At 60.6% G+C, this 48,892-nt stretch carries 32 protein-coding genes; 22 read left to right on the top strand and 10 right to left on the bottom strand.

The annotated features are described in order from the left end of the window. The first annotated feature begins 148 nt into the window (after nt 1-148). Nucleotides 149-1,060 carry a CPBP family intramembrane glutamic endopeptidase gene (locus I1969_RS08940; protein WP_195234676.1) on the top strand — a complete coding sequence of 304 codons (912 nt, stop codon included), beginning with the start codon at nt 149-151 and terminating at the stop codon, nt 1,058-1,060. On the opposite strand, the gene I1969_RS08935 is transcribed toward I1969_RS08940, so the two are convergent. Further along, nucleotides 1,057-3,192, bottom strand: coding sequence for a YgiQ family radical SAM protein (locus I1969_RS08935; protein ID WP_271748086.1), 2,136 nt, complete (start codon nt 3,190-3,192; stop codon nt 1,057-1,059). The two genes, I1969_RS08940 and I1969_RS08935, sit on opposite strands and share 4 nt — an antisense overlap. Before the next feature lie 268 nt (nt 3,193-3,460). On the opposite strand from I1969_RS08935, the gene I1969_RS08930 reads away from it, so the two are divergent. The 3 genes from I1969_RS08930 to I1969_RS08920 all read left to right on the top strand — a co-directional run bounded on the left by I1969_RS08930 (nt 3,461) and on the right by I1969_RS08920 (nt 6,795). Further along, entirely contained in the window at nt 3,461-4,177 is a 717-nt protein-coding gene (locus I1969_RS08930; protein ID WP_195234672.1) for a YoaK family protein, read from the top strand. A 165-nt stretch (nt 4,178-4,342) separates the two neighbouring features. Then, a complete protein-coding gene (fucO, locus tag I1969_RS08925; RefSeq protein ID WP_195234670.1) occupies nt 4,343-5,509 on the top strand; it encodes a lactaldehyde reductase in 1,167 nt (388 codons plus the stop codon). Nucleotides 5,510-5,775: 266 nt separating this feature from the next. After that, the gene (locus I1969_RS08920) at nt 5,776-6,795 is read left to right on the top strand and encodes a M42 family metallopeptidase (protein ID WP_195234680.1); all 1,020 of its coding nucleotides are present in this window, start codon (nt 5,776-5,778) and stop codon (nt 6,793-6,795) included. A gap of 136 nt (nt 6,796-6,931) precedes the next feature. Here I1969_RS08920 and mnmA read toward each other — a convergent pair whose 3' ends face one another. Both mnmA and cysK read right to left on the bottom strand, forming a co-directional pair. Next, nucleotides 6,932-8,155 (bottom strand): tRNA 2-thiouridine(34) synthase MnmA, encoded by a 1,224-nt coding sequence (gene mnmA / locus I1969_RS08915; protein ID WP_267471233.1) that lies wholly within the window; start codon nt 8,153-8,155, stop codon nt 6,932-6,934. A 58-nt stretch (nt 8,156-8,213) separates the two neighbouring features. Continuing rightward, complete coding sequence (cysK, locus tag I1969_RS08910) at nt 8,214-9,152, bottom strand: cysteine synthase A (RefSeq protein ID WP_055310201.1); 939 nt, start codon at nt 9,150-9,152, stop codon at nt 8,214-8,216. Nucleotides 9,153-9,405: 253 nt separating this feature from the next. Here cysK and I1969_RS08905 point away from each other — a divergent pair, with 253 nt between their 5' ends. Continuing rightward, entirely contained in the window at nt 9,406-9,834 is a 429-nt protein-coding gene (locus tag I1969_RS08905; protein ID WP_022094857.1) for an RrF2 family transcriptional regulator, read from the top strand. A gap of 138 nt (nt 9,835-9,972) precedes the next feature. Here the strand turns inward: I1969_RS08905 and I1969_RS08900 are convergent, their stop codons facing one another. Continuing rightward, on the bottom strand, nt 9,973-10,338 hold the full coding sequence (locus tag I1969_RS08900; protein WP_138112940.1) for a phage holin family protein: 366 nt from the start codon (nt 10,336-10,338) through the stop codon (nt 9,973-9,975). A gap of 324 nt (nt 10,339-10,662) precedes the next feature. Between I1969_RS08900 and I1969_RS08895 the strand changes: the two genes are divergently transcribed. From I1969_RS08895 to I1969_RS08875, 5 genes are all read left to right on the top strand, one after another. Beyond that, the gene (locus I1969_RS08895; protein ID WP_022094855.1) at nt 10,663-10,962 is read left to right on the top strand and encodes a YerC/YecD family TrpR-related protein; all 300 of its coding nucleotides are present in this window, start codon (nt 10,663-10,665) and stop codon (nt 10,960-10,962) included. A gap of 223 nt (nt 10,963-11,185) precedes the next feature. Then, nucleotides 11,186-14,275 (top strand): PD-(D/E)XK nuclease family protein, encoded by a 3,090-nt coding sequence (locus I1969_RS08890; RefSeq protein ID WP_195234666.1) that lies wholly within the window; start codon nt 11,186-11,188, stop codon nt 14,273-14,275. 3 nt (nt 14,276-14,278) lie between these two features. After that, on the top strand, nt 14,279-17,911 hold the full coding sequence (locus I1969_RS08885) for a UvrD-helicase domain-containing protein (protein WP_195234664.1): 3,633 nt from the start codon (nt 14,279-14,281) through the stop codon (nt 17,909-17,911). 99 nt (nt 17,912-18,010) lie between these two features. Further along, nucleotides 18,011-18,238, top strand: a complete 228-nt coding sequence (locus I1969_RS08880) for an ATP-binding protein (RefSeq protein WP_195234662.1) — start codon at nt 18,011-18,013, stop codon at nt 18,236-18,238. A 321-nt stretch (nt 18,239-18,559) separates the two neighbouring features. Continuing rightward, nucleotides 18,560-19,813: an ATP-binding protein gene (locus I1969_RS08875; protein ID WP_195234660.1), complete on the top strand. Its 1,254-nt coding sequence runs from the start codon at nt 18,560-18,562 to the stop codon at nt 19,811-19,813. A gap of 119 nt (nt 19,814-19,932) precedes the next feature. Here I1969_RS08875 and I1969_RS08870 read toward each other — a convergent pair whose 3' ends face one another. From I1969_RS08870 to I1969_RS08860, 3 genes are all read right to left on the bottom strand, one after another. Continuing rightward, nucleotides 19,933-23,097: a GIY-YIG nuclease family protein gene (locus tag I1969_RS08870; protein ID WP_195234658.1), complete on the bottom strand. Its 3,165-nt coding sequence runs from the start codon at nt 23,095-23,097 to the stop codon at nt 19,933-19,935. Nucleotides 23,098-23,403: 306 nt separating this feature from the next. After that, a complete protein-coding gene (locus I1969_RS08865; RefSeq protein WP_229028366.1) occupies nt 23,404-24,648 on the bottom strand; it encodes an Eco57I restriction-modification methylase domain-containing protein in 1,245 nt (414 codons plus the stop codon). Further along, nucleotides 24,641-25,336, bottom strand: a complete 696-nt coding sequence (locus tag I1969_RS08860) for a DNA methyltransferase (protein WP_195234656.1) — start codon at nt 25,334-25,336, stop codon at nt 24,641-24,643. Before I1969_RS08860 ends, I1969_RS08865 begins: the two co-directional genes overlap by 8 nt. Before the next feature lie 116 nt (nt 25,337-25,452). On the opposite strand from I1969_RS08860, the gene I1969_RS08855 reads away from it, so the two are divergent. From I1969_RS08855 to I1969_RS08810, 10 genes are all read left to right on the top strand, one after another. Then, nucleotides 25,453-25,737: a helix-turn-helix domain-containing protein gene (locus tag I1969_RS08855; RefSeq protein ID WP_195234654.1), complete on the top strand. Its 285-nt coding sequence runs from the start codon at nt 25,453-25,455 to the stop codon at nt 25,735-25,737. A 354-nt stretch (nt 25,738-26,091) separates the two neighbouring features. Continuing rightward, the gene (gene dnaE, locus I1969_RS08850; RefSeq protein WP_195234652.1) at nt 26,092-29,895 is read left to right on the top strand and encodes a DNA polymerase III subunit alpha; all 3,804 of its coding nucleotides are present in this window, start codon (nt 26,092-26,094) and stop codon (nt 29,893-29,895) included. Between the two features lie 58 nt (nt 29,896-29,953). After that, on the top strand, nt 29,954-33,427 hold the full coding sequence (locus I1969_RS08845) for a DEAD/DEAH box helicase (RefSeq protein WP_195234650.1): 3,474 nt from the start codon (nt 29,954-29,956) through the stop codon (nt 33,425-33,427). Nucleotides 33,428-33,528: 101 nt separating this feature from the next. Beyond that, a complete protein-coding gene (locus I1969_RS08840; RefSeq protein ID WP_195234648.1) occupies nt 33,529-33,891 on the top strand; it encodes a desulfoferrodoxin family protein in 363 nt (120 codons plus the stop codon). Nucleotides 33,892-34,008: 117 nt separating this feature from the next. After that, a complete protein-coding gene (locus I1969_RS08835; protein WP_195234646.1) occupies nt 34,009-35,994 on the top strand; it encodes an NAD(+) synthetase in 1,986 nt (661 codons plus the stop codon). 137 nt (nt 35,995-36,131) lie between these two features. Then, nucleotides 36,132-36,653, top strand: coding sequence for a crossover junction endodeoxyribonuclease RuvC (gene ruvC / locus I1969_RS08830; RefSeq protein WP_118405685.1), 522 nt, complete (start codon nt 36,132-36,134; stop codon nt 36,651-36,653). Beyond that, a complete protein-coding gene (gene ruvA / locus I1969_RS08825) occupies nt 36,653-37,273 on the top strand; it encodes a Holliday junction branch migration protein RuvA (RefSeq protein WP_099431955.1) in 621 nt (206 codons plus the stop codon). Before ruvC ends, ruvA begins: the two co-directional genes overlap by 1 nt. Continuing rightward, the gene (ruvB, locus tag I1969_RS08820; RefSeq protein ID WP_022095140.1) at nt 37,273-38,340 is read left to right on the top strand and encodes a Holliday junction branch migration DNA helicase RuvB; all 1,068 of its coding nucleotides are present in this window, start codon (nt 37,273-37,275) and stop codon (nt 38,338-38,340) included. The genes ruvA and ruvB overlap by 1 nt, the downstream gene beginning before the upstream one ends. Before the next feature lie 144 nt (nt 38,341-38,484). Then, nucleotides 38,485-40,152, top strand: a complete 1,668-nt coding sequence (locus I1969_RS08815; RefSeq protein WP_195234644.1) for a formate--tetrahydrofolate ligase — start codon at nt 38,485-38,487, stop codon at nt 40,150-40,152. A gap of 180 nt (nt 40,153-40,332) precedes the next feature. After that, nucleotides 40,333-41,322 carry a hypothetical protein gene (locus I1969_RS08810; RefSeq protein ID WP_195234642.1) on the top strand — a complete coding sequence of 330 codons (990 nt, stop codon included), beginning with the start codon at nt 40,333-40,335 and terminating at the stop codon, nt 41,320-41,322. 12 nt (nt 41,323-41,334) lie between these two features. Here I1969_RS08810 and I1969_RS08805 read toward each other — a convergent pair whose 3' ends face one another. After that, complete coding sequence (locus I1969_RS08805) at nt 41,335-42,516, bottom strand: cation diffusion facilitator family transporter (RefSeq protein WP_195234640.1); 1,182 nt, start codon at nt 42,514-42,516, stop codon at nt 41,335-41,337. Nucleotides 42,517-42,734: 218 nt separating this feature from the next. Here I1969_RS08805 and I1969_RS08800 point away from each other — a divergent pair, with 218 nt between their 5' ends. Next, the gene (locus tag I1969_RS08800) at nt 42,735-44,072 is read left to right on the top strand and encodes a TFIIB-type zinc ribbon-containing protein (RefSeq protein WP_195234638.1); all 1,338 of its coding nucleotides are present in this window, start codon (nt 42,735-42,737) and stop codon (nt 44,070-44,072) included. Between the two features lie 426 nt (nt 44,073-44,498). Here the strand turns inward: I1969_RS08800 and I1969_RS08795 are convergent, their stop codons facing one another. Then, nucleotides 44,499-45,548: a PDDEXK nuclease domain-containing protein gene (locus I1969_RS08795; RefSeq protein WP_229028365.1), complete on the bottom strand. Its 1,050-nt coding sequence runs from the start codon at nt 45,546-45,548 to the stop codon at nt 44,499-44,501. A 168-nt stretch (nt 45,549-45,716) separates the two neighbouring features. Here I1969_RS08795 and I1969_RS08790 point away from each other — a divergent pair, with 168 nt between their 5' ends. Beyond that, on the top strand, nt 45,717-45,986 hold the full coding sequence (locus I1969_RS08790) for a hypothetical protein (RefSeq protein ID WP_138340451.1): 270 nt from the start codon (nt 45,717-45,719) through the stop codon (nt 45,984-45,986). Nucleotides 45,987-46,082: 96 nt separating this feature from the next. On the opposite strand, the gene I1969_RS08785 is transcribed toward I1969_RS08790, so the two are convergent. Next, on the bottom strand, nt 46,083-48,578 hold the full coding sequence (locus I1969_RS08785; RefSeq protein ID WP_195234636.1) for a phosphatidylinositol-specific phospholipase C: 2,496 nt from the start codon (nt 48,576-48,578) through the stop codon (nt 46,083-46,085). Between the last annotated feature and the right edge of the window lie 314 nt (nt 48,579-48,892).

Raw genomic sequence — 48,892 nt, 5'->3', positions numbered from 1 at the left:
CGCCGCGGCTGAATTAGACACTCACCATTGTCGGCCTAATCCGCGGTCTTTCATGCAGCAGGGGCTCTCAATGTTTTATGTCCTGCTCATATCGTCTCTGCCGGCAGTTAAGGAACGTCCCTAAGTGCCGGGTTTTGAGGAGGTTGGCATGCTCAATGCGATGGCGTGGGCGCTTGCCTGTTTTGGCGTTGTCGCTGCCGATATAGCCCTGAGCGTGGTTCTGTTTTCAGTTCTCGATGCCGTGTCGGTGCTGACGGGCTATCCGATCGACAATCTCGATATCCAATGGTTCCAGGCTGCCGCTCAGACGGCATCGTTTTTGATGGCGCTGCTGTGGTGGCGTTATTTGTGGCCGCGGTCGTTTATCGCGCGCTGGCAAGGTGAGCGTCCACTTGGCGGGGGATTGCGTAGCGCGTGGAAGCGCATTGCCTGCGTTATCGTGATCGGCTTGGCCCTGCAGGTGGTCGTTGGCTACGTGACCGACGCCGTGCTGTCGCTGTTGCCCGAGGTCTCGGCAGACTATAGCGAGCTCGTCGAGGAAACGGGCATGGGCGATACCAGCCTTCTTGCTGTCCTGACCACGGTGCTCGGCGCTCCGTTTTGCGAGGAGTTGCTGGTGCGCGGCATTATTTTTGAGTTTTCGCTCCGAGCGTTTAACCCGCAGTGCCGCCCACTTTGGAAGCGCCGACGTCTCGTGCGACCGCAAGACGGCGCCATGGTGCCCTGGGCGGCCCCGAGTAACTGGGGTATCGCCGCGGCGATTGTGCTGCAGGCGGCGATCTTCGGCTTTATGCACATGAACTGGGTGCAGGGTTGCTATGCGGGCGCTGCCGGCCTCATTTTTGGTTGGGTGCTCGTGACGACCGGAAAGCTTTGCTACACGATCCTGCTGCACTTTGCCTTTAATGCCGGGTCGTATCTCATGACGTTGCTCTGGTTTGTGAACACGCCGTTCGGCGTGGCAATTACGGTCGCTATCGCCGGTGCCATCCTCGTTGAGGCAATGCGCTCGCTGCGCCACGCGTGTGGGATGGACGCAGCGAGCGCACCACTGCCCTAGTTGCGCCTGCCGCCGCCGTTGGCGCCCTGACGCCCCTGTGCCGCGCGATTGCGACCGGCAGTGTTCTGCGCGCGGGACATACCGCCGTGACCCTTGCTGCCCTTGGGCCCCTTGCCGGCGGCGCCACCGTGGGCCTTGCCGCCCTTCTTGCCGGTGCCATGCCCACCGCCGGCAGACGTCTCGCCCGGGCGTGGCGGCACGGGGCGAATCAGGCAATGCTTGGTATAGCAGATCAGATCACGACGCCCGGCCTTCTCTAGCGCCTCGCGCACCAGCTTGTAGTTCTCGGGCTTGCGATACTGGATGAGCGCGCGCTGCATGGCCTTCTCATGCGGGTCGCGCGCCACATAGATCGGCTCCATGGTGCGCGGATCCACGCCGGTGTAGTACATGCAGGTCGACATAGTGGACGGTGTGGGGTAGAAGTCCTGCACCTGCTCGGGCATGTAGCCCATGTCGCGCACGGCCTCGGCAAGGTCCACGGCTTCCTTCATCGTCGATCCGGGATGGCTCGAGATCAGATACGGCACCACGTACTGCTTGAGTCCGTATTCGCGATTCAAGCGTTCAAATTTACGGCAGAATGCGTCGTAGACAGCTCGGCTCGGCTTGCCCATCACGGACAGTACCGCGTCGCTCACGTGCTCGGGCGCTACGCGCAGCTGGCCCGAGACATGGTGCTCCAGCAGCTCGCGTAAAAACTCGTCCGAGGCATCGGCCATGGTGTAGTCAAAACGGATGCCGCTGCGCACGAAGACCTTCTTGACGCCCGGCAGCTGGCGCAGGTCGCGCAACAGCTGCGTGTAGCCGCTTTCGTCGACCACCATGTTCTTGCATACGCTCGGCCACAGACAGCGCTTGTTCTTGCACACACCGTGCTTGAGCTGCTTGTCGCAGGCGGGGCGGCTAAAGTTGGCCGTCGGTCCACCCACGTCGTTGATGTAGCCCTTAAACTCGGGATCGCGCGTGAGCAGCTCGGCCTCGCGCATGATCGAGTCGTGGCTGCGCATCTGCAACACGCGGCCCTGGTGGAAGGTGAGCGCGCAAAACGAGCACTCGCCAAAACAGCCGCGGTTGGAGCTAATGGAAAACTTGATCTCAGCAAAGGCCGGCACGCCGCCTGCCGCGTCGTAGTCGGGATGCCAATCGCGTGCGTAGGGGAGTTCGGCCACCTCGTCCATCTCGTCGGTGGTGAGTGTTGCCGACGGCGGGTTCTGCACCACGTACACGCTGTTGGGATATGGCTCTACCAGGCGATGCCCGGTGATGGGGTCCATGTTCTGCTGCTGTACGTTAAAGCTGCGCGCGTAATTGAGCTTGTCGGCGGCAAGGTCGTCCCAGCTGGGCAGCAAGTCGTAGTCGTAGACCTCGTCGAGCGAGCTGGTGCGGTAGACGGTGCCGTTGATATAGGTGATCTGATCGACGGGCAGCCCCGCGTCGAGCGCGTCGGCGATCTCGACAATCGCGTGCTCGCCCATGCCGTAGATGAGGATGTCGGCGCCCGAGTCGAGCAGCACCGAGCGCTTGAGCTTATCCTGCCAGTAGTCGTAGTGGGCCAGGCGGCGCAGGCTTGCCTCGATGCCGCCGATGATGATGGGGGCGTCCTTGAACGTCTGACGGATGAGATTGCCGTAGACCGTGACGGCACGGTTGGGGCGGTGACCTTCCTCGCCGCCGGGGGTATAGGCGTCGGTGTGGCGGCGGTGCTTGGTCACCGAATAGTGGTTGACCATGGAGTCCATGTTGCCGGCACTGACCAAAAAGCCCAGGCGCGGCTCGCCGAGCGCAGTGATGCTGGCGGGGTCGGTCCAGTCGGGCTGGCAGATGATGCCCACTTTGTAACCGTGCGCGTCGAGTACGCGGCTGATGATAGCCATGCCAAAGCTCGGATGGTCCACGTAGGCATCACCGCAGATATAGACGAAGTCGCACTGGTCCCAGCCGCGCGCATCCATGTCGGCGCGGCTGACGGGGAGGAACTTATCGCGGCCCGGGCGCCAGGGACGGGCGGGCGCTGCCGGGGTATGAGTGGCGTGGCCGCTCTGGGCCTTGCCACCGCGCTTTTGCTGCTGGCCGCGCTGGGCATGCTTGCCGTGCTGGTTGTGCTGAGCGTCCTGGGGCTTTTTTGCCACGATTCCTCCCGTTGTTAGTATGCTGCACGTAATTGTAACCAGTCTTTTTGGGACGGCGCTAAAAAGACTGGTGGAGTACATGGGCTGGCGGATCGGCGTGTCGGTGCGGGTGTCGGCGCCGCGCCCGCTGTTTGTTTCCAGACTGTGTATCTGCGCGTTGGAGAACCCGTCTCGCGCGCACGCCATGTTGTCAATGGGTTACAGTATGAACGGCGGTTATGTTTCCGCCAACGCACGAGAGGGTCGTCAACAAGGAGGATGCACGACGATGCAGCGTGCCAAACAGATATCGGAGTCCATCGAATTGGGCATTATCCTGGCGCTCGCCGGCGGCTTTATGGACGTTTATTCGTACATTGGGCGCGACCATGTTTTCGCTAACGCGCAGACGGGCAACATCTTGCTGGTGGGCGTGAGCATCTCGGAGGGCAATTGGGCACTTGCGGGGCGCTACTTCTTCCCTGTGGTGTCGTTTGCCGTGGGCATTATGCTTGCCGACCTGGTACATGAACGGTTTGGCAGCGTGATTCACTGGCGCCAGGTAACGGTGTTCTTTGAAGCCGTCATCTTGCTGGGCGTGAGCTTTATCCCCGGTGGCGGTTACAACTTGCTCGCCAACTGCCTCACTTCGTTTGCCTGCGGCATGCAGGTCGAGAGCTTCCGCAAGATCCACGGTCACGGCATTGCTACGACCATGTGCATCGGCAACCTGCGCAACGCGCTGCAAAACGTGGACGATTACATCATCACCCACAGGCGCGGCTTTTTGGAAAACGGCCTGCTGTACTTTGGCGTGATCTTTACCTTTGTGTTTGGCGCCGTGCTGGGCAACTGGTGTATTGAGCGCATGGGCCTGCACGCCATCGTCGTGGCGAGCTTGCTGCTGTTTGTCGCGTTTGCCATCATGTTCATCGACCGCGAGCGCGACTTGCGCTTACGCTGGAAGGCTGCGGCCGAGGCTTGGAAAGAGGGCTGTCGAAAGTAACCGAATGCGGCAAAGGGGCTGTCCCTTCGCCGCATTATTTTTCATCATCTGTTGAAACGCTTTAAATAGTTTGACGTTCTCACGCGTTTTTTGTTTCAAAAGCGTTAGGATGGGACTCATAGCGTGGGGCGTAATGGGTGCCCCGCACACGATGGGAGGCTATCAATGGCTAATCGTTTCGTTCTCAATACCATCTCTTATCATGGTTCCGGCGCCATTAAGGAGATCCCCGGCGAGCTCCAGCGTCGCGGCTACAAGAAGATCTTCGTCTGCTCCGACCCCGATCTGGTCAAGTTTGGCGTTACCGCCAAGGTGACCGACGAGCTCGACGCCGCCGGCATCGCTTGGAGCCTCTACTCCGAGATCAAGCCCAACCCCACTATCCAGAACGTCAAGGACGGCGTCGAGGCCTTCAAGGCCGCCGAGGCTGACGCTATCGTGACCATCGGTGGCGGCTCCTCCATGGACACCGCTAAGGCCATCGGCATCATCATCAACAATCCCGAGTTCGCCGATGTCCGCAGCCTCGAGGGCGTTGCTCCCACTAAGAACCACGCCGTGTTCACCATCGCCGTGCCGACGACCGCCGGTACCGCCGCCGAGGTGACCATCAACTACGTCATCACCGACCCCGAGAAGGTCCGCAAGTTCGTGTGCGTCGACACCAACGACGCCCCCGAGGTTGCCGTCGTCGATCCTGACATGATGGCTTCCATGCCCGCCGGCCTGACCGCTTCCACTGGTATGGACGCTCTGACCCACGCCATCGAGGGCTACACCACCAAGGGTGCTTGGGAGCTCTCTGACATGTTCCACTTTGAGGCTATTAAGCTGATCAGCGAGAACCTGCGTGACTCCGTCGCCGAGGCCAAGTCCGGCCAGCCCGGCTCCGGCCGCGAGGGCATGGCCCTTGGCCAGTATGTCGCCGGCATGGGCTTCTCCAACGTTGGCTTGGGCATCGACCACGCAATGGCTCACACCCTGTCTGCTCACTACGACACCCCGCACGGCGTCGCTTGCGCCATGCTGCTGCCGATCGCCATGGAGTTCAACAAGCCGGTTTGCGCTGAGCGCCTGGCCAAGGTTGCCCTTGCCATGGGTGTTGACACCACGGGCATGAGCACCGACGAGGCTGCCGACGCCGCTATCGCCGCCGTCAAGCAGCTTTCCGCCGACGTGAATATCCCGCACGTCTGCGAGGCTATGAAGGCCGACGAGATCGAGGTTCTGGCCAAGGACGCCATGGCCGACGCCTGCTTCCCGGGTAACCCGCGCGAGGCGACGCTCGACGACGTCATCGAGCTCTTCAAGAAGATCTGCCCGGCTGCCTAACTTGGTTCGGCGGGCCCCTGCCCGTTAGCCCCACAATCGTCCTCGGACATGTCGGAAGCCCCCGCTGCGCACTTCGTGCGGCGGGGGCTTCCTCCGTCCTGCGGAAAGATTGTGGGGCAAACGGGCAGGGGCCCGACGGCTCGTTATCGTGGCGGGCGCAGTTCTGAAGAGCTCGATGGGTCATCTCGCTAGGTAAAAAGATGGTTCGCGGTGGTATTGTTGCTGTGGGTTTAATTCGATACGAAAGGGTGACTTTGGTGTCCAAGATGGATTCTACGCTCTCCTATATTACTGACCAGTTGAAGGCGCTTACCTCGATTGCTTCGCCTACGGGCTATACCCGTGCGGCGACTGATTATCTGATGGAGACCCTGCGCGATATGGGGTTTGGGCCTGAGCGTTCTAATAAGGGTAACGTGCTCGTTGAGCTTGGCGGCGAGGGCGAGCCGCTCGTACTGGCGAGCCATGTCGATACCCTAGGCGCCATGGTGCGTTCCATTAAGGACAATGGCCGCCTGCGCCCCACGACGCTCGGTGGGCATCAGTGGTCTACGGCCGATGGCGAGAACTGCACCGTCTACACGCGCGACGGCAATGTCTACACGGGCGTGGTTCTTAACACCGAGCCTTCGGCGCACGTGGCCGACGAGCCGGTCAAGACCATCGAGAAGAACATGGAGATCTTGCTCGACGAGAACGTCGACAGCAAGGACGATGTGCTCGAGCTGGGTATTCAGACCGGCGACATCATCGCTATGGATCCTCGCACGACGGTGACGGAGAGCGGCTACATTAAGAGCCGCTTCCTGGATGACAAGCTATCGGCCGCCATTTTGTTGGGCTTGGCGCGTGCCGTCGCCGCTGGCGAGGTGACGCTTTCGCGTAAGGTTTCGCTGCTCTTTACCGTGTACGAGGAGGTGGGCCACGGCGGCGCCTTCGTGCCGGCCGACACGCGCGAGATGATCAGCGTTGACATGGGCTGCGTGGGCGACGACCTAGGCTGCACCGAGCACATGGTGTCGATCTGCGCCAAGGATTCGGGCGGTCCGTACAACTACGACCTGGTGACCACGCTGTCCAATATCGCGCGCGAGCTTGAACTTGACTACGCCATCGACGTGTACCCGCACTACGGCTCGGACGTTGAGGCCACGCTCTCTGCCGGCTACGACATCCGTCACGGCCTGATCGGCCCCGGCGTGTATGCGAGCCACAACTACGAGCGCAGCCACATGGACGGCGTGCGCAACACCTACGAGCTGGTCCGAGCCTACGTACAGCGCTAGCGATGCAGCGGCCTCGGCTGATACGGCAGTACCGACCGAGGCCGTCCTCTCTAAGTTGCGGTGAAATAGGGACTGTTTGGCGGTTTTAAACGCTTAAACAGTCCCTATTTCACCGCAATTTATGAAGGGAATGGGGCTACTTAAGTGCGCCGGTCACCGTGCCGCCGCCGAGGACGATGTCGCCGCGGTAGACTACAACGGCTTGGCCGGGGGCGATGGCGCGCTGCGGGTCGTCAAAAGTTAGCAGCATTTGCCCGTCTTCGCCGCGCGCAAGGGTCGCTGCCTGGTCTTTCTGACGATAGCGGTACTTGGCACCTACGCGAATGCCACCGGACGTGAGCTCTGCCTTCATGCGGTCGGCAGGGGCACTCCAGATCCAGTCGTTGGCCGTGAGCGCTGTGGCCGTTAGGTCCTCGGCCTCGCCCAGATGCACGGTGCTGCTGTCGGCGTCGACGCCCGTTACGTACACGGGATGCGCCATCGCGACGCCCAGGCCCTTGCGCTGACCGATGGTGTAGCGCAGCGCACCGTTGTGGCGCCCGACCACGCTGCCGTCGCGCCACACAATGTCGCCCGGTGCAGCGGGATGTCCGCAGCGGCGCTCGATATAGCCCGCGTAGTCACCGTCTGGAATAAAGCAGATGTCCTCGCTTTCGGCCTTCTTGGCGTTGGTAAAGCCCTGCTCGGCGGCAATGCGGCGCACGTCGCGCTCTTTGTCCAGCCCAGCCAGCGGAAAGATCGTGTGCGCCAGGCGTTCCTGCGTAAGCGAATACAAAAAGTAACTCTGGTCCTTTTTGGGGTCCTCGCCGCGGTACAGCTGCCAGGTTCCGTCGGACGCCTGGCTCGTTTTGGCGTAGTGGCCCGTGGCGATGTAGTCGCAGCCCATATCCAGCGCCGCATCCAGCAATGCGCCAAACTTAATGTGGCGGTTGCAGATGATGCATGGGTTGGGCGTCAGCCCCTCCTGATAGGCGGTCACGAAGCGCTCGATAACGTTGCGGTCGAAGGCCTGCTGCAGGTCGAGCACATGGTGGGGCATCCCCAGGCACTCGGCGACAGCCTTTGCATCGGCGATGTCGCGGTCGACCTTACTCATGCCCGTGACGGGATCGGGCGCGGGGCAGGTGAGGCGCATGGTGGCGCCGACGCATTCGTAGCCCTGGCTTTTGAGCAGGTACGCGGTCACGCTGGAATCGACGCCGCCGCTCATGGCGACGAGCACGCGCTTGTTGTGCATGGGGAGGTTCTCCTTGGTGGCATGTGGCCAAAAAAGAAAAGCGGCGCGGGAGGCTGGTTCCGCGCCGCAGACATTGTAGCAAGTTCGGACGTCTCGTGGGACACCCTGATTGGATGGGCTCAGGCTGCCGGGAGAGAGGAGACCGGCTCGTCCGCGGGCTCAACCTATGGGCGACAGGCCCTTAGTCCTGGAACAGTGCCGTGGACAGGTAACGCTCGCCGGTGTCGGCAAGCAGGGCCACGATGGTCTTCCCCTCGTTCTCGGGGCGCTTGGCCAGCTGCAGTGCGGCCCACACGGCGGCACCGGACGAAATGCCCACGAGCACGCCCTCCTTGTGGCCCACGGCACGGCCGGTGGCAAAGGCGTCGTCGTTCTCGACGGGGATGATCTCGTCATAGACCTGGGTGTCGAGGACGTCGGGCACAAAGCCGGCGCCGATGCCCTGGATCTTGTGCGGGCCGGCCTGGCCCTTGGAGAGCACCGGGGAGGTGGCGGGCTCGACGGCGACGACCTTAATCTCGGGGTTCTGCTCCTTGAGGAACTCGCCCACGCCGGTCACGGTGCCGCCGGTTCCAACGCCGGCGACGAAGATGTCGACCTCGCCGTCGGTGTCATCCCAGATCTCGGGGCCGGTCGTGGCCTTGTGGATGGCGGGGTTGGCGGGGTTCACAAACTGGCCGGCGATAATGCTGTTGGGGGTCTCCTTCTGCAGCTCCTCGGCCTTGGCGATGGCGCCCTTCATGCCCTTGGAGCCGTCGGTGAGCACGAGCTGTGCGCCGTATGCCTGCATAAGCTTGCGGCGCTCGACGGACATGGTCTCGGGCATGGTGATGATCACCTTGTAGCCGCGGGCAGCCGCCACCGAGGCGATGCCGACGCCGGTGTTGCCGCTCGTGGGCTCGATGATGGTATAGTCGCCGCCGCGCACGAGCTTGCCGGCCTTCTCGGCCTCGTCGATCATGTTCTTGGCGACGCGGTCTTTGACGGATCCGGCGGGGTTGAAGTATTCCAGCTTGACGAGCACGCGGGCCTTGAGGTCCTCATCGGCCTCAAAGTGAGTGAGCTCCAGAAGCGGAGTGTGGCCGATAAGTTGATCGATGGACGTGTAAACATTGCTCATGGTGAACCTCCAAAGTGTTCAAATGACTGGATACCGTGTGGTTTTACGGTGTGTATAGCAGCGAAACCCACAAACCTTATGGGTTGTTCGTTTTGCTGTTGGCAAGCATAGTAGACAGTAAAGCCTAGTAACGCAATAGGAAATAGAAGATTATTACGAGTCGATTAACCATCTTGACCGGAACGGGTATTTTCAAAACCAATTTTTCGGCTAGAATTTCTACGGACTAAATGACCGAAAGGCAGCACTATATATGTTGGTTTCTACTAAGGGCAGATATGCCCTGCGCGTTATGGTCGATCTGGCCGAGCACCAGGCGGCCGGTCGCATCCCGCTCAAAGAGATCGCGGCGCGACAGGGGATTTCCGAGAAATATCTCGAGAACATCTTGGCTACGCTCGTACGTGCCAACATGCTCTCGGGTATGCGTGGCAAGGGCGGCGGCTACGTGCTCACGCGCCCGCCCGAGCAGTACACGGTGGGCGAGATCTTGCGTCTGACCGAGGGCAGCCTAGCACCGGTCGCATGCCTGGACGGCGACTGCAAGGGCTGTTCGCGTTCGGACGAGTGCCCCACGCTCGACGTGTGGAAGAACCTGGACAAGCTCATCAACGACTACCTCGACGGTGTGACGCTCGATCAACTTGTCGCTCCCAACCATGGCTACGACTATGTCATCTAACCCACACCTGCATTTGGGGACGGGGTAGAAATGGTAGATTCTCTCGTCCTTTGAGACTTGACAAATAAGAAGGCCGCCCATTTTTTGTGATGGGCGGCCTTCGTTTTGGGTCGATATGACGGTTCGTATTGAACAGTTCTAGCCCTCGGCGATGCTGTCGAGAATGCTGCGCATGATGGATACCAGGATGCTGCCCATAAAGGCCGATCCAAAGCCGGCAATGGAGATACCCGCGCCCAGCAGATTGACCGACAGGTAGCTGGCCAGCTCGAGCATAAAGCTGTTGACTACGAGCTGAAAAATACCAAGCGTGATAATAGTGAGCGGCAGCGAGATGACCGTCAGGAACGGCTTGACGAGCGAGTCGACGATGTTGAGGAACAGTCCCACAAAGGCAAAGCAGACCCAGGCCTCGGCAAAGCCGAAGGGTTGGATACCGGGGACGAGGAACGTGGCGATCGCGATGGCGATCGAGGTGAAGAGCCAGTTAAGCATAAAGCGCATGGCGTGAATCCTTTCTTGCGCCGGGGTTGCTGGCGTCGCGTGAAGCGGCTTGCGGCGGCGACCTGGATGGTTGCGCGGGCGCGCCGCGGTGTTTGGGCGCCCATTGTCTCAAATATTCGTGGAGCTTACGTGCGCATACGGTTTCTAAACGGCGTTCGTCCTGAAAAACGCGCCGCTGGCAGAGAGTCTTGTCGCTTTAGTTTGGTGGTGTGCTACACTGCTACGGGCAAAAGCCACAGGCGTTGCCCTATTGCATAGAACGGGCGAACGATGCCCGATGTCAGTATCAACTTCGATGCCTTTTGGCGGGTTTGGCGGTGATCGATGAATATCGAGAACATGTTTGACAAGCCTGATGTCAAGCAGCTGGTCCACGCATTTAGCCTTTTGGACGACGAGAAGGATATCCAGGCGTTTTTGACCGATATCTGCACGCCGCGCGAGATTTGCGATCTTTCGCAACGCCTGCAGGTCGCGCGTTATCTGGATGAGGGCGAGCCCTATGTTGAGGTTCAGGCCCGCACGGGCGCTTCGTCCACCACGGTGAGCCGTGTTTCCAAGGCGCTCAACGGCGAGTACGGTGGCTATCGCAAGATCCTCATCAAGCTGGAGGATGGCGAGTAGGCCAACGGCAACAAACGAATCAGCTGGAGCCGCCCCTTCGGGGGCGGTTTTTGTGTGTCGAAAATTGATTCCCTGGGGACGGAGGAGAACGGATCATCGAGGGGGTCTGGTGCAAAGTAACCTGACCCCGATGCGCCAAAACATGTTGGTGTGGTGCCATGTTGTCCGTGCGGGCGGGTAGGATAGATGCGTTGAATATTGCGAACAGTTTGAGTGGAGGACCATGCCTGTTCGAATCTATACCACCAATGCCGGCACGGATTTGAGCGATGCCGAGGCGGCGCTGCTGGCCGACCTGGTTGCCCGCCACGGGCGCGCTGTTCTGTTGGCGCCCTCGTTTGCCGAGCTCGACTTGTGCCGTCATGATGCGGCAGAAGCCGGGGTTTCACTGGGTATCGATTACAAGACGCCCACATCGTGGCTCCGCTCGCTGTGGGAGCTTATGGGCGATGGCCGCAGCTTTGTGGATAACCTGCAGCGCCAGATGCTGTTCTCGGACATGGTCACGCGTCTCGACGATGCCGACCTGCAGCCGCTTTCGCGCAGTCAGGGCACAGTGCGCATGCTCGCGCGCATGGCCCGCGACGTGTTGCCGGGCGTTGCGGGGACGGGTGCCGAACGATGCCGTGGCGACAACTGCCAGCCTGAGCCAAAAAGCGATGCCGAGGCTCGTGTGTTTGAGCTTTTGCGCGCCTACGCGGGCGGTTTGGACCGTCGAGATATGGTTGAGCCCTGCGAGGCAGCTGACATTATGACCAGTGTCCTGGCCGATAGCCTGCCGGCGTGCACTCGCGCCGTATGCGTGCGCGGTATCACGTCGTTTACGCACGGTCTGCTCGAGCTGCTGTCTGCCGTGGCGAACAATGGGGGAGAGGTCGTCGTGCTGCTTGCCCGCGAACAGGCGGCGATGCGCGAGGAGCTTGCCGCGGCATTTGATGCCCGCGATGTGTTGTTTGAGATCGCGCCGCTAGGGGAGGATGTCGGCGCGTCTGATGCCGCTTGCGGGACCGCCGCTCAGCCTGCCTTTATTGAGGTCGCTGGCCCCCATGCCCGTGCTCATGCTTATGCGGACGCAATTGATGATCTGGTAAAAACGTGCCGGGGTTCCGAGGTCGACGGCGCCTCTGCCGACCCCGTGCGCGTGCTTGCCGTTTCTGCCCGGGCACCCCAGCTGTTCGGTGAGCTCGCCTCTCGTCTGGCGGCTCGTCATATCGCTGCCGAGACAACTGAGTTCACGGCGTTTTCCCAGTCCATCGCGGGCAGGCAGTTTGCGGCGCTTGCCGGCCTGATCGAGCGCATGAAGGCCGCCGATGAGGGCATGGCGTCAAAGACCGAGTGGTGGCCCGCGCCGGAGCTTACCGACTGGATCTACAGTCCGCTTTCGGGTGCCGACGCCGCGAGCGCCCGCGGCTTCGACAAGAACATGCGCCTGTCGCGCAGCAAGACCGCTGCGGGCGTCAAGAGCCTGCTGCAGAGCGTGCAGGGCCAGGTGAGGGGCGCCCGCAAGGCCGCCAGCGACGATAACTGGTTTAAGAATGTGCCGTGCGTGGTCTCGGACGTGTTTCAGGCGCTGTGGCGCGACAAACCCGTGACGGCGCTCAAGGCCATGCTCGCCGTTGCAGAGGAGCTGCCCGATCGCGCTCTAGGCGGTCTTGACGGCCAGGCCCGTCGTCAGGCAGAGACGGCTTTGCTGCGCCATGCCATCGACATCCTTATGAACGATGCTCGCGCGCTCGACGTGTCGCAGGCCGCGACCGTGCCGGTTCTCGACGGCGTTCGAACTAAGGTGGACAAGCGCAGCACCGCTTACGATTACGAGACCTACGAGGTCGATCGCACGCCACGGGCGCAAGTGCGCTTAGTGTCGCTTGCCGATGCGTCGGTTTTGCGTCCTGGCGGCTACGATGCCGTGCTGTTTGCCGATGTCGACCTGGACAGCTATCCGCTTTCGCACGAAGAGGGCCCGCTTGCCACGTTGACGACCGAGCTGCGCCGCGACGGCGTGTCTTTGGAGCCCGCCGCCCTGCTGCGCGTGCGCTTTGGCCGTGCAATGCAGGCGACGAGCGGTCCGGTCGCGCTTGCCCGCGTGACACACGATCGCCAGGCGCGAGAGTGCTACCCGGCAGCCGTATGGACCGAGCTGCGGGCACATGCCGAGGCCGCTGGCGCTGCCAAGCCCACGTGCGTGGGCGAGGGCGATATCATCGCCGACTTTGATCCCGCGGCAGGTGAAGGCCTCAAGCGCGAGCGCGTGACCTGCGAAGCCCCTCAGCACCTGAGCGATGAAGCCATTCCGTATCTGGTTCTGCGCCGTCGCGATGGCGAGGGCGAGAACGCGCCGCTCGTGCCGCGTCTGACGTCCGCCTCGCAGATCGAGGCCTATTCTACCTGTCCACTGTGCTGGTTCGTGTCGTATCGCGTCAAGCCCCAGTCGATCGACGCGGGCTTTGGCAACATGGAGAAGGGCAACTATGTCCACGACGTGCTGGAGCATCTGCATGCCCGTCTGCCCCAAGAAGGCATGGAGCGCGTGACGCCCGAGAATCTGCCGCGTGCACAGGAGCTGCTGCACGAGGTCTTTGACGAGACGTTGGCCGAGCACGCTGGCAAGCGCGGCACGGAGGGCCCGCTAGTGCCGCTCTCCCCGGTGGAGGAGCGCCAGGTGGCCGAGATCTTGCCGCAGCTGGAGGGTGTGCTTGCCTACGAGTCCGAGGCACTTGCCCCCTTTGCCCCGCGCTACCTGGAGTTCACCTTCAACGAGCTCAAGGTCGAGTATGCCGGTTGGCCGCTTGGCGGGCGCATCGACCGCGTGGACGTGGATGCCGAGAACCGTGCCGTGGTGATCGACTACAAACATCGCTCGGGCGTCGAGGAGTATAAGCTTGCCGACCCCACGGTGTTCGACGAGAAGACGGGTGCGGTGCCCGCCGACGACCCGCGCTGGCTGCCGCCCCATACCCAGACACTCATCTACGCCCAAGCCATGCGTCGGGCGCTGGGCCTAGATACCCGCGCTGCGCTCTATTTTTCGACCAAGGGCGGCAAGCCCGCGCTGCGCGGTGCCGCGAGCGCCGAGCTGTTGGAGCAGGAGCGCGGCGACGGTCGCATTCCGGGCCTTAAGAAGGGCTTCCCGGGCGAGGGCGGCAACATGGACTTCGATGTGCTGCTCGATCGCGTGGAGACCGGCATTGCCGAGCGGCTGCGCGAACTCGAGGCGGGCGTCGTGACGGCGGTCGATCCGACATCGGCGCAAGCCGCGCATGCGCGCTGCTCGTATAACCACGAAGGAACGTTTGTAAGGAGGGGCGTGTAGACCATGGATCTTTCGACTTTGATGCCGCAACAGCTGCAAGTCGTCAAAACGCTCGACCGCCCGCTATTTGTCTCGGCGGGTGCCGGCTCGGGCAAGACCTTTACCCTTACGCGCCGCATCGTCTACGCACTCTCGCCCGAATCCGGTCCGTTTGTCGAGCATCTGGACCAGGTGCTCGCCATTACCTTTACCAAAGACGCCGCGGCCGAGATTCGCGACCGCGTGCGCCGCGCGCTTATCGAAGAGGGTATGGACGAAGAGGCTCTGACGGTCGACGACGCTTGGATCTCGACCATCCACGGCATGTGCTCGCGTATCCTGCGCGCGCATGCGTTGGAGCTGGGCATCGATCCCGAGTTCACGGTGCTTACCGATACCGATGAGCTTATGGATCAGGCTGTCGAGCATGTGCTGGGCCGCGCGACAGCGCCCGATGCCGCTCCCGAGCTCGCGGCTTCGCTCAAAGCACTCTATGCCTGGTATCCCATGGCGGGTGAGGGCGGTCCCTTTGGCAGCGGCACCACCATCAAAGGTCTGGTGCGCAACCTATTGGAGCTGTCGAGCCAGCTGCCGGGCGGCATGGACGACGTGTGCGTGGTTCGTGGCTGTGCCGATACCTCGGCCCTGGCAGACGCCTATCGCGCGGCGCTCGGCGCGAGCAAGGCGGCGACCGAAAAGGCGCAGGTGGCGCTCGAGGCCATCGACGCGTTCGAGGCGAGCAGCAAGACCATGGCAGATGTGGCGCGGCTTATGATGGCGTGCAGTATGCCGCGCGCGAGTAAGATGTTCCCAAAAGAGAATGTCGAGCTGCTCAAGGCAGAGGCTGCCGACACGTTCGTCAATATTGTGCTGGCTTGCGGTGGCCCGGCACTTGATGCGCTGACGGGGCTTGCCCGTGCCGTAGAGGCGGAATACCGTGCGCTCAAGGCTGACCAGTCCGCACTCGACAATAACGATCTGTTGCGCATGGCATACGAGGCGCTGCGCGATTATCCTGCCATCCGAGCCGCCTACGAGGGCCGCTTTAAGATGGTCATGATCGATGAGTTCCAGGATACCGATCAGATGCAGGTCGATTTGATCCGTTACCTGACGGGCGCGGGGGAGCGCGCGCTGTGCACCGTGGGCGATGCGCAGCAGTCGATCTACCGCTTCCGTGGCGCCGAGGTTGAGGTGTTCCGTCGCCAAGAGCGCAAGGTGGGCTCCTCTGCTGCGCCCGAGACGGCTGTCGCATCCGATGCCCCCGCCGGCGAGCTCGTTAAGCTTGTACGCAACTTCCGCAGTCACGACGAGGTGCTGCGCTACGTAGCGCGCGTCTTTGACGGCGATACCGGTGGTTTGATGCAGGGGTTCTTGGATCTTGAGCCGAGTGACGATCGCGAGGACAAGCTCAAGGCGAAGGCTTCGCGCCGCCAAGCGGTCTTCGTTGCCGGTGGCAGCATGCAGGAGCGAACGCAGGCGAAAGCTCGTGCGATTGCGGAGCGGTTCCAAGCGCTCGTCAAAGCGGGGCAGCCTCAGGGCAGCATGGTCCTGCTGCTGGGCCGCATGACCAACGCCGATGTCTATGCGCAGGCCTTCCGCGACCAAGGGCTCGACTGCGTGATCGCAGGCGGCTCGGTCTTTGCCCAGGCAGCCGAGGTACAGACGGTGCGTGCCCTGGTGTGCGCACTTGCCAATCCGGCCGATACGGCGCAGGGTCTTATGCCGCTGTTGGCCTCGCCGATGTTTGCACTCGGCGCCCAGGAGTTCCTGGCGCTGGCGACCAAGCTCGACGAGCAGACGGGCGAGACGTCGCGTCGCAACATCGATGCGGGCATCATGAGCGATTCCGATGTGCCGGGCTTGCAGGGCTTGCCGCTCGTAACGCGCGCCCGCGAGGTGCTGCGCTACGCACTGCGTCGCGTGGGGCGTGATTCGTTCGCTCCCATCGCGCGCGACGTGGTCAATGCCTCCGGCTGGTTCGTGCGTCTGGCGCAGCGCGGCCCCGAGGGGAAGGCCATTGCCGCCAACGTGCTCAAGGCGCTCGACGCCGTGGCCGAGGCAGAGACCGAGTTCGGCAACTCGCCGCGTTCCATCGCGCTGGCCTTCGACCGCTTCTTGGCGGGCAAGGAGGCCCCGGGTGCCCTCAACGAGGAGGGTGACGGCGCGGTACGCATCATGACCGTGCATGCGTCCAAGGGCCTGGAATATCCGGTCGTGGCGGTTGCCGAGTGTTTTGGCGTGCGCAAATCGTCCGGTGCGGCGCAGATGGGCCGCGTCGACGGTGGGGCGCAAGTCGTGGCGCTGCCGGCGCGCTTCGATGGCGTTAAGCTTGCCGATGGGGCCTTCGTGAAGGGCGATGACGTCAAAAAGCAGTTTGAACACGCGTTTAAGGGCAAGGGCACGTCGCTGTGGTTGCCGCCAGAGCTTATGGAGGACGTATGCGCGACGGGCTCTCCCGCCGAGGCATTTGCCCGCCTGCGCAACGACGACCTGCAGCTTTCGCTTGAGGAACGGGCTCGTCTGCTCTATGTCGCCATGACGCGTGCGCGCGAGCTGGTGATCTTGGCGATGGACGCCGGCGTGAGCCGCGGCAAGGTGACGGCGCCGACCTTCGATGTCGAGACCGATCTGACCTACGACGTGCTGCGCCGTATTTTGCCGACCGACGCTCTGGATATGCCGCAGCTCGATGCCGACCGCCTGGTGTTCGACAACTCCCAGCCGGGCGACTACGAGCTCATTTCGCTCGCGGACTTTACCTTTGGCGAGCAGGCGTTTGAGGCCAACGCTTCGCTGGATGCCGAGGGCAGGCTTGTCCGCGGCGATGCGGAGCCGGAGGGTGCCGGTGCAGATGCCCGCGCCGCCGTTCCCGGTCCTGCCGACCCCGAGCCCGATGCGTTTGAGCTCGTGTATCCCCAGGCGGTGGGCGTGCGCATGGGCACCTGCCCGTATCCGGAGCGCGATTCGTACAGCTACTCGTCAATTGCCGCGGCGCTGCATGCCGAGTCCGAGGACCGTGCCGCCGAGGCGCACGTGCCCATGGACGAGGCTGGCGATGATGCAGAGTCGGATGGCTCGGAGATGGCCGATGCGGACGTGGCCGTCGTTGAGCCCGCCGGCAACCCCATGGCGCTGGGCTCGGCGTTCCACGCCGCCTGCCAGTGGCTGATCGAGATGGGTGCCGATGCGCTGCCCGCTGAGCGTGCCGATGCGCTGGCGCGCCTGTGGTGCCTGACGCCGGAGCAGCGTGAGCGCTTTGACGTTGCCCTGGACCGCTGGCTCAAGTCGGCCGTTCGTGCCGACTTGCTCGCGTGGCCGTGCGTTCGCGCCGAGGTGCCGTTCTTTTCACTGGGCTGCGAGGACGAGGACATCGCTCGCTACGGTGCCTATGCCGAAGGCGCCATCGACGCTTTGGCGACGAACCCGGCGGATTCGTCACGCGCGCTGGTCATCGACTACAAGACGGGCGGCACACCGGACGAGACGCCTGCGCAGCTGCAAGAGAAGCATGCCCTGCAGGCGCGTGTCTATTCGGACGTTCTGCACAAGGCGGGCTTTGAGACCGTGACGGTCAAGTTCGTCCGCGTGGAACAGCCCGACCCCGCAATCTTCGTAGAGCCCCCCGAGCCCCAGGTAGTCACTTACAACCTCTAACTCAAAAGTAGCTCATTTGGGACGGGGCTTTTTTAGCTGCTCCAGTTGATAGCGCAATTGGCTTGTTCAATTGTCGGCCGGGGCAGCTAAGAATCGGAGATGGCATGCCGGTCAATTCGCTTGTGCAGGACGGTCGCGTTGGACGTGGTGGAGCGCTACAACCTGCGGGCGCCACGGGTGGCCGCGAGCTTCTTGACCCGGTGCATCTCCTCGTCTGCACGCGAGCTTTCGGTCAACAAGGTCTCAAACGAGTTCAAGAGCAGGGGCGTGTCGACATCGCGCGAGACTCTCTCGAATCTGCTCAGGTATTACGAAGAGGTCGAGTGACGATTCGAACGCAATGTGAAGTTGGTCAATGAGCACCGCGATTGCCGGAGGTAGGTTTATACACGCCCTGATTGGTAACGCCCCGTTTGTGCTGGTAAGTCGCTCGGCAAATTCAACTCTATGCAAAACATGCCTCTTCAACAGCCATTCGGGGACACTTTCGGAAAAGCGGGGTGTGCCGGGGTGCATCGCTATCGTCCCGTTCATCCTGAAACGAAAATAGTTGCGTTTCACAGTATATGAAACGAAAGCATCTTTCGTTTCATCAAAGTTGAGACGAAAACTCTTTCGTCTTACAATGAATGAAACGGAAGGAGAGTTATGGAACGCGAGTCTCGCAACCTTGAATACAAAGAATCTGTAACGAGGTCATTTCTCAAGACGGTGAGCGCCTATGCAAATCACGGAGGCGGCCGCATCTTGTTTGGCATCTCCGATGAAGGCGATGTCGTGGGAATCAGTGACGTCAACCAGGCCTGCCTTGATGTTGAGAACATGGTGAACGATTCCATCGAGCCCCTGCCCACGTATTCTATTGAACCTGATATGACTACAGGTGTCATCACGCTTTCTGTTGAGGAAGGTCCGAGCAAACCTTACTGCTTCAAGAGGGTTGCGTACCGTAGAAGTGACACGGCCACCCTTCCGGTCGATCGGCTCGAAATGCAACGGCTGATTCTTGCGGGCAGCAATTTGGATTTTGATGAGATTGCATCCCCGGAACAAAGTCTCACGTTTTCATACCTAGGGAAGAAGGCGTCCTCTGTCCTGGGGATTGAAAAAATGTCCGATGATTCACTCAAGTCTTTTGGATTGATGTCACATGATGGGGTGTATTCAAATGCTGCGGCGCTGCTCGCCGACGTGAATAGTTTCCCAGGGGTTGACGTTGTTCGGTTTGGAGACACCATCAACGATATCCATGAGCGCCACGATATGAGCGGGGTTTCGGTTCTGCGCCAGGTTGACGAGACTCTGGAGATGCTCGACCGATTCTACTCTCTCGACCGTATTGAGCATGGGAAGCGCGGGCGTGTGGAAACGATACCCGCCGATGCTTTGCGCGAAGCTCTTGCCAATGCCGTGGTGCACCGCCAGTGGGACGATCGCGCGAGGATCACTGTTGCCATGCATCCGGATCGGGTCGTTGTGACGTCGCCGGGTGGCCTGCCAGAAACTCTGAGCGTGGACAGCTACCTTAACGGGATGATCTCGCGGCCGCGCAATCCGTTGCTCGCGTACGTATTCTTGAGGTTGGGGTATATCGAGCAGCTTGGAACCGGGATCGCTCGAATAAAAAGCTGTTACGAGGGAAAGCCCGCAAAACCGCAGTTTGACGTGCGGGAAGATGCGATTTCCGTAACGCTTCCCGTTGCCGAGATGGTGCGGTTGACTATGGAGGAGCAGCAGGTTGCTGATGCTTTGGGAACTGCCCTCGTTCTTCCGCGTGCTCAAATTGAGCAATTGTCCGGCCTGAGCAAGGGCGTTGTTCTTCGAACCCTTCAATCTCTTGAGGCAAAGGGCGTTGTGCAACGAACAGGTAGCGGCCGCTCGACCAAATATCGAAAAAGATAGGAAGAAGAGGGTATGTCCCGGGGCGGCCGGCAACGAGCCCTAAGCACGGCAAGCCCTGTTGCAGAATTGCGTCACATTGCGGTTCTGCCAAAGATGCGGGGCGCTAATGGCTAATTGTCCTACAGCGCCAGCAACCCTTGGTCGAAGGCGTTGGGGAACATAAACTTGCGCTGCTTGGGCTTGCCGTGCTTGTCCACGCCGAGGATGACGTCGATGAATCCGCCCTCGCGGTCGATGTCAACAACCTCACCGTAGCCGAATGCCTTGTGGAACACCGTGTCGCCCACCTCGAGAGCGGCGAGCTGGGCATCCGTCGGCGCGGGCGCGGCGGTTGCAGGCTCTTCTGTCTCCTCGGGGTAGCCTGAGATCCGCCAGCCAGGGTTGCCGACCGTGGCCTTGTTGCCGCGGAAGGTGAACTCGAAGCTCGCTCCACGCTTGGCGAGCTGCTTCATGACGTTGTCCAGCTCGCCACCGCCGATGACCCAGAGGTTGCCCTCGCTCGTTTCGCGCAGATCGACGAACTTGAGTCCCTGCGCTTCGATGGCGTTGACGATCCAGTCGCGCTTGGCGGGAGTCGTCTGCGCGGCAGTTGGTGCGGTGGCGTTGGCTGTGCCGGCCACGGGTGCCGGCGTGGTGCCGTCCGTGCGGGCGGCACCAGCTTCCTTCTTCTCCCACATGCGAGTAACCGCCCCCGGCTTGGGCGGATCGACATGCTCCACCGTGCTCGTCCCACGCACCATGCGCCCAGTCTCGTCCAGCAGCGTCTCCTGGCGCGCCATCTCCTCGAAGTCCGCCATGGTGAGAGACGTGTCGAACAGGCCCACACGTGCGTCGTAGCTGTGTTTCTCAATGCCCGTGTAGGAGAGGCTCGCGTCCTCGTAGCGCCGGAACTTGTACACGGCGTCGTTCATCACGGAGTCACGGAACACGCCAAGAGAGACGAGCAGCTCGAAGTCCTTCACAGAAAGGCCCGTGACCTTCTTGAACAGGCCGGGTTCCAGCTGCGTGATGACTTCCTTCAGGCTCTGCTCGCGATAGTCCGTAAGGTACATGAACACAGGGATGCGCGTGGCGAACTTGATCAGCTTTTCCTGGATCTGCTTGCGCTTGGTCTTGAATTCCTTCTCTTCCTCGGAGAGCTCCTTCTTCTCCTTTTTAGTAAGCTCGCCGCCTTCTTTCTTGGCTTTCTTCACGTGCTCGGACTTGTTGATAATCGTCTCGATATCGTCGTTGAGGCTGCGGAAGCCCTCGATGTTGCTCAGGGCTTCCATAGCCTCAACGTTCTCCAGCAGTCGGCGCAGCGTGTCGTTGTCTACGTTCACCAACAGTGCGCTTTCCCAGCGGCGTGCGAGCAGCGTGGCCGACGTACCGGCCATGGCGATATCCAGGATGTCGGCAGCATCCACCTCGCGCATGGCGCTGCCGTCGTAGGCGAGCACGGGAAGGAACTTGATAAAGTCCGCTACCTTCTTCTCCGGATTGGGCTCGTCGACGGACAGCTGGCAGCTGTAGTCGGACACCATGGCGAGCGCGCGGTCGAGTGCGAAGTCGAACACGTAGCACTCCTGCTTGATAACCTGCGTATGGCCGTCCTCGTCCTTTGCAGTCCAAGGACTCTGTACACGGAACGCGGTTTGGAAGTACGTCTCGGGAGTCTTAAGGTTTCGCAGCATAAACACGCCGGTCCACGGGCGGATGGTCACGCCCGTAGTGAGCTTACCGCACGAAAGCGTGATGGTCTTGGTTGCCAACGGGTTGCCCATGGCATGGCGCACGGGCTCGACGGCAGCCAAGCCTATACCCGCTTTGGTGCCCGCGGCCACCAGCACCTTGTAGTCGTGGTAGAACACGTTCTGGCGTTCGGCCAGCAGATTGGCCATGGCGTAACACGACGCCACGTTAGGCAAGAACCACAGTGTGTGGGTGAGGTTTGCCAACAGGTCAGCATGGCTAAAGGGGAGCACTGGCTTCTGCGCGCCCATCTTGAGCTCATCGGTCGTGGTCTCGGCCAACGCACCGCGAATAAGGTCGAGCCACTTCTGCACGTAATCCTTGTACTTGAACTGTGCGTTCTCACCCTCGCCCACGGCGGAGAAGAAAACGTTGAGATCGAACTCGTCGAACTCGCCTTGACGTGCAACCTTGGTTATCGCATCGGGCACCTTATAGGTCATCAGCACCATGCGGGGCAGGGCCTCGTACGGGTTCTGCGTGAACGGATGCGACTGCGCCCAGCCCTGCTTGGCCTGCTGTTCGTCGGAGTAGGTCCAGTTGAAGATCTGGTCCTCGATAAACTCGCCAGAAGTCAGCGCACGGAACGGCGTACCGGAGAGGTACAGGTATCGATCTGCCTGGATGGGCAGCCACGTCTCGTCGATGTTGTTACCCTTCGAGGCCTCATCGGCTTCCTTCTCCTCAGCCTCAACGGCCTTGTCTTCATCTTGACTGGCAAAGAGGCCCTTTGCGCTGTCTCGCCACGCGCCGAAGTGATACTCGTCAAAGGCCACGAGGTCCCACTGCTCGAGGTGCACCCATTCGTTGCGCGGTTTGATGGCGCCGCTGTTGCGATCCACGCCGAGGAAGTCCTGGAACGAGCCGAAGCACACGATGGGGCGGGAGGGATCGCACTCGTCGTAGGACCTGACATCACGGGCGACAAACTGCCAACCCTCAAAGTCGATGTGGCTCTCAAGATCCTCGCGCCAGGCATCCTCCACGGCAGGCTTGAAGGTAAGCACCAATACGCGCTTCATATTCATACGGCGGGCAAGCTGGTAGGTGGCAAAGGTCTTGCCAAAGCGCATCTTGGCATTCCACAGGAACTTGGGTATGTTGCGGTTACCGGGTTGCTCGCACATGCGGAAATACGCCTCGGTCTTGTTGACCGCTGCAATCTGTTCGGGACGCATTGCGAAGTCCTCGGTACGCTCGCGTTCGTAGCTAGTCCGGTCTCGAACCTCGAGCCATGCGCTACGCACATCATCAGGCGTGCATCGGAACCACTCGCCACCGACGTTCTCAAATCCCTTGGCCTCAAGGCGCTTGTGAACCGCGTGGTCCATAAACGACGAACCATCGGTGCGCATCGAACTCTCGGCAAACACGATCTCGTACGGCTTGCCCTCACCCGGCTGGATCACAGGGAACTGCTGGGCAACACGCTTCTCGACATCGATCTCGGTATAGCCGACCTTGAGGAATTCTGCGTGGTCTGGGTTCTTGTCACGGTAAGCATATATCGATGGCCGTACTCCCGGCCGCTGCGGAAAGAAGGTGTTACTCATGTTCGACCTCTACCTTATTTCCGATGATGCTCTCAATGAAACTGACGTCTTCGTCTGTGAACTCATACCGTTCAATCAGAAGACTGTCAGTCCATTCTCTATCGAAGGGAACAAGCGGAATGTAATCGAACACCGACTGATTTACCTGCATTGTTCCCTTGCCAAAATAAAGAAGAAATCTAAATATGTTCGTTTCCATGAAGGACTTGCAGCGAAGCATCTCATCCTCCGAATTGAATGGGCCAATTTGGAGGAACGTTTCGGTACATACTTCACCGGGCAATCCCACAATTGTTTCGGGGGGAATTACGGCATTTGTGGAGTAGGATGTTGTGAAAATAGCTTGTATTTATCAATATTCTCTTTTCCTGCTGTTACCGTCTCGCGAGTGATGTGACCAGAAACCCTGCGGGCCCCTCCTTTAATACCCTTTACTCCATATATTTTCACCGACCCAGGGAAGGCAGTGTCGGAAAGGTTGGAATTTGGGTAGCGGGAGGGCTCATTAAAAAGAAACTTTCTTATTCCAAAGGGTTTGGTCTTTGAGACGATTTTAGAAAAGCGCTCCAAACCATCTAGCTTTTCCAAAACTGAAAACAGCCTACTGTCTCTCACAATATACTTTGTGCCACTATCCAGAAATCGCAGGCATGTTGTTGCTTGGCCGCTGGCTGGCTTATATTCGTACTTCAGCTTGCCTTTGTGTCTTCTATCCCATAGGAAGAAGCAAACGCCTCCGTCGATATGAAGACCGGGAAAACACTCGGCGGCATTCTCGAAATCGTGTATTTCTGCGAGGCATTGATCTGTGCGCATTTCTTCGCGAAATGAATTGAGCGTCGACCTGCCGCCGACCATCCATCGAGAGGGAATAATCATTGAGAGGTAACAAGGGCTTAACTTCATCGCTTGTTTGACAAAGTTCTGGTAGATTGGGGCAGCAGCGTCAGTGCTTGCTCCGCTTCCGTCACTCAGCTGATACGGCGGATTGCCGACTATCACGTCGAACTTCATATTCAAAATCCTCTCGGGATCGTCGGTGTGAATGAATTCATATGCGTGAGTTTCGAGTGCCGCGTCACGGTCATATTCGGCATTCGATGCGCCACAGTACTTGCATCGACCGTTGGCCCATGTGTGCTGGATGCTTCGGTGCCTAATGCGTCCCTCAGAGCTATCGAACTCGACAACCGAGAATTTGCCGTTGGGGAACTTGCTGCAGTAGAGGCTGCGGCGGGAGAGCAGGCTCGTGAGCTCGGTGATCGCGATGCCGAAGAGCTGCTCGTGCATGATGTGGTCGACACGTTCTTGCAAATCTGGGTACTCGCGCTCGAGACCCTTGATAAAACGCTTGGCAGCCTCGCGAAGGAAGACACCAGACTTACAGCACGGGTCCAAGATCTTGATGGTGGGGTCGCTCCAGATTTCAGCCGGCAGCATGTCCAGGACATCATTGGCGAGATCCGGTGGCGTAAAGACCTCGTCGTTGCTTAGGTTAGCCAGACAAGTCAATACGTCGGGGTTGTGCACGGTCTCAAGCAGGTTAGCCATGGCACTGGACCTCCCAGTAATTGGTGAGGGGATAGTCTTTTATTGCGGAAGGGATATAGGCGTCGAGCTCGGCGTCGTACTCCCAGTCGGTATGCGCTCGGACATCGCCGCCTAAGTCGTCGAAGGTGAAAAGAGGGAGCGTTTCTCCCTTGTCGGCGTTGCCATCGAGAAGCTCGCTCAGCAAGAAATCTCGGCGCTTCACCTTGTCGCCCGTTACGAGTGACCATTCGGCAAAGGTGATGGGATTGTCGTTGGCGTCTTTGAGCGTGAGAGCATCGCCGCACAGGATGTTCTTGTCGAGCACGTAGCGGATTGACTCGAGGAAGATCGCGTCCGGCTTTTTGATTGCTTTCTTAGCTTCTGCCTCGACGATTCCGTATAGACGATCACGGCATTCTTGGGCGTTGTCTTCGAGAAGCTCGACGCCGTAAAGGCTACTTACAGCGACGAACGCATTGCGTTGGTAATCGTCGGGATTCTTCTTGTAACGCTGGCTTACAACGGCGAGCTTGCGGCGCAGTACCTCGGCCAGGAAATTGCCATTGCCGCACGCCGGCTCCAGAAAACGGGATTCGATGCGCTCAGTCTCCTGTTTGACCATATCGAGCATGGCGTTGACTTCGCGCTCGTTCGTAAAGACCTCTCCGTGCTCCTGCACTCTCTTGCGAGATTTAACCTGCTGAGCCATGGAAATCGATCCCCCGTTGCTGTTGTGGAATATAGTCCACAACAGTCTAACCTCGATCTCGATATTGTGGAATATAAACCTCAGCGAACGGTGCGTTCGTCAATACGATTGCAGCCATGAAAAGCGATGGCATCAACATATCTATCTGCAAGGTCGTGGGCGTTAACGCCGGTCGTATTCGCGTGCAAAGGGGCTACAGTCAGACCTTTGCCGCCGAGCGATCGGGCATCGACCGTTCTGCCCTGAACAAGTTTGAGGTTGGGAAGTTCAACCCCTCGCTCGAGTGGCTCTGCAAACTTGCGGACGGTTTGGATGTTCCGGTTGTCGAGTTCTTCTCCGGCCTGGAGGATGCACGCCCCAGCGAGTGCGCTGCTGTCCTCATGACAGACGCAGGGGAGTAGATGTTCCTTAGGAATCTGCCAGATGTGCTCAGCGCTAACCTGTCAAAAGTACCTGGCACCAATGTTGTGCTTCTTCGGTAATTTCGTGCCTCGATGGTGTGGGTTTTGAACTTCATCGAGCGAATTCGAAATCCGACACCATCATTTACCTGCGGTTTCTCCAACATAGAGAAGTTGCTCTCGCGAAAACCCACACCAAACGGCTTGGGGCGGCGATAAAACCCACACCAAACGGGCTCGAGAGCGGGCGAACCTACAAAAAGCCTCGTCCCAAATTAGCTACTTTCGGTGGGCGTCCGCGCCGTGCGGTAAAATCGTTCAGTCAGAACACGAACCCGCATCGGAGCTCATCACATGGCATTCGTCCATCTGCACAATCACACTGTTTTTTCCATGCTCGACGGCGCAACCCGTATCCAGGATATGGTCAACCGCGCTGTTGAGCTGGGCATGCCTGCCGTGGCCATTACCGACCACGGCTACATGTATGGCGTGCCCGACCTGGCGCTGGCCTGCGACGCCGTCAACCACAACACTCCCGAGTACAAAACCTGGAGCCACGACAAGGCCTTCTTGGAAAAGGACCGCCGTGACGAGCTGGTGGAGCCCGACCCCGAGTCCAGCCCGCGCGAGCATGCCCAGTATGTGAAGGACATGGCCATGTGGGACGAGAAGGGCAACATCGACGAGCTCAAGCCGCCTCTGGTCATCAAGCCCATCTTTGGCTGCGAGGTCTACTTTACGCCGGACGAGACGCTCGCCCGCGATCACAAGCCCGAGCTCTACCACATGATCCTCCTGGCCAAAGACCAGGAGGGCTACGTCAACCTGATGCAGACGGTCTCCGAGGCCGCCGTGCAGGGCTTTTACTACAAGCCGCGCGTGACGCTCGACAACCTGCGTCGCCATGCCAAGGGTATGATCTGCACGAGCGCCTGCATCGCGGGCATCATTCCCAAATACATCGACCGCGGTGACATGGAGGGCGCCATCAAGTGGGCCGAGACCTTCCGCGACACCTTCGACCCTGGCGACTTTTACATCGAGATCCAGGAACACGGCATTACCACCGACAACGGCCTGACCGACGAGCAGATGGACCGCACGCTCATCGACATTGCCAAACAGGTGGGTGTCAAGGTCATCGCCACCAACGACTTCCACTACCTGCGCCGCGAGGACGCGCCCGTACAGGACGTCATCATGTGCATCGGCATGAACGCCAAGGTCGACGACCCCAACCGCATGCGCATGACCGGCTCGGAGTTTTACATGAAGACCGAGGAGGAGATGCGGGCGATGTTCCCGTATTGCCCCGAGGCCTGCGACAACACGCTCGAGATTGCCGACAAGTGCTACGTTGAGCTGGACTGGGACTCCATCATCTTGCCGCGCTTCCCGTTGCTCGATCCCGGCGAGACGCACGAGAGCCAGTTCCGCCGCGAGTGCGAGAAGGGCCTGCGCCAGCACTACGGTGACGACTGGGCCACGCGCGAGATCGGCGGCGTCAACATCAAAGAGCGCTTTGAGTACGAATACAAGGTCATCTGCGACAAGGGCTTTGCCGCCTACTTCCTCATCGTTGCCGAGTACGTGCAATGGGCCAAAGACAACGGCATCGGCGTCGGCCCCGGCCGTGGCTCGGCCGCCGGCGCTATCGTCGCCTACGCCATGAACATCACCGCGTTCGACCCGCTCGAGAACGGCCTGATGTTCGAGAGGTTCCTGTCCCCGCAGCGTACCGAGATGCCCGATATCGATATGGACTTCGACGATGAGCGGCGCCTCGAGGTCGTGGAGCACGTTCGCCAGCTCTACGGCCCCGAGAAGGTCACCCACGTTATCACCTACTCGACCATCAAGGCCAAGCAGGCCATCAACGATGCCGCGCGCGTTCTGGACTACCCGGTCTACATGGGCCAGCGCCTGTCCAAGATGGTCTCGAGCGACCCCAAGGTCAAGCTCAAGCAAGTACTCGAAAAACAACCCGGCAAAGAGGATCTGTTTAACCCCGACTTTGCCGAGGCCTATAAAAAGGACGACGACGCCCGCCGCATCATCGACACGGCGCTCTCGATTGAGGGCCTCACCCGTGGCGAGGGCGTGCACGCGTGCGCCGTTCTGATCTGCCGCGACCCCGTCAACGAGCACGTGCCCACCAAGCTCGACACCAAGGGCGGCGTCGAGATTACCCAGTACGAGGGCCATACCGTTGCCGACATGGGCCTGCTCAAGATGGACTTCTTGGGCCTGCGCACGCTGACGGTTATCTCCAAGGCTAAGGCAAACATCAAAAAGAACTTCGGCATCGACATCAAAGAGGAAGAGATTCCCTTTGACGACCCCGAGATCTTTAAGCTCATGGGCTCCGGTCACACCGCCGGCGTCTTCCAGGTCGAGTCCGCCGGCATGACGGCCACGATCAAGAACATGAAGCCCACCGAGTACAAGCACGTCGTGGCATTGATCGCCCTGTACCGCCCGGGCCCGTTGGGCGCCGGCATGGTCTCGTCCTACATCAACCGTATGAATGGTAAGGAGCCGGCGGTCTCCTACGACGACCGCCTGGACGACATCCTGGGCGAAACCTACGGCACCATGGTCTACCAGGAGCAGGTTATGCTCATCTCCGTCGAGATGTGCGGCTTCTCCAAGGGCGAATCGGACTCGCGTATCCGTAAGCCCGTGGCTAAAAAGAAGATCAAACTGCTCACGTCAACGGTGCTCCACTGGGAGGATGGCTCGGACGAGACCACCTACGACCACTGGATGAACGGCGCTATCAAGAACAACTACACGCGCGAGGTCGCCCAGAAGATTTGGGACGATGTTCTCGAGTTCGCGTCCTACGCCTTTAACAAGTCGCACTCCGCCGGCTACGCCATCCTGGTTATGCAGACGGCGTGGCTCAAGGCGCATTATCCGCACGAGTACATGGCGGCCGTTCTGACGTCCTATACGGGCAAGACCGACAAGATCGTGCACTACGTCTCGGCATGCCGTCACGACGGCATCCCCGTGCTGTCGCCAGATGTCAACGAGTCCGGTACCGAGTTCACGGCCACCAAGGAGGGCGTGCGCTTTGGTTTGGCCGGCATCCGCGGCGTGGGCACCGGCGTGGCGCAGGCGATTATCGCCGAGCGCGAGGCGGGCGGTCCGTTTAAGACGCTGCACGACTTTGTCGAGCGTGTGGACTCGAGCCAGGCAAACCGCCGCGTGATCGAATCGCTCATCAAGGCAGGCGCCTTTGACTCCACGGGGTATCCGCGCCGCCAGATGATGCACTTTGTGGACAAGAACAACCCCGAGAACATCATCGATGCCGCCGTGAAGCGCCAAAAGGATCGCGCGAGCGGCCAGACGTCGTTCTTCGACATGTTCGGCGATGTTGAGGGCTCGGGCTTTGAGGTGAGCGTGCCCGATCCGGACGGCCAGGAGTGGGACCGCCACCTTAAGCTGAGCCAGGAGAAGGAGGTTCTGGGCATCTATGTCTCGGACCACCCGCTGCGCCCGTTTGAGTATGCGCTAGCCAAGGCGCGCGACTTCTCGTTCTCGCAGATCGACACCGGCTACGAGGTGCAAAACCCCACGGGCGGTACCATCAACCAGGAGATTCCCGAGGGCAAGGCACTGTGGTGGGCCGGCATGGTCTCGAGCGTGTCCAAGCGCGTGACCAAAAACGGCGACCCCATGGGCATTGTGCAGCTCGAGGACATGGAAGGCGAGGCCACGGTCGTGGTGTTCCCCAAGACCTACAAGGAGGCCGAGGGGTACCTGTACGGCGAGGTCGATCCCGAGACCGGCGCGCAGCTGTCCGATGCGTTTGTGCGCATTAAGGGCAAGCTCGAGCGCTCGGACCGCGGCGATCAGATCATCGCGCAGGAGATCGTGCCGCTGGAGCTCAACGAGGAGAACAACAAGCCCAAGGTGTTTGAGGTTATGGTGCCCAACAGCCGCTTTAGTCAGGGCAATATGGCGCGTCTTGCCACGGTGCTTACCGCCAACCCGGGCGGCGACCGCGTGGAGATCTTTATCGAGCAGGTGGACGGGCGCGTGCTGCGTGCCGAGGTGCCGGCCAAGGTCAACGCACGCTCGATTCCGCTGTTGGCAGAGGCAAAGGCCATCGTCGGCAACCAAGGCCGCGTGACGGTTATCTAAAATGATTTTTTAATCCCCGTCCCAGAAAAATCATCCGGTGGGTGGATTGGAGGAAGTGATGGCACAGGGGACGTTTGCGCAGGCGCTCCGGAAAGAGGCGGCGCTCAGCAGTACCTTTATGAAGGGGCGCTCGCTCATGCTCAACGGCGCCGTGCTGTCGTTTGAGGACTCCGGCTCGCGCTTCTCCAAAAACGTGAACATCGAGGGTTCGGTGCGCGGCTCGCGCGGCGACCTGTACAAGACGCACGTGGCGCTCGACATGGACGAGCACGAGGTTATCGACTACGACTGCGATTGCCCCGCCGCCTTCCGCTATCCCGGCATGTGCAAGCACGCCATCGCCACGGCGCTGGCGTATCTGGATGCCAGTGGCGCCGAGCCTGTCGAGGGCCTGCGCACGCCGGTTCGCACGTTTACGGCACCGCCCGCACAATCCAAACAGTCCGCACGCCCCGCGCCTAGCGCATCTTCGGTCAACCCCAACTTTCCCTTCCCGGCGCCCGTCCCCACGAGCCCGAGCCTTGTAGCGGCGCTTTCCGATCTTTCGGACGCGCGCATGGACGAGCTCGCGGCCATGCGCCGCAAACTCGCCGGCACCATTGACCCCGATGCGCCCAAAGCGGTGCTGGAGCCCTCGCTGGTGCCGTACTACAATCCGCTGTTTGCCGATCGCTTTAACTGGGCGCTCGAGTTTCGCATTCGCTGCGGTTCGGTGTCCTACGTGGTTAAGGATATCGACGGCATGGCCGATGCCTATGTGCGCGGCGGTACGTTCTCCTATGGCAAGAAGCTTGCGTTTGCCCATGTGCCCGAGGCTTTCGATGACGTGTCGACAAAGCTGCTCGACTTTGTCGCAATGACGGTCGCCTACCTGAGCGACATCACGAGTTCGCGCTCGGCATCGTACGACTTTGCCCGCAGCGGCTTTGTCGCCGAGCGTCAGTTGCCGGTATCCGAGCATTCCATCGTGTCCGTGCTGGACCTGCTGCGCGGCAGGTCCATGTCCTTTGAGCCTGCTTGGTCGCGGGGGACGACGACGCATCGCGCCTACGAGGTGGCGGTCGAGCCGTCGCCGCAGGGGGAGGGCGAAGTCCCGGCCAAGCGCCCGCTGCTCCTTGCCGCCAAGATTGCACCGGCGGCGGGTGGCAGCTACGACTTGCGCCTGCCGGCCGATACGTACTGCTTTGTCGCTGGCGACGCAGCCTATCTGGTCGATACGCGCCGCGCGCGCCGTACCGACATGGCGTTTGCCCAACATGCGGCGCCGTTCCTGTCGCACTTGTTGCCCTGCCGCACGCCGGTCCATATCGCCGCCGACCAGGTGGGCGAGTTCTGCCGCATGGCGTTGCCTATCTTGCGCGACTACACCGACCTGACCGCGCCCGCTGCGCTCGATGCCGTGGCGCCCGAGCCGAGCTTTGCCATGGCGATTGGCGTCGACGATGGACTCGTGACCTGCAAGATTACGGTGACCTACGGCGATTGGTCGGCGGATCTCTTTAGTCTTGGTGCTCCGGGCAGTCCTTTTGAAGAGCAACGCCCCGGCGTTCCGCCCCGCGATACGGTGGCGGAGTTTCGCGTTATGGACACGGCGGCCCTGTACTTCGATTTCCACGAGGGCGGCCTAGCGTTTGAGGAACGCGATGACGGGAGCCTGTTCCACTTGCTGACCGAGGGCCTGTCTGCCCTGTCCGAGCTGGGCGAGGTCCTGCTCAGCGACCGCCTGCGCCAGATCTCGGTCCGTCCTGCGCCCAAGCTTTCGGTGCGCGCCACCGTCAAGAGTAACCTGCTCGACGTCGAACTGGGCGCGAGCGGGCTTTCGGCGGCCGACCTTGCCATCTATCTCGATTCGTATAAGCGCCACCAGACGTTCGCGCGCCTTACGTCCGGCGATATCGTGCGCCTGGACGAGGGCGCTCGTGCCGCGTTTGGTCTTGCCGAGGACCTTGGCGTCGATGCCGTCGACCTGCTCGATGGCGTGTCGCTTCCCGCGTCGAGCACCCTGTTTGTCGACAGCATGATCGCGCGCACGCCGGCGCTCGAGGCCGATCGCGACGCGGCGTTCCGCCGCACTGTCGAGCGCCTGGACACGCTCGGCAAGATGGACTTTACGGTACCCGCCTCGCTCAAGGCCACGCTGCGCGGCTATCAGGTCGACGGCTATCAGTGGCTCGGCTCGCTCGAGCACCTGGGCCTTGGCGGCATCTTGGCCGACGATATGGGCTTGGGCAAAACGCTGCAGATGATCGCGCACATTCTGGCGCGCGTGGAAGCGGGGGACACCAAGCCCACGCTCGTGGTATGCCCCGCGTCGCTTGTGTACAACTGGACTGCCGAGCTGGAGCGCTTTGCCCCCTCGCTTGATGTGTGCGCCATTGTGGGCGCCAAGGCCCAGCGTCGCGTGCAAATTGCTGGCGTGGTCGAGCACAACGTGGTTGTAACGTCGTATGACCTTATGCGGCGCGATATCGATGAGTATGCCGAGCAGGATTTTGCCCGCGTGGTGCTCGATGAGGCCCAGTACATTAAAAACCCGCTTACCCAGGTGGCTCGCGCCGCCAAGCGCCTGCCTGCCGGCGTGCGCTTTGCCCTGACGGGCACGCCCATCGAAAACCGCCTGTCCGAGCTCTGGAGCATCTTCGACTTTTTGATGCCGGGCCTTCTGGGCGCGCGCGACTCATTTGCCAAGCGCTTTGAAAGTCCCGTCGAGCATGCCGAGGGCGATAGTGCCGCTCGTCTGCAGGCGCTCGTATCGCCGTTTGTGCTGCGTCGCGTTAAGGAAGATGTGGTGGCCGACCTGCCCGAGAAGATCGAGGATACGGTGATGGCGCAGCTTACCGGAGAGCAGCGCAAGCTCTACCTGGCCAACCAGGACCGCATTGCCCAGCAGGTGCAGCACCGCGAGGCCGGGGAGTTTAAGAAAGATAAACTCAAGGTGCTTGCCGAGCTCACCAAGCTGCGTCAGATCTGCTGCGACCCGCATCTGCACTATGCGGACTACAAGGCGGGAAGCGCCAAACTCGATACGTGCATGGAGCTCGTCCACGGAGCACTCGACGGCGGTCACCGCATCTTGCTGTTCAGCCAGTTTACGGGCATGCTCGATATCATCGGCAAGAGCCTGGCCAAGGAGGATATCGCCTTTCTTAAGCTTACGGGCGCATCGTCTAAAGAGAGTCGCGCCAAGATGGTTGCGCAGTTCCAGGCGGGCGAGGTGCCGGTGTTCTTGATTTCGCTCAAGGCGGGCGGCGTGGGCCTTAATTTGACGGCTGCCGACGTGGTTATCCACTACGACCCATGGTGGAACGTGGCGGCGCAGGATCAGGCGACTGACCGCGCGCATCGCATTGGCCAGCAGCACACCGTGACCGTGTACAAACTCATCGCCAAGGACACGATCGAGGAACGCATTATGCAGATGCAGGAGTCCAAGCGCGATCTGGTCAACAGCGTGCTCGGCGGCGATGGTATCTCGTCGGCACTGTTTACGCGCGAGGATGTTCTGGCGCTGCTCGGTGGCGACGGTCGCTAGCCTCGCTCGTTATGTGTTCATTTGCCATGCCGTGGATGGTTCGCCTGCCTTTGGGCATAAGAACCATCAAGAACATTGGCACATCAGCAAAGGAGAACATCATGGCGAAATTCTTTAAGGACCCCGACGGTAAGCTCATCGCTGCCCTTGGCGACGACGTTGCGACCCCTGCCGGCTGCACGGAGCTGACCGTAAACACCGAGGACGCGGCGCACGAGAAGCACGTGCCTGTTGTCGAGATCGAGCGCGACGGCCACGTGATCCGCGCACGCGTGGGCTCGACGGAGCACCCCATGCTGCCCGAGCACTACATCGAGTGGATTGCGCTTGAGGCCGAGGGCCGCCTGGAGGTCCATTACCTCGAGCCCGGCATGAAGCCTACGACGTTTTTTGCCGGCGGCTCCAAGACCGGTACCGTCTATGCCTATTGCAACCTGCACGGGCTGTGGTCCGCGACGTTCTAGGAGCGTGCCCCCGCTCGGGGTATCATAGCTACCATATGCACATGCGAGCGCCGACTGCATCATGCGGCCGGCGCTTTTACTACGACAACGACGATTTACGACGGAAAGGGCTGGGCCATGAAGCTCGCACTTGCACAGATCGATATGCGCCTGGGTGATATTGAGGGCATTTGCGGCCGCATCGAGGACCAGGCTCGTCTGGCCCACGAGCGCGGGGCGCGCGTGCTGTGCGTTCCGGCTCCGCTCTTTATGGGCGCCATGCCCGGTGGCCTGGTGGGCGCTGCCGACTTTGAGCACGACGTGCTTGCCGGTTTGACTGGTGTCGCCGAGCGTATCCAGGAGCTTGACATGATCTGCATCGTGCCCGCGGCGGTTTCGTTTGAGGGCCAGCCGCTGCTCGACTACATGATGCTCAAGGACGGTCATGTGGTGCCGGCGCGTTCGAGCATTGCCCTGCAGCGTGGCGAGAGCAACGACACCCGTTGGGCGCCGCCGGTGTTCGACGTGGACGGCGTGCGCATCGCCGTAATCTTTGACCTGGATCGCGAGCTCGAGATGCTGCCGACCGGCGTTGACCTCATTGCGTATTTCCAATTCAACGCGTTTGACATGACCGACCGCGAGACCGCCGCCGTCGCCGCCGTGCGCAGCGGTGCCTACCGCAAGATCGCCTCCAAGCGCAGCGTGTGGTTTGCCTGCATGGCGCCGGTCGGCGCCTATGACGAGTCGGTGTATACCGGCGGGTCGTTTGTGCTCGACGATTGCGGGCGCGTGGTAGCCCAGGCGCCGTGCTTTGAGGAGAGCCTGCTGGTTCAGGAGATTCAGCGCGGCGTAATGCTCGATGCCCTGGAGGATCACGAACTGCCCGAGTTCCGTTCCGAGGAGTGGCTGTGGCAGGCGCTGGTGCTCGCCGTGCGCGACAACGCCCGAGCCCACGGTGCGTCGCGTGCTGTGGTGGCACTCGAGGGTGACTTGCCGTCGTCCCTGCTGGCGGCGCTGGCCGTCGACGCTCTGGGCCCGCGCAATGTGATTGGCCTGGTGCTGGGGCGCAACCGTATCTTTACGCCGGCGCAGGAAGAAGCCGAGGCTGCCCGCTGTGCCGCCGTCCGCGCCATCGCCGAGCGTCTGCACATTCGCACCGTCGAGCGCGATGCACCGGATGCGGCGCGCGTGCTCGATCGCGACGTGTCGGCGGGCGATGCCGAGCGCCTGCGCTCGCGCACGCTGGGCCTGATGCTGGAGGATACGGCGCTCGAGCTGGGTGCGATGGCGCTGAGCCCGCTGTCCAAAACCGAGTACGCGCTGGCGGCGCCGGCGCTTTGCGGCGGCTACCAGGGCGACTTTGCGCCCTTTGGCGATGTGTACCTGTCGACGCTTGAGTTTGTGGCGCGTGTGCGCAACCGCACGTCTGCCGTGGTGCCCCAAGAGCTCGTGACGCTCAACGCAGTGGAAGATTGTATGGAGCGCGTGCTGGCGCAGGCGCTCTCGACGCTCGACGGTCCGGTCGATATGCTCGACCGTGCGGCACAGCTGCTCGGCGGGCTTGAGCCGGGTGAGGTCGATGGCGCGCTCGAGGCGCACGTGGACCGCAATCGATCTTTCGACGACATCCCGATGGCCGCTGGCAAGCCTGAGGCCTGCTCGCTGCTGCTGATGCTCGTTCGACAGGGTGAGGCTGCCCGCCGCATGTTGCCGATGGCGCCGATCGTCTCGGCCCGTTCGTTTGCCGAGCGTGCCTGGCCGTATATGCTCGCGTGGTCCGACCTGGGGCTTAACGGCAAGGAGCGTATGACGGTCGATTCGCTGGCGCGCGCCGAGGTGCGCCGTTTTGCTGACGAGGATACGAGCGAGCGCGTGCGAAACGAGATGATGGGTGTGCTGGGCGAGCTACTGGGTATTTCGCCCGAGCAAATGGAGGAGCTGCGCTCTGAGGACGGTCAGCGTCGTCTGCATGAGGGTATGAAAAAGTTCGAGGGCGAGGTTCAGGACGCCATCGATAAGATGATGGGCGGTCAGGGCGGCTCGCAAGGTAGTCCCCAGGGTGGCCCGATGCCGCACCCGCCAGTAGATCCGAGGCAGTTCCCCTTTTTCTCGCAGAACTAACTATGGGATAGGATTCGCTTCCAACCCCGATACTTCAACTAAGCATCTTGGCCCCGTTGTGTTATTCTAGAACAGACGTTCGTGAATGATGCGCGGGGCCCTGTCTTGCGCTGTGCTTGTGGCGAGGGGAGGTCGGCTTGGTTATCTTGGGCATTGACCCCGGTTTGGCTCATACGGGTTGGGGGATTATCGAGGAGCGGCGTGGCGAGGTTCGCTGCCGTGCCTACGGTTGCATCGAGACCAGCGCGGGCAGCCCGCTTGCGGTGCGCCTGTCGCATATCGCCCGTGACCTTAAGGATGTCGTCGAGCGTTATCGACCCGACACAGCTGCTGTCGAGAGCATCTACTTTGGCGCCAACGTTCGTTCGGCCATCCCCACGGCGCATGCCCGCGGTGCTGCACTCGTAGCGCTTTCGGAATGCGCGCTCGAGATTGGCGAGTACACGCCCATGCAGATCAAACAGGCTGTGGTGGGCACCGGCGCCGCGGACAAGCGGCAGGTCGCCTATATGGTACGCACGCTAACACAGCTCGACCACGACCCGCATCCCGACCATGCCGCCGATGCCCTGGCCTGCGCCATCTGCCACGTAAACCTCAGCCGCACCCGCGCCCTCACCGGTGGCGAGTTCTATCAACAGAGAGGAACCGGATACTGATGATTTCCCAGCTCCACGGAACGCTTGTCGAGTCCACGATGAGCTCTGCTGTCGTCGATGTGTCGGGCGTTGGCTTTGAACTCGGCATCTCGGGCAGCACTGCGGCCACGTTGCCGACGCCCGGCGGCGAGGTCCGTCTCTACACGCGTATGCAGGTGCGCGAGGACGCCATGACACTTTTCGGTTTTTCCTCAAAGGATGAGCGCACGATGTTCGACCGGCTCGTGTCCGTTTCGGGCGTTGGCCCGCGCCTGGCGCTTGCCGTGCTTTCCACCTATACCGTGGGGCAGCTGTATTCGCTGGTGATGGCCGAGGACGACAAGGGCATGGCCAAGGTACCCGGTGTGGGCAAAAAGACAGCTCAGCGCCTGATCCTGGAACTCAAGAGCACCTTTGCCAAGGATAAGGGCTTTGTGCCGGTCGACGTGATTCCCGGACAGGTTGCGATGCCCGTGCCCGCTGCCGCTCCCTCGGCGATCGACGATGCCCGTGCGGCACTCCTTTCCATGGGCTTTAGCCCGCAGGAGACCGATGTTGCCCTGAGCGGGTATGATGGGCAGAATATGCGTGTCGAGGATCTGCTCGGCGCGGCGCTTAAGCGACTCGGAATGGATGCGTGATGTGGGAAGCCGATGACTCTCAGGACTTGTGGGCGACGCCCGGTAACTCGCCGGCGGCATCCATGGCGCACGGCGAGCGCATGGTGGGCTCGGAGCTGACGGCCGAGGATCTCGATGTCGACCGCACTTTGCGCCCTCAGCGCCTGGACGATTACTGCGGCCAGGAGCACATCAAGCAGAGCCTGCGCGTGTTGATCGAAGCGGCGCAGAGCCGTGGCGAGACGCTCGACCACGTGATCTTCTCGGGTCCTCCGGGCCTGGGCAAGACCACGCTGGCCACCGTTATCGCCAACGAGCTGGGCGCTCAGATCAAGACCACGAGTGGCCCTGCCATCGCGCGCACGGGCGACCTGGCGGCCATCCTTACTAACTTGCAGCCGGGCGATGTGCTGTTTATCGACGAGATCCACCGCCTCAACCGTTCGGTCGAGGAGGTCCTGTACCCCGCGATGGAGGACTTTGCCCTCGATATCGTGATTGGCAAGGGTCCGGCGGCGCGCTCGATTCGCTTGGATATCCCCAAGTTTACGCTGGTGGCGGCAACGACCCGTTCAGGCATGTTGACCGGCCCGTTGCGCGACCGCTTTGGCATTTCATATCGCCTGGATTACTACACGGTCGAGGAGCTCGCGCAGATTGTGACGCGCTCGGCGACTATCCTGGGCGTGACGATCGACCATCCCAGTGCACTCGAGATCGGCTCGCGTTCGCGCGGCACGCCACGTCTTGCCAACCGTCTGCTCAAGCGCGTGCGCGATTACGCACAGGTGCGCGGCAACGGCCCCATCGAGCTCGATATCTGTCGCCAGGCGCTCGAGTTCTTCGAGATCGACGAGCTCGGTCTGGACTGGATGGATATTCGCATTTTGGAGACGCTCGCCAAGACGTTCTCCGGTCGCGCCGTGGGACTTACGACCCTTGCCAGCGCGGTGGGCGAGGACCCGGGCACGCTCGAGGATGTCTATGAGCCCTATTTGCTGCAGTGCGGATTGATGATTCGTACGCCGCAGGGCCGTCAGGCAACCCTCCGCACCTTTGAGCACCTGGGGATTGAACCTACCGTTTAGGGCGTTTTGTTTTGGCGGGCTGTTGGACTATCGCTGGGCATCGGGTAAACATATCGCCGTTCATCGGTTATGGGCGTTTTACTATTGCGCGCCCGTGCTATGCTGAATTGGTCTTTTTCTCATTCGGTAACGAAAGGACCGCCCATGCCTACTGACATCGAAATCGCACGTTCTGTCACGCCGCTGCCTATTACCGAGGTGGCCAAGAACGCCGGCGTCGACGTTAAGCACCTTATTCCGTACGGCTTCGACAAGGCTAAGGTCGACTATTCACTGCTCAACGAGCCGACTGATCACCAGGCCAAGCTCGTCCTCGTGACCGCTATCAACCCAACGCCCGCGGGCGAGGGCAAGACCACCACGACCATCGGTCTGGCCGATGGCCTGCGTCGTCGCGGTATCAAGAGCGCCGTGGCCCTGCGTGAGCCTTCGCTCGGTCCCGTCTTTGGCGTCAAGGGCGGTGCCGCTGGCGGCGGTTGGGCCCAGGTCATTCCCATGGAGGACATCAACCTGCACTTTACCGGCGACTTCCATGCCATCGGTGCTGCCAACAACCTGCTGGCCGCCATGCTCGATAACCATATCCAGCAGGGCAATCAGCTCGGTATTGACGTTAAGCGCATCACCTGGAAGCGCGTTGTCGACATGAACGACCGTCAGCTGCGCCATGTTATCGATGGCATTGGCGGTAAGGCCCAAGGTGTGCCGCGCGAGGACGGCTTCGACATCACCGTTGCCTCCGAGGTCATGGCAATTCTGTGCCTGTCTACGAGCATCAGCGACCTCAAGGAACGCTTGGGCGAGATTGTCGTCGGCTATAGCTTTGCCGGCGAGCCCGTCCGTGCCCGCGACCTTAAGGCCCAGGGTGCCATGGCCGCGTTGCTTAAGGACGCGCTCAAGCCCAACCTGGTGCAAACGCTCGAGGGTACGCCCGCGTTTGTCCACGGCGGTCCCTTCGCCAATATTGCCCACGGCTGCAACTCCATCATGGCCACGCGTATGGCGATGCGCTTTGGCGATGTCGCCATTACCGAGGCCGGCTTCGGTGCCGATCTGGGTGCCGAGAAGTTCCTCGACATCAAGTGCCGCATGACGGGCGTTCGCCCCAGCGCCGTCGTGGTCGTCGCGACCGCTCGTGCGCTGAAGTACAACGGTGGCGTCGCCAAGGCCGACCTCAACGAGGAGAACCTCGAGGCACTCAAGGCCGGCATGCCCAACCTGCTGCGTCACGTCGACAACATCCAGAACGTTTATGGTCTGCCCTGCGTAGTCGCCATCAACCGCTTCCCGACGGACACCGAGGCCGAGCTTGCGCTCATCGAGTTCGAGTGTCAGAAGCTCGGCGTCAACGTAAAGCTTTCCGAGGTCTGGGCCAAGGGCGGCGAGGGCGCGCTCGAGCTTGCCGATGAGGTCATGCGTCTGATTGAGCAGCCGAGCGAGCTCAAGTTTGCCTATGAGGACGGCGCCGATGTGGCCGACGCTCTTGAGGCCATTGCCACCAAGGTCTACCGCGCCGACGGCGTCGACTTTACGCCGGCCGCCAAGCGCCAGCTCGCCGAGCTGCGCGAGAACGGCTTTGGCAACCTGCCGGTGTGCGTGGCCAAGACGCAGTACAGCTTTAGCGACAACGCCAAGGCCCTGGGCGCTCCCGAGAACTTCCGCATCACGGTGCGCGAGCTCAAGGTTTCCGCCGGTGCCCACTTTGTGGTCGCACTGACTGGCAGTGTTCTGACCATGCCGGGCCTGCCCAAGGTCCCCGCGGCCGAGAACATCGACGTCGACAACGACGGCAACATCACCGGCCTGTTCTAAGCCTGCTGTCCATAGCTGCTAGCCCGCCCCGCCGTGCCTACCAAGGCCCGGCGGGGCTTTTTTATCCTTAGACCCGCGCATGTCTTGTAGATACCGACGGGCTCTGCCCATCATAGGCTTTTGCGCGGGTAGAATGCATGGATAACTTGATGCTCACGCGCGACGGAAAGGAATCGTTGCATGGATCAGGACAAGACAACCGTGATGGGCGGCTACGGTTCCGCGCAGGCTGGCGATAGCGCCGATGCGACCCGCGTTGTTCCCAACCGCGGTTATACCGACCCCGCCGCGACGCAGCCTTCTGCCGAGCCCACCCGGGTTATGGGCTATGGCGACACGGCGCAGGATTCTTATGCTGCATCTTCGCAAGGCCCCTATGGCAACGCAGCTCCGGACCCGTTTGATTATGCGTCGCAGGATTCTTATGCCGCCTCGACACCGAATCCCTATGACAACCTGCCGCAGAATCCTATTCCGCAGCCTCAGCAGACGACGTATATGCCTCGCACGGCGCAGCCTCGCTACGAGTCGCGCGAGCCGTATCGCGAGTACCCCAAGTCGATTCCGCAATATGGCGAGGACGAGGAGAAGAAGCCGTCGCGTTCGTCGAGCGTGATCAAGAAGATCCTCATCGTGCTGGCGATCTTCTTTGCGCTGTCGGTTGTGTTTGCCATCGTGTCGGGCATGCTCAACAAGCGAGGGAGTTCAACGGCCGATACCGCTGCCGAGCAAACCGAGTCCGCCTCGTCTAGCACCGTCGATCTGAGCGATATCCCGGGGCAGTACTGGTCCAACGCCAAAAAGCTCCTCAAGTCGCGCGGCGCCGATCTTTCGAATGCCGTGGTCCTGACTGATGATGGCTCAACACCCGTCGTCGATGCCAACTGGATCGTTACTTCTGCTTACTATAACGACAGCGGCAACCTCGAAATTCAGCTCACGCACAAGAACAGCTCGGGCAACTCGTCCGACGGCCAAAGCGGTACCGACAACTCGAGCTCCAATACGCTGGAGGACTTGAGCAACAAGGCACAGGAGTTGGGAGACAAGGCCCAAGAGCTGGGCGACACGGCCCAGAACCTGGGCGACACCGCTCAGAACCTGGGTGATATGGCGACGGATGCCTGGAACGCGCTGCAAAACGGCATCTCGGGCGCGCAGGGAAACTAGCTGGTAAGTGGGCTACAGCTGCTCTGCTGGACGGTCGGGCGAGCTAAAGCCCGAATCAAACGTGACGACGCATGAGACGTTGGGCCGGCGCTCGTGCACGATGCGCGTGACGAGCTCCAGCAGCTCCTCGTCGGATATGTCAAAGCCGTCGGGGCGCACAAGGTCAAATGACACAAAGCCATCGTGTTCGTGAAGGTCGTGGATGGAAAGCGCGGGGTCGATCTGCATGACGCCGCGCTTGACCCAGCCGCGCAGGTCGTCGCCGGTGGTGGCGATAGGGTCGCAGTGCAGCGTGATATCGATGCCCATTTGGCGCTTGATGTCGTGCTCGATGGTGTCCAAAATCTCGTGGTGCTCAAATGCGTCGCCCTCGCCGGGCATCTCCACGTGGGCGCTGGCAAACTGACGACCGGGGCCGTAGTCGTGCACCATCAGGTCGTGCGTGCCCAAGACCTGCGGATAGGACATGATCTTGTCGCGAATTGCCTGGACGAGCTTGGGGTCGGGCGCTTGTCCCAGCAACGGGCTGATGGCGTCGCGCACTAGGCCCATGCCGCTGATGCAGATGAAGATGCCCACACCCAGGCCTGCCCAGCCATCGAGGTCAAAGCCGGTCGTCTGCGAAATAAGCGCCGCCGCTAAGACCGAACCCGAGGTGATGACGTCGTTTTTGGAGTCCTGTGCTGTGGCGATGAGCGTCTCCGAGTCAATGCGGTTGCCCAACGTGCGGTTGAATGCGGCCATCCAGAGCTTAACGAGCATGGATGTAGCCAGTGCCGCAAGGGAAACGAGCGTGTAAGCGGTGGGGGAGGGCTTGATGATCTTGGTAGCTGACTCCAGGATCAGGTTGATGCCGACGGCGCAAACCAGGACGGCGACAAACAGGCCGGCGAGGTATTCGTAGCGGCCGTGGCCATAGGGGTGGCCTTCGTCTGCCGGGCGGCTGGCAAGGCGGAACCCGAGCAGGCTCACGATGTTGCTCGAGGCATCGGAGAGGTTGTTGAAGGCATCGGCGATAAGCGAGACGGAGCCGGCGAGCAGGCCCGCGATGCCCTTGGCCAGGCACAGGGTGATGTTGAGGCCAATGCAGATGAGGCTTGCGGCAAAGCCCGCGTTGGTGCGGCAAGATGCATCGACCGGCTCGCCCTCGCTGCCGGGAACAAGCGTATGTACCAGCCGATTTACAAATAGCATAGCGGTCGTCCTCACAATCATGTTTAAGGGGATAGTGTAGCTCGCGCGGGGGCGCCGTGCACCGATGCTCAGAAAATGCAGCAATAGTCTGCCGGTGCTAACGAGCGAGCCTTCCCGTCTGCCAAGGTGGTCCATTTTGGGCCACATGGGTATGGGCATGTGCCTGTTTGCTCGACATACTTAATGTCGACAGCCCCTGCGCAAAGGAGAATGTATCCATGGACGAGATGTTTGCCATCAAATGCCAAAACTGCGGCGGCCCTATGTACTCACACCAAGCTAAACGCAGCTTTGAGTGCGCCTATTGCGGCACGGTCATCCCATGGCAGGCGGACGCCGGAGAGCCCAAGAGCGCTTTGGGCATTCGTCATACGCCGTTGACGGTGGTGGATGGATTGCTCAAGCTCACGCATGTGTCGCAACTCGAGCGCCCGGAGGACCCGGACTGGTATTTCTTCAATTCGTACTGGCGCAATCAGTCGGTCCTGGAACATCTGCTGTGGGAGGATCGCGGCACGGCGCAGGAGTTCCAAGAGGCCACGCATGTGAGCATTCCTTGCCCCTTCTGCGGAGCGTCCTTTGAGGGCGAGTCAACGCAGCGTGTGTTTGAGTGCCCGTCCTGCGGCAATAAGATCGGCGTTGCCGACCTGCTCAAGCCCGGTACGTTTAGCAAGCGCCTGACCTTGGGCGTGGGTGCGGAGTATGTGCCGGAGCAGGGTATTCCCTGCGAAATCTCGCCGCAGCAGGCACGTGCCAACGCGCTGCAGCTGGTGCGCCAGTACCCGGATGCCTTTGCCGGGCACGACGTGGAAGACGCGATCCAAAACGACATGATGCTCTTCTATTTCCCCATGGCGCTGGCGGACCTGCGTATGATGGCGAGCTTCCCGGGCAAGGGCCTGAGCAAGGAGGCCTTGGTGTACTACGAGGTGCTCGACTGGGCATACCCCAGGGCAAACTACCTGGACGTTCGCCTCATGGGCATTTTGGAGCCGTGGGACTTTGCCAAGGTCGGTCCGTTCGATCCCGCCATGCAGGAAGGTGACTTTCGCGTTGTCTCAGTCGATGCGTCTACCAAGGACCAGGTGGTCATTGATAAGTTGGCGCTCGACGTTGCGGGCAACGACGCCGAGGCTGTACTGGGGCTCAATAAAAAGAGCATTCGCATGTGGGCGCGCAAGGCCCGCAAACATAAGGACGGCCTGGTGATGGTGCCGGTCTACTTTGTCGATCGTCCGGCGACAGACGGCCGCGATGGCGAGCAGGTGCGCATTGCCGTAAACGGCCAGACGGGCCGCGCGGCCGCGGTGGTGTTTAGCGACAAGCGCGAAACGCATATCGTGGCGCCGCTCAGCCCGAGCCTGCATCTGTCCGGTGAGAGCACCGTGCACGCCACGCCCGTCGAGGTCAAATACGTTAAATCGCCCTTCCTGTACCAGATCGTGCGCCGTGGAGGCGGCGAGCAACCGCGCCAGGTTGCAGCCGCCGTCGAGGGTTCCTACCGAGAGGAGAAGCCCAAACGCCGCGGTCTGCTGGGTGCGCTATTTGGGAAGTAGGGGAGTAGCACCGGTTGTTGCCGTAAGGTGATGGCCGGGGGTGCGGGGCAGCTCTCAGGAGTGCGGGCTGCCGTCTGATTGTTTGAGGGTGCCAGATGTAAATAAACAGTGGAGCGGCTGCAAAAGAGCCTCCTCACTGGGTAAAATCAGATTGTGCCGCGGAACCCGCTCCTCAGCTAGTCACACTTCGGAAGCGCGGGCAACGCAGGTATTATCGTCTAAAGGGCCGGCTGCAACCGGCCCTTTTCTGTGGCAGCCAATGGACCCACATCAGACGAAGGCCGCGTCTTTGGGCTGTCAGGTCACGCTCGCCAGCCACGGCTAGAATGTCGTTGCCGGCGTCCATGACCGGTATTGTTTCGTAGCGTGCGTCGCAACCGCGAGTGCGCCTGCGACGGCTGCGGTGGCTTCGGTCGCAACGTGCTGCTACCCTTGCGTTTCGCCATTGGTCGCTTCGTTGATGGCGCGGTACTCGGCACTCAGCTCGCGCGCCAGCTCTTCCTTGCTTGGAAGATACGGCAGGTATTTGGCGGCAAACACTTGGTCGTTGTCTTCGGGCAGCGTGTACTCGACAATCGAATCGCTTTTGTCCGCGCAGAGCACGATGCCTATGGGCGGATTGTCGCCTTCGTTCATGAGCTCGCGCGTGTAGTAGTTCACATACATTTGCATCTGGCCCAGGTCCTGATGCGTAAGGTCGTCCGTCTTAAGGTCGATGAGCACGAAGCAGCGCATCAGATAGTTGTAAAAAACAAGGTCAATATAGAAATGGCGCCCATCAAAGGTGATGCGCTTTTGGCGCGCCTCGAAAGCGAAACCACGGCCAAGCTCCAGCAGGAACTTCTGAAGATGCGTGATGAGCGCCTGCTCTAGATCGCTCTCGCGAAACGCAGTATCGTCCGAGAAACCTAAAAACTCCAGTACATATGGGTCGCGGATGATATCCTCGGGGCGACGAGCCGGGGCGCTCTTTTGGATTTCCTGGGTGACGGCCTCCTTGTCCTTGCTGGCAAGTAGGCGCTCGCGGAACATGGTGTTGATCTGGCGTTCGAGCTGACGCGTGCTCCAACGAGAATCGGCGCATTCGTTCATGTACCATGTTCGAGCATCAGGGTCGGTTATACGCGATAACCTGCGGTAATGTGTCCAATTCAATTCGGAACGCAGCGCGTTCCGGATTGGGAACGCAAGATAAAACTGACGCATGTATCTTAAGCTTCTGGCGTTGAAGCCTCTGCCAAAATCCTTAGTCAATCTAACGGCAAGTTCGTCGATCAGTGCATCGCCATACTTGGCGCGCTCCTCTCCGCCCTGTTCATCAACAATACTCTTGCCGATCTCCCAATATGCCTCAACCATCGCAAAGTTAACGGCGGTATAGGCCTTGTCGCGAGCGGCGTTGAGAATCGAGGAGACCTGCTTGTAAAAACCTTCGGGCACGATTGCCGATTCTCCACGGTTTACTAGTTCACCCATCACTGTCGCCCCACTTTCCTCTTGTGGAATGCATCTTTAACGCATTTAGTTTAAAGCCTCGCGCGGACACGAATTGCTATGTTGTCTGGCACCTTCGCATGGGAGCCTTGCGGTGGTTAAAATGTGACCATAGAGGCAGTTTTAGCGAACCCCGCGGGAGTGACGCGTATGGACAACAACACGCTGCTGTTCCAGGACAAAGGTTCGGGTAGGTTTAAAGACGTCAAGATCTACCCTAACCGCATCGAGGTGCTCAAGAAGGGCACTTTTGGTGGCAAGCACACCGAGATTGTTTATCTTAAGGACATTACGGGGGTCAGCAGGATCAAGGGCCGCGACGTTTTCCTACGTAACAGGCTGTTGACTGCCTGTGTCTTTAGTCTGAGCAGCCGCTCCCAAGCTCAGGAGTTCGTGAATGCGCTGAACATGGTGATGTAGCCGATAACGGTGTTCGGGCTAAGGTAAAAATCGGGGCGCAGAACGGTATTCTGCGCCCCCCCCAATTGAGTCGATGTGTCTAAAAGGCGGGCTTGCCTATTCGCTGTCGTCCCCAACGTTTTCGCGGTCATTGGCAAGCATCGCCGCGCCGGCGACCGTTGTCGCCACGGCGGCGGCAGCGAGCCCGGCGGCAACGCCAGAGCCGTCGCCCGTGTCGGCGAGTTTTCCGGTCGAGCCTTTGCTCTTGTTGCCGCCGCCGTTCTTGTCGGCGCCGTCTGCGTTGGAACCCGTGCCGCTACCGGTGCCGCCTGCACTGCCCGAGGCCGCTACGGTAAAGCTTGCGGCTCCATCGCTGGCGAGCGTGTAGCTCTGCGCCGCGTCGCCCAAGAGACCGTTCACGCGCACCCAGTACGTTCCCGCGGTAAATGCCTCGCCCTCGGCCATCGCCGTTCCCGGAGCGCCGTTCGCGTCGTGCACAAACTCGAGCTGGGCCGTGCAGGCATCGGTTTCGAGCTTGCCCTCGAGTGATGCCGCAATCTTGGCGCGCACGTCTTCGCCGGCCTTAAGGCCTTCGAGTCCCTCAAAATGGGGCGTCAGCGCGCGTGGATCGATATCGATGGGCACGGAGCCCCGCAGCTCCGTAACGGTCTCGTTGCCCAAGGCGTCGACATCCACATATTCGATGGCAAACGCATGGCCCGAAGCTGCCACGTTGAGTACGTTGCTGCTGTCGACGAGGCGGAAATGACCCTCGCCAACGGTCTTGCCGTCCTGGAATGAGGCATCGCTCAGCGAGTCGCCGTACGTCATGCGCATGCGGGTCGGGAGATAGTACGGGAGATAGTACGAAGCCGTCTGCTTGTGCTCCGTATCGTAATTGCGCTGGTAGATGCTCCGGGCCAGCGCCGCATCAACAAAGTCGGATGCGATGATGCCAATGTGCTTGAGGTAATCTGACTTTGTATCCTCGGTGCCGCTGGGGTTGATGTACGGGCTCTTATACAGATGCTCGTTGACTACTCGTGCCGAGGTAAAAGGATTGCCTCCGTGCGACAAGCCCGTGCAGCTGGTGTAGTTGATAGACCAGCAGCGCTCCAGGACTTGCTCCTTGGCCCCGTTATCGTCCTCGACATCTACCTCGTTGCGCGTGCGCCCGGTCGTTTCCTTCAGCGCATTATCGACCCAGCTGAGCTTGTCGGTTCCCGTGAGTTTGTACTTGTCCTGGGCGTATACCTTGGTGCAATAGGGCTCTTTGTCGCCTGTTTCCCCCGCGGCTTCAAAGCCCCGCGCGTCTTGGACGAGGCACATGGAACTGCTGTCGGTGTGCGCTGCGATTTTGTTATCCCATTCGGTGAGGTCGAGTCCCCACGTGTGGCCGCTTACGCTGTCGCCGTCGAGTCCAAATCGACGTAGCAGGACGATCTTTCCGCGCACCTCGCCCAGTGTGGGAACGCGGCTCGACGTATAGAACAGTTTGGGGTTGTCGTCCAAAACCTTGGCGAAAGCCGTCGTAACACTTTCGTCGGTAGCCTCGTCGTTGCCTCGTGATACAAGCATGATGAGCGCTTCTGTCGGGTTTTCGTTCAAAAACGTTTTGAAGTAGCCTATGACATCGGAAAGATGCAAAAAGTACGCGTCTTTTTTGAGCAGGTAGTACATCCCATGGTCGATGCCAGGGTTGTTGCCCTTTCCGAGACGGATATCAAAATAGCGAATGCCTTCGAGCAGCTGCGTGGGAATGTAATCCTGCTGGCATTTTACTTGCGAGGATTGGGGCTCAGTGTCGTTGTCCACGCTGCAGGTGCCCGAATCGTGCGTGCCCGGGATGCTCAGCTCGTCGAGGAACTTGTTGTCGTCGACGTATTTCATCCAACATGGTCCGTCGACGTAGCTGCTGTACGTAATCCAGTCGAGGCTGCTAACCGTGGCATCGTTCTTTTTCATGTCGTAACCGATAAGTTCGAGCTCCCACGGAATGCTCTTACTCTTACTCTTATGGCAGATCTTATTGTTGTCCTGGCCTTCGCCGTTCGATTCTATTGCCAGGTACTTAATGTCTTTTTTCTCGGTTTCTTTCTCGACCGTGCGGTCTCGGATGATATAGGTTCCGTTTGATTGACGCTCGAACGCAAAAGAGCGACTGGGCTTGCCGTCATGCTCGCCACTCCATACGTGGATGACCTTTCCGTCTTTGTCCGAGTCGCCATCGACCGACCAAATGCTGTAGCCCGTCTTTTTATGCTCTTCGAAATTGAGCAAGGTGCGGATAGCATACCAGTTTGTATCGTCATTCTTGGTCGTTACGTTCTCAAGGATGAGCTTGCTGGACGTGCCGTCATTAAACAGATGGCAGACGTTGCCGATGACGTTGCCGTCTTCGTTGACGCTCGCGGTACGAAAATAGCCCGCGGGGCGAAGGCGAATGACGAAATTGTCGAGGCTGACCGACGCTGTGGCAGCGTCGTCTGCAAATGCCGCTCGTGGGCCAATGCCCAATGCCGCGGTTTCGGACAGGCTTGCAAGTGGCGACAACGCCGCGAGTCCAAGGCCCAACGTAAATGCTCGGCGGCTGATGGCGTGGTGTTCGGTCATAACTTCTCCATTCGTAGAGTGCGGTTATGCGATAGTTTTGGTCACTATACTGCTCAGATGTTTAAAGATGCTGGTTTAATTGTCTGCGCGGCGCAATAAATCGGCGGGCGGACGTGTTGGGGTGCTTGTCGTTTTCGTACTGTTGCTACATTTGGAGCGGTTCCGGCGTCCGGCATCCTCGCGTTCGTTGGCTACCCGCATAAGAAAGGGAGGGTCGGTTTACCGGCCCTCCCTGGGTTCAAGACTTTAGTCCGCTGGCCGCGCAGCGGCCAGCTTTAAACCACCCGCTACGCGGGTGGAGACAAACGGCTTTA

The organism is Collinsella aerofaciens, assembly GCF_015548375.1.
Lineage (GTDB): Bacteria > Actinomycetota > Coriobacteriia > Coriobacteriales > Coriobacteriaceae > Collinsella > Collinsella aerofaciens_AB.
The sequence above is the reverse complement of the archived record's forward strand: the minus strand, read 5'-3'. Positions and strand labels throughout refer to the sequence as shown.

Bases quoted from the DNA above. Each gene is read 5' to 3' on its own strand.
- I1969_RS08940 (WP_195234676.1), top strand. From the start codon at position 149: ATGCTCAATGCGATGGCGTGGGCGCTTGCCTGTTTTGGCGTTGTCGCT.
- I1969_RS08930 (WP_195234672.1), top strand. From the start codon at position 3,461: ATGCAGCGTGCCAAACAGATATCGGAGTCCATCGAATTGGGCATTATC.
- fucO (WP_195234670.1), top strand. From the start codon at position 4,343: ATGGCTAATCGTTTCGTTCTCAATACCATCTCTTATCATGGTTCCGGC.
- I1969_RS08920 (WP_195234680.1), top strand. From the start codon at position 5,776: ATGGATTCTACGCTCTCCTATATTACTGACCAGTTGAAGGCGCTTACC.
- cysK (WP_055310201.1), bottom strand. From the start codon at position 9,152: ATGAGCAATGTTTACACGTCCATCGATCAACTTATCGGCCACACTCCG.
- I1969_RS08905 (WP_022094857.1), top strand. From the start codon at position 9,406: ATGTTGGTTTCTACTAAGGGCAGATATGCCCTGCGCGTTATGGTCGAT.
- I1969_RS08900 (WP_138112940.1), bottom strand. From the start codon at position 10,338: ATGCGCTTTATGCTTAACTGGCTCTTCACCTCGATCGCCATCGCGATC.
- I1969_RS08895 (WP_022094855.1), top strand. From the start codon at position 10,663: ATGAATATCGAGAACATGTTTGACAAGCCTGATGTCAAGCAGCTGGTC.
- I1969_RS08890 (WP_195234666.1), top strand. From the start codon at position 11,186: ATGCCTGTTCGAATCTATACCACCAATGCCGGCACGGATTTGAGCGAT.
- I1969_RS08885 (WP_195234664.1), top strand. From the start codon at position 14,279: ATGGATCTTTCGACTTTGATGCCGCAACAGCTGCAAGTCGTCAAAACG.
- I1969_RS08880 (WP_195234662.1), top strand. From the start codon at position 18,011: ATGGCATGCCGGTCAATTCGCTTGTGCAGGACGGTCGCGTTGGACGTG.
- I1969_RS08875 (WP_195234660.1), top strand. From the start codon at position 18,560: ATGGAACGCGAGTCTCGCAACCTTGAATACAAAGAATCTGTAACGAGG.
- I1969_RS08870 (WP_195234658.1), bottom strand. From the start codon at position 23,097: ATGAGTAACACCTTCTTTCCGCAGCGGCCGGGAGTACGGCCATCGATA.
- I1969_RS08865 (WP_229028366.1), bottom strand. From the start codon at position 24,648: ATGGCTAACCTGCTTGAGACCGTGCACAACCCCGACGTATTGACTTGT.
- I1969_RS08860 (WP_195234656.1), bottom strand. From the start codon at position 25,336: ATGGCTCAGCAGGTTAAATCTCGCAAGAGAGTGCAGGAGCACGGAGAG.
- I1969_RS08855 (WP_195234654.1), top strand. From the start codon at position 25,453: ATGAAAAGCGATGGCATCAACATATCTATCTGCAAGGTCGTGGGCGTT.
- dnaE (WP_195234652.1), top strand. From the start codon at position 26,092: ATGGCATTCGTCCATCTGCACAATCACACTGTTTTTTCCATGCTCGAC.
- I1969_RS08845 (WP_195234650.1), top strand. From the start codon at position 29,954: ATGGCACAGGGGACGTTTGCGCAGGCGCTCCGGAAAGAGGCGGCGCTC.
- I1969_RS08840 (WP_195234648.1), top strand. From the start codon at position 33,529: ATGGCGAAATTCTTTAAGGACCCCGACGGTAAGCTCATCGCTGCCCTT.
- I1969_RS08835 (WP_195234646.1), top strand. From the start codon at position 34,009: ATGAAGCTCGCACTTGCACAGATCGATATGCGCCTGGGTGATATTGAG.
- ruvA (WP_099431955.1), top strand. From the start codon at position 36,653: ATGATTTCCCAGCTCCACGGAACGCTTGTCGAGTCCACGATGAGCTCT.
- ruvB (WP_022095140.1), top strand. From the start codon at position 37,273: ATGTGGGAAGCCGATGACTCTCAGGACTTGTGGGCGACGCCCGGTAAC.
- I1969_RS08815 (WP_195234644.1), top strand. From the start codon at position 38,485: ATGCCTACTGACATCGAAATCGCACGTTCTGTCACGCCGCTGCCTATT.
- I1969_RS08810 (WP_195234642.1), top strand. From the start codon at position 40,333: ATGGATCAGGACAAGACAACCGTGATGGGCGGCTACGGTTCCGCGCAG.
- I1969_RS08805 (WP_195234640.1), bottom strand. From the start codon at position 42,516: ATGCTATTTGTAAATCGGCTGGTACATACGCTTGTTCCCGGCAGCGAG.
- I1969_RS08800 (WP_195234638.1), top strand. From the start codon at position 42,735: ATGGACGAGATGTTTGCCATCAAATGCCAAAACTGCGGCGGCCCTATG.
- I1969_RS08795 (WP_229028365.1), bottom strand. From the start codon at position 45,548: ATGGGTGAACTAGTAAACCGTGGAGAATCGGCAATCGTGCCCGAAGGT.
- I1969_RS08790 (WP_138340451.1), top strand. From the start codon at position 45,717: ATGGACAACAACACGCTGCTGTTCCAGGACAAAGGTTCGGGTAGGTTT.
- I1969_RS08785 (WP_195234636.1), bottom strand. From the start codon at position 48,578: ATGACCGAACACCACGCCATCAGCCGCCGAGCATTTACGTTGGGCCTT.